General features: G+C 64.1%; 59 protein-coding genes and 4 tRNA genes (2 of these 63 cut by a window edge). 14 read left to right on the top strand and 49 right to left on the bottom strand.

Annotated features, from left to right (window positions below):
• On the bottom strand, nucleotides 1-348 hold the beginning of the coding sequence (locus P0086_RS20735; protein WP_275789502.1) for a replication-associated recombination protein A. It extends 963 nt beyond the left edge of the window; only the first 348 of its 1311 coding nucleotides appear in the window; it begins with the start codon at nucleotides 346-348; its stop codon lies beyond the left edge, outside the window.
• Nucleotides 345-1736 (bottom strand): DegQ family serine endoprotease, encoded by a 1392-nt coding sequence (locus P0086_RS20730; RefSeq protein WP_275789499.1) that lies wholly within the window; start codon nucleotides 1734-1736, stop codon nucleotides 345-347. The genes P0086_RS20735 and P0086_RS20730 overlap by 4 nt, the downstream gene beginning before the upstream one ends.
• 202 nt (nucleotides 1737-1938) lie before the next feature.
• Here P0086_RS20730 and msrP point away from each other — a divergent pair, with 202 nt between their 5' ends.
• Both msrP and msrQ read left to right on the top strand, forming a co-directional pair.
• Entirely contained in the window at nucleotides 1939-2880 is a 942-nt protein-coding gene (gene msrP / locus P0086_RS20725) for a protein-methionine-sulfoxide reductase catalytic subunit MsrP (RefSeq protein WP_275789496.1), read from the top strand.
• A gap of 2 nt (nucleotides 2881-2882) precedes the next feature.
• Nucleotides 2883-3527: a protein-methionine-sulfoxide reductase heme-binding subunit MsrQ gene (gene msrQ, locus P0086_RS20720; protein WP_275789493.1), complete on the top strand. Its 645-nt coding sequence runs from the start codon at nucleotides 2883-2885 to the stop codon at nucleotides 3525-3527.
• 341 nt (nucleotides 3528-3868) lie between these two features.
• On the opposite strand, the gene rplQ is transcribed toward msrQ, so the two are convergent.
• The 31 genes from rplQ to rpsL all read right to left on the bottom strand — a co-directional run bounded on the left by rplQ (nucleotide 3869) and on the right by rpsL (nucleotide 23753).
• Nucleotides 3869-4291, bottom strand: a complete 423-nt coding sequence (gene rplQ / locus P0086_RS20715; RefSeq protein WP_112599100.1) for a 50S ribosomal protein L17 — start codon at nucleotides 4289-4291, stop codon at nucleotides 3869-3871.
• 177 nt (nucleotides 4292-4468) lie between these two features.
• On the bottom strand, nucleotides 4469-5479 hold the full coding sequence (locus tag P0086_RS20710) for a DNA-directed RNA polymerase subunit alpha (protein WP_112599102.1): 1011 nt from the start codon (nucleotides 5477-5479) through the stop codon (nucleotides 4469-4471).
• Nucleotides 5480-5582: 103 nt separating this feature from the next.
• Nucleotides 5583-5972 carry a 30S ribosomal protein S11 gene (gene rpsK / locus P0086_RS20705; protein ID WP_023513823.1) on the bottom strand — a complete coding sequence of 130 codons (390 nt, stop codon included), beginning with the start codon at nucleotides 5970-5972 and terminating at the stop codon, nucleotides 5583-5585.
• 264 nt (nucleotides 5973-6236) lie between these two features.
• Nucleotides 6237-6605, bottom strand: coding sequence for a 30S ribosomal protein S13 (gene rpsM, locus P0086_RS20700; protein ID WP_112599103.1), 369 nt, complete (start codon nucleotides 6603-6605; stop codon nucleotides 6237-6239).
• A 234-nt stretch (nucleotides 6606-6839) separates the two neighbouring features.
• Nucleotides 6840-7418 carry an adenylate kinase gene (locus P0086_RS20695; protein WP_148178409.1) on the bottom strand — a complete coding sequence of 193 codons (579 nt, stop codon included), beginning with the start codon at nucleotides 7416-7418 and terminating at the stop codon, nucleotides 6840-6842.
• Nucleotides 7415-8755, bottom strand: a complete 1341-nt coding sequence (gene secY / locus P0086_RS20690) for a preprotein translocase subunit SecY (RefSeq protein WP_112599107.1) — start codon at nucleotides 8753-8755, stop codon at nucleotides 7415-7417. Before secY ends, P0086_RS20695 begins: the two co-directional genes overlap by 4 nt.
• A 436-nt stretch (nucleotides 8756-9191) precedes the next feature.
• The gene (gene rplO / locus P0086_RS20685) at nucleotides 9192-9662 is read right to left on the bottom strand and encodes a 50S ribosomal protein L15 (protein ID WP_112599109.1); all 471 of its coding nucleotides are present in this window, start codon (nucleotides 9660-9662) and stop codon (nucleotides 9192-9194) included.
• 13 nt (nucleotides 9663-9675) lie between these two features.
• Nucleotides 9676-9879 (bottom strand): 50S ribosomal protein L30, encoded by a 204-nt coding sequence (gene rpmD, locus P0086_RS20680; RefSeq protein WP_112599111.1) that lies wholly within the window; start codon nucleotides 9877-9879, stop codon nucleotides 9676-9678.
• A 13-nt stretch (nucleotides 9880-9892) separates the two neighbouring features.
• Complete coding sequence (gene rpsE / locus P0086_RS20675) at nucleotides 9893-10459, bottom strand: 30S ribosomal protein S5 (protein ID WP_112599112.1); 567 nt, start codon at nucleotides 10457-10459, stop codon at nucleotides 9893-9895.
• A 125-nt stretch (nucleotides 10460-10584) separates the two neighbouring features.
• Entirely contained in the window at nucleotides 10585-10947 is a 363-nt protein-coding gene (gene rplR / locus P0086_RS20670) for a 50S ribosomal protein L18 (protein WP_112599114.1), read from the bottom strand.
• A 12-nt stretch (nucleotides 10948-10959) separates the two neighbouring features.
• Nucleotides 10960-11493: a 50S ribosomal protein L6 gene (gene rplF / locus P0086_RS20665; RefSeq protein WP_112599115.1), complete on the bottom strand. Its 534-nt coding sequence runs from the start codon at nucleotides 11491-11493 to the stop codon at nucleotides 10960-10962.
• A gap of 42 nt (nucleotides 11494-11535) precedes the next feature.
• Complete coding sequence (gene rpsH / locus P0086_RS20660; protein ID WP_112599117.1) at nucleotides 11536-11934, bottom strand: 30S ribosomal protein S8; 399 nt, start codon at nucleotides 11932-11934, stop codon at nucleotides 11536-11538.
• A gap of 12 nt (nucleotides 11935-11946) precedes the next feature.
• The gene (gene rpsN, locus P0086_RS20655) at nucleotides 11947-12252 is read right to left on the bottom strand and encodes a 30S ribosomal protein S14 (RefSeq protein ID WP_112599119.1); all 306 of its coding nucleotides are present in this window, start codon (nucleotides 12250-12252) and stop codon (nucleotides 11947-11949) included.
• A 34-nt stretch (nucleotides 12253-12286) separates the two neighbouring features.
• Nucleotides 12287-12844, bottom strand: a complete 558-nt coding sequence (gene rplE, locus P0086_RS20650; RefSeq protein WP_112599121.1) for a 50S ribosomal protein L5 — start codon at nucleotides 12842-12844, stop codon at nucleotides 12287-12289.
• Nucleotides 12837-13148, bottom strand: a complete 312-nt coding sequence (rplX, locus tag P0086_RS20645) for a 50S ribosomal protein L24 (protein WP_112599123.1) — start codon at nucleotides 13146-13148, stop codon at nucleotides 12837-12839. The genes rplE and rplX overlap by 8 nt, the downstream gene beginning before the upstream one ends.
• 12 nt (nucleotides 13149-13160) lie before the next feature.
• On the bottom strand, nucleotides 13161-13529 hold the full coding sequence (gene rplN / locus P0086_RS20640; protein WP_003495199.1) for a 50S ribosomal protein L14: 369 nt from the start codon (nucleotides 13527-13529) through the stop codon (nucleotides 13161-13163).
• Nucleotides 13530-13775: 246 nt separating this feature from the next.
• Complete coding sequence (gene rpsQ / locus P0086_RS20635; RefSeq protein ID WP_112599125.1) at nucleotides 13776-14012, bottom strand: 30S ribosomal protein S17; 237 nt, start codon at nucleotides 14010-14012, stop codon at nucleotides 13776-13778.
• A gap of 11 nt (nucleotides 14013-14023) precedes the next feature.
• Nucleotides 14024-14224 carry a 50S ribosomal protein L29 gene (gene rpmC, locus P0086_RS20630; RefSeq protein ID WP_112599126.1) on the bottom strand — a complete coding sequence of 67 codons (201 nt, stop codon included), beginning with the start codon at nucleotides 14222-14224 and terminating at the stop codon, nucleotides 14024-14026.
• A 10-nt stretch (nucleotides 14225-14234) separates the two neighbouring features.
• Nucleotides 14235-14648: a 50S ribosomal protein L16 gene (gene rplP, locus P0086_RS20625; protein WP_003573792.1), complete on the bottom strand. Its 414-nt coding sequence runs from the start codon at nucleotides 14646-14648 to the stop codon at nucleotides 14235-14237.
• Nucleotides 14649-14682: 34 nt separating this feature from the next.
• A complete protein-coding gene (gene rpsC, locus P0086_RS20620; RefSeq protein ID WP_112599128.1) occupies nucleotides 14683-15399 on the bottom strand; it encodes a 30S ribosomal protein S3 in 717 nt (238 codons plus the stop codon).
• Nucleotides 15399-15788 (bottom strand): 50S ribosomal protein L22, encoded by a 390-nt coding sequence (gene rplV, locus P0086_RS20615; RefSeq protein WP_112599130.1) that lies wholly within the window; start codon nucleotides 15786-15788, stop codon nucleotides 15399-15401. Before rplV ends, rpsC begins: the two co-directional genes overlap by 1 nt.
• A 2-nt stretch (nucleotides 15789-15790) precedes the next feature.
• Nucleotides 15791-16069: a 30S ribosomal protein S19 gene (rpsS, locus tag P0086_RS20610; RefSeq protein WP_075627127.1), complete on the bottom strand. Its 279-nt coding sequence runs from the start codon at nucleotides 16067-16069 to the stop codon at nucleotides 15791-15793.
• Between the two features lie 16 nt (nucleotides 16070-16085).
• The gene (gene rplB / locus P0086_RS20605) at nucleotides 16086-16922 is read right to left on the bottom strand and encodes a 50S ribosomal protein L2 (protein ID WP_112599131.1); all 837 of its coding nucleotides are present in this window, start codon (nucleotides 16920-16922) and stop codon (nucleotides 16086-16088) included.
• Between the two features lie 31 nt (nucleotides 16923-16953).
• Nucleotides 16954-17247: a 50S ribosomal protein L23 gene (locus P0086_RS20600; RefSeq protein WP_112599133.1), complete on the bottom strand. Its 294-nt coding sequence runs from the start codon at nucleotides 17245-17247 to the stop codon at nucleotides 16954-16956.
• Nucleotides 17244-17864 (bottom strand): 50S ribosomal protein L4, encoded by a 621-nt coding sequence (gene rplD / locus P0086_RS20595; protein ID WP_112599134.1) that lies wholly within the window; start codon nucleotides 17862-17864, stop codon nucleotides 17244-17246. Before rplD ends, P0086_RS20600 begins: the two co-directional genes overlap by 4 nt.
• Nucleotides 17865-17876: 12 nt before the next feature.
• Nucleotides 17877-18560 carry a 50S ribosomal protein L3 gene (gene rplC / locus P0086_RS20590; RefSeq protein WP_112599136.1) on the bottom strand — a complete coding sequence of 228 codons (684 nt, stop codon included), beginning with the start codon at nucleotides 18558-18560 and terminating at the stop codon, nucleotides 17877-17879.
• Between the two features lie 171 nt (nucleotides 18561-18731).
• The gene (gene rpsJ, locus P0086_RS20585) at nucleotides 18732-19040 is read right to left on the bottom strand and encodes a 30S ribosomal protein S10 (RefSeq protein ID WP_003547547.1); all 309 of its coding nucleotides are present in this window, start codon (nucleotides 19038-19040) and stop codon (nucleotides 18732-18734) included.
• A 453-nt stretch (nucleotides 19041-19493) separates the two neighbouring features.
• Complete coding sequence (gene tuf / locus P0086_RS20580; protein ID WP_112600303.1) at nucleotides 19494-20669, bottom strand: elongation factor Tu; 1176 nt, start codon at nucleotides 20667-20669, stop codon at nucleotides 19494-19496.
• 68 nt (nucleotides 20670-20737) lie between these two features.
• Nucleotides 20738-22837, bottom strand: a complete 2100-nt coding sequence (gene fusA / locus P0086_RS20575; protein WP_112600457.1) for an elongation factor G — start codon at nucleotides 22835-22837, stop codon at nucleotides 20738-20740.
• 20 nt (nucleotides 22838-22857) lie between these two features.
• On the bottom strand, nucleotides 22858-23328 hold the full coding sequence (rpsG, locus tag P0086_RS20570) for a 30S ribosomal protein S7 (RefSeq protein WP_112600458.1): 471 nt from the start codon (nucleotides 23326-23328) through the stop codon (nucleotides 22858-22860).
• Nucleotides 23329-23381: 53 nt separating this feature from the next.
• Nucleotides 23382-23753 carry a 30S ribosomal protein S12 gene (gene rpsL, locus P0086_RS20565; protein ID WP_003507760.1) on the bottom strand — a complete coding sequence of 124 codons (372 nt, stop codon included), beginning with the start codon at nucleotides 23751-23753 and terminating at the stop codon, nucleotides 23382-23384.
• A gap of 579 nt (nucleotides 23754-24332) precedes the next feature.
• Here rpsL and P0086_RS20560 point away from each other — a divergent pair.
• The gene (locus tag P0086_RS20560; protein ID WP_112600313.1) at nucleotides 24333-24629 is read left to right on the top strand and encodes a transcriptional regulator; all 297 of its coding nucleotides are present in this window, start codon (nucleotides 24333-24335) and stop codon (nucleotides 24627-24629) included.
• A gap of 75 nt (nucleotides 24630-24704) precedes the next feature.
• Here the strand turns inward: P0086_RS20560 and P0086_RS20555 are convergent, their stop codons facing one another.
• The 11 genes from P0086_RS20555 to tuf (P0086_RS20505) form a co-directional block, all read right to left on the bottom strand.
• Complete coding sequence (locus P0086_RS20555) at nucleotides 24705-25766, bottom strand: cytochrome-c peroxidase (protein ID WP_275788972.1); 1062 nt, start codon at nucleotides 25764-25766, stop codon at nucleotides 24705-24707.
• Nucleotides 25767-26017: 251 nt separating this feature from the next.
• Complete coding sequence (gene rpoC, locus P0086_RS20550; RefSeq protein ID WP_112616700.1) at nucleotides 26018-30232, bottom strand: DNA-directed RNA polymerase subunit beta'; 4215 nt, start codon at nucleotides 30230-30232, stop codon at nucleotides 26018-26020.
• Nucleotides 30233-30414: 182 nt separating this feature from the next.
• Nucleotides 30415-34554 carry a DNA-directed RNA polymerase subunit beta gene (rpoB, locus tag P0086_RS20545; RefSeq protein ID WP_148151710.1) on the bottom strand — a complete coding sequence of 1380 codons (4140 nt, stop codon included), beginning with the start codon at nucleotides 34552-34554 and terminating at the stop codon, nucleotides 30415-30417.
• A gap of 253 nt (nucleotides 34555-34807) precedes the next feature.
• Nucleotides 34808-35191: a 50S ribosomal protein L7/L12 gene (rplL, locus tag P0086_RS20540; RefSeq protein WP_112600309.1), complete on the bottom strand. Its 384-nt coding sequence runs from the start codon at nucleotides 35189-35191 to the stop codon at nucleotides 34808-34810.
• Between the two features lie 60 nt (nucleotides 35192-35251).
• Complete coding sequence (gene rplJ / locus P0086_RS20535; protein ID WP_112600308.1) at nucleotides 35252-35770, bottom strand: 50S ribosomal protein L10; 519 nt, start codon at nucleotides 35768-35770, stop codon at nucleotides 35252-35254.
• A gap of 339 nt (nucleotides 35771-36109) precedes the next feature.
• A complete protein-coding gene (gene rplA / locus P0086_RS20530) occupies nucleotides 36110-36802 on the bottom strand; it encodes a 50S ribosomal protein L1 (RefSeq protein WP_112600307.1) in 693 nt (230 codons plus the stop codon).
• Nucleotides 36803-36806: 4 nt separating this feature from the next.
• A complete protein-coding gene (gene rplK / locus P0086_RS20525; RefSeq protein WP_275788966.1) occupies nucleotides 36807-37235 on the bottom strand; it encodes a 50S ribosomal protein L11 in 429 nt (142 codons plus the stop codon).
• Between the two features lie 217 nt (nucleotides 37236-37452).
• Complete coding sequence (nusG, locus tag P0086_RS20520) at nucleotides 37453-37983, bottom strand: transcription termination/antitermination protein NusG (RefSeq protein WP_112600305.1); 531 nt, start codon at nucleotides 37981-37983, stop codon at nucleotides 37453-37455.
• A 16-nt stretch (nucleotides 37984-37999) separates the two neighbouring features.
• A complete protein-coding gene (secE, locus tag P0086_RS20515; protein ID WP_112600304.1) occupies nucleotides 38000-38200 on the bottom strand; it encodes a preprotein translocase subunit SecE in 201 nt (66 codons plus the stop codon).
• A gap of 186 nt (nucleotides 38201-38386) precedes the next feature.
• A tRNA-Trp gene (locus P0086_RS20510) sits at nucleotides 38387-38462 on the bottom strand.
• Nucleotides 38463-38837: 375 nt separating this feature from the next.
• Entirely contained in the window at nucleotides 38838-40013 is a 1176-nt protein-coding gene (gene tuf, locus P0086_RS20505) for an elongation factor Tu (protein ID WP_112600303.1), read from the bottom strand.
• A gap of 486 nt (nucleotides 40014-40499) precedes the next feature.
• Here tuf (P0086_RS20505) and P0086_RS20500 point away from each other — a divergent pair, with 486 nt between their 5' ends.
• Both P0086_RS20500 and P0086_RS20495 read left to right on the top strand, forming a co-directional pair.
• Nucleotides 40500-41297: a hypothetical protein gene (locus P0086_RS20500; RefSeq protein WP_275788961.1), complete on the top strand. Its 798-nt coding sequence runs from the start codon at nucleotides 40500-40502 to the stop codon at nucleotides 41295-41297.
• Between the two features lie 111 nt (nucleotides 41298-41408).
• Nucleotides 41409-42722: a polysaccharide pyruvyl transferase family protein gene (locus P0086_RS20495; protein ID WP_275788958.1), complete on the top strand. Its 1314-nt coding sequence runs from the start codon at nucleotides 41409-41411 to the stop codon at nucleotides 42720-42722.
• A gap of 48 nt (nucleotides 42723-42770) precedes the next feature.
• Here P0086_RS20495 and P0086_RS20490 read toward each other — a convergent pair.
• Together P0086_RS20490 and P0086_RS20485 are read right to left on the bottom strand one after the other, a co-directional pair.
• Nucleotides 42771-42844: transfer RNA gene (locus P0086_RS20490), tRNA-Gly, on the bottom strand.
• 24 nt (nucleotides 42845-42868) lie between these two features.
• Nucleotides 42869-42953 (bottom strand) — tRNA-Tyr (locus P0086_RS20485).
• Between the two features lie 214 nt (nucleotides 42954-43167).
• On the opposite strand from P0086_RS20485, the gene P0086_RS20480 reads away from it, so the two are divergent.
• Entirely contained in the window at nucleotides 43168-44043 is an 876-nt protein-coding gene (locus P0086_RS20480; RefSeq protein ID WP_275788956.1) for an RNA methyltransferase, read from the top strand.
• 35 nt (nucleotides 44044-44078) lie between these two features.
• On the opposite strand, the gene P0086_RS20475 is transcribed toward P0086_RS20480, so the two are convergent.
• On the bottom strand, nucleotides 44079-44339 hold the full coding sequence (locus tag P0086_RS20475) for a hypothetical protein (RefSeq protein ID WP_275788954.1): 261 nt from the start codon (nucleotides 44337-44339) through the stop codon (nucleotides 44079-44081).
• Nucleotides 44340-44544: 205 nt separating this feature from the next.
• A complete protein-coding gene (locus tag P0086_RS20470; protein WP_112611635.1) occupies nucleotides 44545-45171 on the bottom strand; it encodes an FMN-dependent NADH-azoreductase in 627 nt (208 codons plus the stop codon).
• A 139-nt stretch (nucleotides 45172-45310) separates the two neighbouring features.
• On the opposite strand from P0086_RS20470, the gene P0086_RS20465 reads away from it, so the two are divergent.
• Both P0086_RS20465 and P0086_RS20460 read left to right on the top strand, forming a co-directional pair.
• Nucleotides 45311-46258 carry a LysR family transcriptional regulator gene (locus P0086_RS20465; RefSeq protein ID WP_275788951.1) on the top strand — a complete coding sequence of 316 codons (948 nt, stop codon included), beginning with the start codon at nucleotides 45311-45313 and terminating at the stop codon, nucleotides 46256-46258.
• A 53-nt stretch (nucleotides 46259-46311) separates the two neighbouring features.
• Nucleotides 46312-46387, top strand: a tRNA-Thr gene (locus P0086_RS20460).
• A 134-nt stretch (nucleotides 46388-46521) separates the two neighbouring features.
• On the opposite strand, the gene P0086_RS20455 is transcribed toward P0086_RS20460, so the two are convergent.
• Entirely contained in the window at nucleotides 46522-46761 is a 240-nt protein-coding gene (locus tag P0086_RS20455; protein WP_275788949.1) for a hypothetical protein, read from the bottom strand.
• A 123-nt stretch (nucleotides 46762-46884) separates the two neighbouring features.
• Here P0086_RS20455 and kdpF point away from each other — a divergent pair, with 123 nt between their 5' ends.
• The 6 genes in view from kdpF to P0086_RS20425 are tightly spaced (at most 18 nt apart) and all read left to right on the top strand, a layout consistent with a single transcriptional unit that may run on beyond the window.
• Nucleotides 46885-47007 carry a K(+)-transporting ATPase subunit F gene (gene kdpF, locus P0086_RS20450; RefSeq protein ID WP_275788947.1) on the top strand — a complete coding sequence of 41 codons (123 nt, stop codon included), beginning with the start codon at nucleotides 46885-46887 and terminating at the stop codon, nucleotides 47005-47007.
• 18 nt (nucleotides 47008-47025) lie between these two features.
• Nucleotides 47026-48735: a potassium-transporting ATPase subunit KdpA gene (gene kdpA, locus P0086_RS20445; protein ID WP_275788945.1), complete on the top strand. Its 1710-nt coding sequence runs from the start codon at nucleotides 47026-47028 to the stop codon at nucleotides 48733-48735.
• An 11-nt stretch (nucleotides 48736-48746) separates the two neighbouring features.
• Nucleotides 48747-50783: a potassium-transporting ATPase subunit KdpB gene (gene kdpB, locus P0086_RS20440; RefSeq protein ID WP_275788942.1), complete on the top strand. Its 2037-nt coding sequence runs from the start codon at nucleotides 48747-48749 to the stop codon at nucleotides 50781-50783.
• A 2-nt stretch (nucleotides 50784-50785) separates the two neighbouring features.
• Nucleotides 50786-51355 (top strand): potassium-transporting ATPase subunit KdpC, encoded by a 570-nt coding sequence (gene kdpC / locus P0086_RS20435; protein WP_112616312.1) that lies wholly within the window; start codon nucleotides 50786-50788, stop codon nucleotides 51353-51355.
• Nucleotides 51356-51363: 8 nt separating this feature from the next.
• Complete coding sequence (locus P0086_RS20430) at nucleotides 51364-54057, top strand: sensor histidine kinase KdpD (RefSeq protein WP_275788939.1); 2694 nt, start codon at nucleotides 51364-51366, stop codon at nucleotides 54055-54057.
• Nucleotides 54054-54290 carry the 5' end (the start) of a response regulator gene (locus P0086_RS20425; protein WP_148150011.1) on the top strand. The gene runs 456 nt beyond the window's last position, so the window shows 237 of its 693 coding nt (coding positions 1-237); its start codon is at nucleotides 54054-54056; the stop codon falls past the right edge of the window. Before P0086_RS20430 ends, P0086_RS20425 begins: the two co-directional genes overlap by 4 nt.

Here is a 54290-nt window from a genome sequence, read left to right as displayed (position 1 = left end):
GTCGACGAAAAGCAGCGTCTGGCGCCCGCCCATCCGCCGCTGCCGCGCAGTGTCGAACACCTTTTTCAGGTCGGCGACGCCGGAGAAGATCGCCGAGATCTGCTCGAAGGCCAGGCCCGCCTCGCCCGAGAGCAGCCGGGCGACGGTGGTCTTGCCCGTCCCCGGCGGTCCCCAGAAGATCATCGAGCCGAGCGAGCCGGAGGCGATCATGCGCGTCAGCACGCCGTCCGCACCGGTCAGATGCGCCTGCCCCGCCACCTCCGTCAGCGCCTGCGGCCGCAGGCGGTCGGCGAGCGGGCGCCTGGCTGCCATGCCTTCCGGCTCTGAGGGGGCGAACAGGTCGTTCATCGGAAGAACTGCCGGATGCGCTGGCCGTCGCGCTCGATCTCGACGCGCCAGACGGACGGATCGTCGGCCACCAGTTCCTCGAGCACCTCGGTCGATGCGACGTCCGTGCCGTTCAGCTGGACGATGATGTCGCGCGGCTGCAGCCCGATGCGGGCGGCCGGCGAGCCGCGGTTGACCTCGGTGACGACCACGCCCTCGGTGCCTGCCGGCATGCGCAACTCGTCGGCGACGCGCGGCGAGAGGTTGGCGACGACGGCGCCCGAGAACGGATTGCGGCCCTCGATCAGCCGTTCGTCGCGCGGGGTGGTCTCCGGCGGGCGGTCGAGGGCGATCGTCAGTTCCTCCTGCTTGCCGCCGTCGCTGACGCTCAGCTTCGCCGTGCCGCCGATGCCGACGGTGGCGAGCCGATAGCCGAGCGCATCGGGATGCTCGACCTCGATGCCGTTGACGGCGGTGACGACATCGCCGGGCTTAAGCCCCGCCTTCTCCGCCGGGCTGCCCGGCAGCACCTTCGAGACGAGCGCGCCGCGGGCCTTGGTGAGGCCCAGGGCTTCTGCGACATCGGAGGTCACGGCGTCGAAGGTTGCGCCGACGAAGGGCCGGTCGAAATTGGTGCTGCCGCCGACCGCGCTCGCGACGAAGACCTTCACGAGGTTGGCGGGGATGGCGAAGCCGACGCCGTTGGAGCCGCCGCCGCGCGAGAAGATGGCGGTGTTGATGCCGATCAGCTCGCCCCTCATGTTGATGAGGCCGCCGCCGGAATTGCCGGGATTGATCGAGGCATCCGTCTGAATGAAGAAACCGAAGTCGCCGGCCTTGACCTGGTTGCGGGCGAGTGCGGAGACGATGCCGCTCGTCACCGTCTGGCCGACGCCGAAGGGGTTGCCGATCGCCAGCACGAGATCACCGACCTCGACGGCGTCGCTGTCGCCGAGCGGCAGAATGTCGAAGGTCTCCTTCGCCTCGATCTTCAGCACGGCGAGGTCGACGCGGTCGTCCTTCAGGAGGACCTTGCAGGGGTATTCGCGGCCGTCGGCGAGCGCAACCTTGATGTCGTCGGCGCCCTGGATGACGTGGTTGTTGGTGACGACGATCCCGTCCTTGCCGACGATGACGCCCGAGCCGAGCGAGGACTGCTTCTGCGTCCTGTTCGGCATGCGCTGGCCGAAGAACTCCTCGAAGAACGGGTCGTTGAAGACCGAGCGGCGCTCGACCATCCGCTCGGCATAGACGTTGACCGTGGCGTTCGCCGTCTGCTTGACGAGCGGCGCAAAGGAAAGCTGCATTTCCAGGTTCGTCTGCGGGACGGTCTTTTCCTGTCCGACGGCAGGCGTGGAGACGGCAAGCAAGAGAAGGGTTGCGGTAGCGAGGCCGTGGCCGAATTTCATCAAAGATTCTCCCTTTCGTTGCCGCCACGTTCAGATAAGATTTCGCGCGAAAAAAGGCAAATGCGCCCGTGCTCCGGGGGGCAAATGCCGCTCACGGCCGGCACACGAAATTGTGCGCGGCTGCGCGCCCGCAGCGCCTGTAACTTTGGCGTCATTCCTTGCGTACATGCATGGTGACCGCACTCGTCAAAGGAACGCACCCATGGTTGCCTATCACCCGCCAAAGATCCCGCCGCATGAAATCACGCCGGAACACCTGTTCCTGAACAGGCGCGGTTTCCTGGCCGCGGCAGCCGGCAGCATGCTCCTGACACCATCGGCAGCCGCGCTTGCGGCCGGGCTCACGGCGTCGCCATCACAGTTCAAGGTCGACGAGCCGCTGACGCCGGAAAAGGACGTCACGAACTACAACAATTTCTACGAGTTCGGGATGAGCAAGGGCGACCCGGCCGCGAACGGCGGCGACTTCAAGCCGCAGCCCTGGTCGATCAAGGTCGGGGGCATGGTCGGCAAGCCGAAGGAATTCGGCCTCGAGGACCTGCTGGCGATGCCGCTGGAGGAGCGCACCTACCGGATGCGCTGCGTCGAGGCCTGGTCGATGGTCATCCCCTGGATCGGCTTTCCGCTGGCGAGCCTGCTCGACAAGGTCGATCCGCTCGGAAGCGCCAAGTACGTGGCCTTCGAGACCGTGGTGCGGCCGGAACAGATGCCGGGCCAGTCGGGCTATTTCCAGCCGCTGCCCTGGCCCTATGTCGAGGGGCTGCGGCTCGACGAGGCCCGCCATCCGCTGACGATCCTCGCCGTCGGCCTCTACGGCAAGACGCTGCCGAATCAGAACGGCGCGCCCGTCCGTCTCGTCGTGCCGTGGAAATACGGCTTCAAGGGGATCAAGTCGATCGTGAAGATCACGCTGACCGACAAGCAGCCGCCCACCACCTGGAACCTTTCGGCGCCGAACGAGTACGGCTTCTATGCCAATGTGAACCCGGCGGTCGACCATCCGCGCTGGAGCCAGGCGACGGAGAACCGGATCGGCGAAGGCGGCTTCTTCGGCGGCAGCAGGCGCGACACCCTGCCCTTCAACGGCTATGGCGAGGAGGTCGCAAGCCTCTATGCCGGCATGGACCTGGCTGCGAATTTCTGACCATGGTCGCGCTCCCCACCCTGCCCCGCCGGTATCACGGCGCCTCCGTCTGGGCGCTCTATGCGCTCGGCTTCATCCCGGCCGTGTCCGGCTTCTATCTCGGCGCGACCGGACAGCTGCCGGGAAACGCCATCAAGGAATTCGAGCACCTGCTCGGCATCTGGGCCCTGCGCTTCCTGATCGCCACGCTCTGCATCACTCCAATCCGCGACCTGTTCGGCATCAACTGGATCCGCTACCGCCGGGCGCTCGGGCTTCTGGCCTTCTGGTACGTGGTCATGCATTTCTCCACCTACATGATCCTCGACAAGTATCTGGATTTTCCGCAGATCGTCGCCGACATCGCCAAGCGCCCGTTCATCACCATCGGCATGGCGGGTTTCGTGATGCTGATTCCGCTGGCGCTGACGTCGAACAGCTGGTCGATCCGCAAGCTCGGGCCGCGGTGGAACAAGCTGCACAAGCTCGTCTACGTGATCGCCGCCGCGGGCGCGCTGCATTTTGCGATGTCGGTGAAGGTCGTGGGGCCGGAACAGATGATCTATATCGCGCTCGTCACCGCGCTCCTCGTCTGGCGGCTATTTCGCCAGCGCTTCAACCAGTGGCGGCGCGGGCCGGCGGGCCGGCCCCACCTGGGACGGGCTTGATACCGTCGCCGCTTCCGGACCTTAGCGGCCCCTCATCCGCCTGCCGGCACCTTCTCCCCGCAGGCGGGGAGAAGGACGGACGCTGCGCCGCATTCCGTACTTTCATCAATCGCAGTGGCGGCGAGATCCACAACGTCGCCAGTATCGTCCCATGCCCGACAGGCACGCATCCCCTCTCCCCGCCTGCGGGGAGAGGGTTAGGGTGAGGGGCAAGGCGCAGAGGCTGAGGGGCAAGTTCATGGCGCTCGCCCGCGCATGAGCCCGTCGGGGATCGCAGTCAACGCCAAAAGGCCGGGCGCTTGCGCACCCGGCCTTTCCGTTTCATTCCGCAGCCCGAGAGATCAGGCGGCTTCGGCGGCAGCCTCGGCTTCGACGCGGGCCTTGTCGGCTGCGCCCTTGGCGGAGACGTCGCGGTCGACGAACTCGATGACGGCGAGTGCCGCGTTGTCGCCCGTGCGGTAGCCGGCCTTCATAATGCGAAGGTAGCCGCCGTTGCGGTTGGCGTAGCGCGAAGCGATCGCGTCGAACAGCTTCGAGACGACGGCGGCGTCGCGGATCTGCGAGATCGCCTGGCGACGAGCGTGCAGGTCGCCCCGCTTGCCGAGGGTGACGAGCTTTTCGACGATCGGACGGATTTCCTTTGCCTTCGGCAGGGTCGTCACGATCTGCTCATGGGTGATGAGCGAGGCAGCCATGTTGGCGAACATCGCCTTGCGGTGGCTGGCGGTGCGGTTCAGCTTGCGGCCGGCTTTCTGGTGGCGCATTGCTATTCTCCTTCTACGCAGGTCTCCCGATATCGCATCGGTCCTGCCGTTTCCTGGCACATACAGGCGACTTGCCTGCTGTCTGACGGGGAAAGGCAGCGGCGATACCCTGCCTTTGGTTCATGTTCATCGGCGCGACATGCGAGCGGCGAACCGCCCGCATGCTTCTCGTGCCGCTTAGTACTGGTCTTCGTAGCGCTTGGCGAGATCCTCGATGTTCTCGGGCGGCCATGCTGGCACTTCCATGCCGAGGTGCAGGCCCATGGAAGCGAGAACTTCCTTGATCTCGTTCAGCGACTTGCGACCGAAGTTCGGGGTCCGAAGCATTTCGGCTTCCGTCTTCTGGATCAGGTCGCCGATATAGACGATGTTGTCGTTTTTCAGGCAGTTCGCCGAGCGGACCGAAAGCTCCAGCTCGTCGACCTTCTTCAGCAGCGCCGGGTTGAACGCCAGCTCGGTGACCGATTCCTCTTCGGCTTCCTTCTGCGGCTCGTCGAAGTTGACGAACACGGCCAGCTGGTCCTGGAGGATGCGGGCAGCGAACGCGATCGCGTCCTCGCCGGTGACGGAGCCATCGGTCTCGATGGACATCGTCAGCTTGTCGTAGTCGAGAACCTGGCCTTCGCGGGTGTTTTCAACCTTGTAGGACACCTTCTTGACCGGCGAGTAGAGGCTGTCGACCGGGATGAGGCCGATCGGCGCGTCTTCTGCGCGATTGCGCTCGGCCGGAACGTAGCCCTTGCCGTTGTTGACGGTGAACTCCATGCGGATCTCCGCGCCCTCGTCGAGCGTGCAGATCACGTGGTTCGGGTTGAGGATCTCGATGTCGCCAACCGTCTGGATGTCACCGGCGGTCACGACGCCCGGGCCCTGCTTGCGCACGACCATGCGCTTGGAATCGTCGCCATCCATCTTGATGGCGATTTCCTTGATGTTGAGCACGATGTCGGTCACGTCTTCCCGAACGCCCGGGATCGACGAGAACTCGTGCAGCACGCCGTCGATCTGTACGGCGGTGACGGCAGCACCGCGCAGCGACGACAGCAGAACGCGGCGGAGCGCGTTGCCAAGCGTCAGACCGAAGCCGCGCTCAAGCGGTTCTGCCACGAGCGAGGCCTTGGTGCGGCCCGACGAGGAGAATTCCACCTTGTTCGGCTTGATCAGTTCCTGCCAGTTTTTCTGGATCATATCTTTTGCCTTCCGTTCGCCACCACCATCCAATCGTGGCGGCCGAATTTTGAAGAACCGGCGGCGCGACGATCGCGCCTTCCGGCATCACGAATGCGAATGATCAGACGCGGCGCTTCTTGCGCGGACGGCAGCCATTGTGCGGGATCGGCGTGACGTCGCGGATCGACGTGATCATGAAGCCGGCAGCCTGCAGGGCGCGCAGCGCCGATTCACGACCCGAACCCGGACCGCAGACTTCGACTTCCAGCGACTTCATGCCGTGTTCCTGGGCCTTCTTGGCGCAGTCTTCAGCGGCGATCTGTGCGGCAAACGGGGTCGACTTGCGCGAACCCTTGAAGCCCTTGGCACCGGCGGACGACCAGGCAATGGCGTTGCCCTGCGCGTCGGTGATGGTGATCATCGTGTTGTTGAACGACGAATTGACGTGAGCAACACCGGAGGTGATGTTCTTGCGTTCGCGACGGCGGACGCGTGCGGCTTCCTTGGCCATGGGTATTCCTTTCGTTGATCTCGACACCGCCGTAGTTCCAGCGGCTCCACCGGGTGGGAGCGCTTGCGCCCCTGCCCTGCATTGTCATGTGCACGTCGCCTTGATGGGCTAGCGTGCGGCGATATCGTCACTGCCGTAGTGCCAGCAGCTCCACCGACCGGGACAACCTTGAAATGCGGTCGCCGCAGATGCGGCCGAGGCCCCGTTCGAAACTCAAAAGAGGCCGGCGCAAACGCCAGCCTCCCCATTCCCCATTTCGGGAAATTACTTCTTCTTGCCTGCGATGGCCTTCGCCGGACCCTTGCGGGTGCGGGCGTTGGTGTGCGTGCGCTGGCCGCGGACCGGCAGGCCGCGACGATGACGCAGGCCGCGGTAGCAGCCGAGGTCCATCAGGCGCTTGATGTTCATCGAGGTCTCGCGACGCAGGTCGCCCTCGACCTGGTAGTCGCGGTCGATCGTTTCGCGGATCGCCAGAACTTCGGCGTCCGTCAACTGATGGACGCGACGGTCGGACGGGATGCCGACCTTCTCGATGATTTCCTGTGCAAACTTCGGACCGATCCCGTGGATGTAGGTCAGCGCGATGACGACGCGCTTTGCAGTCGGGATGTTGACGCCAGCGATACGAGCCACGCCTGTTCTCCTTGCTTCCAGTTGCCATCCGGCAAGTGGGTTTTCTTCGTCCCGCGACCCCAAGGGCCGCGCGTTCAATTTCGAGCTTCGGGACATGTCAAACGCGACCGGACCCGGATCTCATTCTTTCGAGAAATCCGCGCCGATCGCTGCCTTGTCGCGAGTTGGCGCTCTCTTACGAGGAATCGGCCGGAAAAGTCAACCCCGGCCAGCTCCATTTGCCTGATCGACGGCTTACGCCAGGATCCGGCCGATCTCTGCGGTCACCGCCTTGACGTCCGCCATGCCGTCCACCGTCTTCAGCTTGCCGGTGGAGGCGTAGTATTCCGACAACGGTGCGGTCTTCTCGCGGTACTCCGCCAGCCGCCGCTCCAGGACCTCCGGCTTGTCGTCCGGGCGGACGGTGCCGCCGGCGGCGATGGTTTCCGCCACCCGGCTCTCCATCCGCTTGAGCAGCGCCTTCTCGTCCACCTTCAGCTCGATGACGGCATCGAGGCTGAGCCCCTTGCCGGCCAGAATCCGGTCGAGCGCTTCTGCCTGCGGTACGGTGCGCGGATAACCGTCGAGAATGAAGCCCTTCGAACAGTCGGCCGAATCGATCCGGTCGGAGACGATTTCGTTGACGATCGCATCGGAGACGAGCTGACCGGCATCCATCACCGCCTTCGCCCGCTTTCCGACCTCGGTCTGGGCGGCCACGGCCGCGCGCAGCATGTCACCGGTAGAAAGCTGGGGAATGCCGTGCTTCTCCGTCAGGAGCTTCGCCTGCGTGCCCTTGCCGGCACCCGGCGGCCCCAAAAATATCAGTCTCATCGTCCCCTCTTTCCTCCACGCAACTTCGACTTCTTGATCAGCCCTTCGTATTGCTGGGCAATCAGGTGACCCTGAATCTGTGCTACAGTATCAAGGGTGACGCTGACAACAATCAAAAGCGACGTACCACCAAGGTAGAACGGCACGCCCGTCTGCGCGATCAGGATTTCCGGAAGGATGCAAACGAAGACCAGGTAGATGGCGCCGAGCACCGTGATGCGGGTCAGCACGTAGTCGATATATTCCGCGGTCCGCTCGCCCGGACGGATGCCCGGGATGAAGCCGCCGTGCTTCTTCAGGTTGTCGGCCGTGTCCTTCGGATTGAAGACGATGGCCGTGTAGAAGAAGGCGAAGAAGGCGATCATCGCGGCGTACATCACCATGTAGAGCGGCTGGCCGTGGCCAAGCGCTGCGATGATCGTCGTGGCCCAGCCCGGCAACTCGGTCGTGTTGCTGAAGCCCGCCAGCGTCGCCGGCAGCAGCAGCAGCGAGGAGGCGAAGATCGCCGGGATGACGCCCGCGGTGTTGAGCTTCAGCGGCAGGTGCGACGTGTCGCCCTGGAACATGCGGTTGCCCACCTGTCGCTTCGGATACTGGATCAGCAGGCGGCGCTGCGCGCGCTCCACGAAGACGATCAGGGCGATGACGGCGACCGCCATGACGACGACGGCGGCGATCACGCCGAAGGACAGCGCGCCGGTGCGGCCGAGTTCCAGCGTGCCGGCCATGGCAGTCGGCAGATGGGCGACGATGCCGGCGAAGATGATCAGCGAGATGCCGTTGCCGATGCCGCGCGAGGTGATCTGCTCGCCGAGCCACATCAGGAACATCGTGCCGCCGAGCAGCGAGATGACGGTGGAGATGCGGAAGAACCAGCCCGGATCGACGACCAGCCCCTCCCCGCCCTCGAGGCCGACGGCGATGCCATAGGCCTGCAGCGTGCCGAGCAGCACGGTGCCGTAGCGGGTGTACTGGTTGATGATCTTGCGGCCCTGCTCGCCTTCCTTCTTCAGCTGTTCCAGCGAAGGGACGACCGAGGTCATCAGCTGGACGATGATCGAGGCGGAGATATAGGGCATGATGCCGAGCGCGAAGATCGCCATGCGCTCGACGGCACCGCCGGAGAACATGTTGAACAGACCGAGGATGCCACCGCTCTGCCCCTGGAAAGCGCGGGCGAAGGCGTCGGCGTTCAGGCCGGGCAGCGGAATGTAGGTGCCGAGGCGATAGACCAGCAGCGCGCCCAGCGTGAACCAGAGCCGCTTCTTGAGGTCCTCTGCCTTGGCAAAGGTCGAAAAATTGAGATTGGAGGCGAGTTGTTCCGCTGCCGATGCCATGCGTTTCTCCGCGTAACCATGCCCGGAGAAGCCTTGCGAGACCGACCCGGGCAACGGCTGAACCGTTGCAGCGCGCGCTGTCCGGAAGGAATTCCCGGCCCGATGCGGCACGCTCGAATTTCTTTCGCCCGCCTTCGCGAGGATGCGAAGCAGGCGGCACGGAGGGTAAACCGGGCGGAGCGCGGATTGTCAAGCAATCCCGACCTCTCCCCTGGCCGATACTCCCGAAGAAACAGGCGAAGTCCATTCGCCCGCTCCTGCCAAATTCCTGAGATCCCGCTCGATTTCAGGAATTGGGCAGTTGGTCTTTTCGCGTCCGCAGCGACGTTCCGTCGCTCGCCCTGCCGGAAACCGGGCCGGTGTTGGCGCGAAGCCCCTCATATGGGAACGCGAACGCCCGGAGTGAAGCACCCCGGGCGTATCAAATCGCAGTCGATTACTCGGCAGCAGCCGAGAGCAGCTTGATGTTGCCGCCGGCCTTTTCGATCTTCTCGATCGCGGCCTTGGAAGCGCCGGCGACCTCGATCGACAGCTTCGCCTTCAGCTCGCCGTCGGAGAGGATGCGAACGCCGTCCTTGGCGCGGCGGATGACGCCGGCAGCCTTGAGGGCGGCAGCATCGACGGTCGCCTTCGGGTCGAGCTTCTTGGCATCGATCGCCGTCTGCAGACGCGCCAGCGATACCGTGACGAACTCCGAGGCGAAGATGTTGTTGAAGCCGCGCTTCGGCAGGCGACGATAGATCGGCATCTGGCCGCCCTCGAAGCCGTTGATCGAAACGCCCGAACGGGCCTTCTGACCCTTGACGCCGCGGCCGCCGGTCTTGCCGGAGCCCGAGCCGATGCCACGACCGACGCGCTTGCGGCTGTGGGTCGAGCCTTCGTTGTCCTTGATTTCGTTCAGTTTCATGATCTTATCCCCCTCACTTCTCGTCGACGACGCGAACGAGGTGCTGGACGGCACGGATCATGCCGCGAACGGAAGGGGTGTCTTCCAGCGTCCTGACCCGGTGCATCTTGTTGAGACCGAGGCCGATCAGCGTCTGGCGCTGAATGGCCGGGCGACGGATCGGCGAGCCGATCTGCTCGACGGTGACCGTCTTCTTTGCAACTTCCTTCTTAGCCATTGCTCAAGCTCCCTTATTCTTCGGAAGCAACGCCGGCGGAAGCACGGCGGGCCTGCAGCGTTGCGTACTTCATGCCGCGCTGCGCCGCGATGTCCTTCGGGTGCATCTGGCTCTTCAGCGCGTCGAAGGTCGCACGGATCATGTTGTAGGGGTTCGACGAACCGGTCGACTTGGCGACGACGTCATGGATGCCGAGCGTCTCGAAGACGGCGCGCATCGGACCGCCGGCGATGATACCGGTACCGGCCTTGGCCGAACGCAGGAGAACCTTGCCGGCGCCGTGGCGGCCCTGCACGTCGTGGTGCAGCGTGCGGCCCGAACGCAGCGGAACGAAGATCAGTTCGCGCTTGGCAGCTTCGGTCGCCTTGCGGATGGCTTCCGGAACTTCGCGGGCCTTGCCGTGGCCGAAGCCGACGCGGCCCTTCTGGTCGCCGACGACGACGAGGGCTGCAAAGCCGAAACGACGGCCGCCCTTCACCACCTTGGCGACGCGGTTGATTGCTACGAGCTTGTCGACGAACTCGCTGTCGCGCTCTTCACGGGGCTGGCGATCCTCGCGGCCCCTTCTTTCCTGTGCCATTGTCCTTTTCCTTTTTCTTTTCCGGGTGCAATCGGCAGATTGACAATGGTCGCCTCCCCTTTTCGGGCAGACGACCGGTACCCACTGAACGAGGTCCGGCGGGCTTTGACGCCCGCCAGGTTCGATCAGAAGCTCAGACCACCTTCACGGGCAGCCTCGGCGAGAGCCTTGATGCGGCCGTGGTAGATGAAGGCGCCGCGGTCGAAGACCACTTCCTTGACGCCGGCCTTGGTGGCGCGCTCTGCGATGAGCTTGCCCACGGCAGCGGCCGCTGCCGTGTCGGCGCCCGTCTTCAGCGACGAGCGCAGATCGGTGTCGAGCGTGGAGGCGGACGCAAGCGTCTTGCCGGCCACGTCATCGATAACCTGTACGTAGATGTTCTTCGACGAGCGATGAACCGACAGGCGCGGACGGCCGTTGGCGACCGCCTTGATTTGACGGCGCACGCGGTTGGCACGACGTGCAAGTGCTTCTTTCCTGCTAGCCATTTCGCGTGATCCTTACTTCTTCTTGCCTTCTTTGCGGACAATCCGCTCTTCGGCATACTTGACGCCCTTGCCCTTGTAGGGCTCGGGGCCACGGTATTCGCGGATTTCCGCGGCAACCTGGCCGACCTGCTGCTTGTTGATGCCGGTCACGATGATTTCGGTCGGCTTCGGAACAGCGATCGTGATGCCGACCGGCGGCTCATAGACCACGTCGTGGCTGAAGCCGAGCGCCAGCTGCAGGTTCTTGCCCTGCAGCGAGGCACGGTAGCCGACGCCGTTGATCTCGAGCTTGCGCTCGTAGCCGTCCTTGACGCCCTTGAAGATGTTCTCGACCATGGTGCGGGACATGCCCCACTTGGACCGAGCATCCTTGGACTGGTTGATCGGCTGCACGACAATCGCGTTGTCTTCCAGCTTTACGGAGACTTCGTCATTGGCGACGAAGAAAAGTTCGCCCTTCGGGCCCTTCGCGGTGATCTTCTGGCCTTCGACCGAGGCCGTCACACCAGCGGGAACCGGAACGGGCTTCTTACCGATACGAGACATTTTTTTTACCTGTCTGTTCGTTATGGAGATCCCCTGCCCGCCTTAGAAGACGGAGCAAAGAACCTCGCCACCAACGTTCTGTTCGCGTGCCTGGTGATCGGCCATCACGCCCTTCGGGGTCGAAAGGATGGTGATGCCGAGACCGTTCGCGACCTGCGGAATGGACTTAACCGAGACATAAACCCGGCGGCCCGGCTTGGAGACGCGGTCGATCTTGCGGATCACGGACGCGCCTTCGTAGTACTTGAGCTCGATGCTCAGCTCAGCCTTGCCGTTCTCGAATTCGACCTCGGAATAGCCGCGGATGTAGCCCTCGGCCTGCAGGACGTCGAGAACACGGGCGCGCAGCTTCGAAGCCGGCGTGGAAACGCTCGACTTGCGGCGTGCGGCGCCGTTGCGGATACGGGTGAGCATATCGCCCAGCGGATCAGTCATTGCCATGTACCCGTCTCCTTACCAGCTCGACTTGACAATACCCGGCACCTTGCCGAGGTTGCCCAGTTCGCGAAGCGCGATACGCGACATCTTGAGTTTGCGATAGAATGCGCGCGGACGGCCCGTCACTTCGCAGCGATTGCGGATGCGGGTCTTGGAGCCGTTGCGCGGCAGGGCGGCAAGCTTCAGGGTGGCCTTGAACCGGTCTTCGATCGGCAAAGACTGGTTCTGAATGATCGCCTTCAGGGCTGCACGCTTAGTGGCCTGACTGGCAACCAGTTTGCGGCGGCGCTTGTTCTTTTCAACTGCGCTCGTTTTCGCCATTACAGTTATCCTTCTTTACGCTTGTCGTTACGGATTACTGACGGAACGGGAAGTTGAACTCTTTCAGCAGAGCCCGAGCTTCGTCGTCGTTAGTGGCCGTCGTGCAAACGATGATGTCCATGCCCCACATCTGATCAACCTTGTCGTAGTTGATTTCAGGGAACACAATGTGCTCCTTGATACCCATGGCGAAGTTGCCACGGCCATCGAAGGACTTCGGGTTCAGACCACGGAAGTCGCGCACGCGAGGCAGCGCGATGTTCACGAGGCGATCCAGAAACTCGTACATGCGGACGCCGCGAAGGGTGACCTTGGCGCCGATCGGCATGCCTTCACGGACCTTGAAGCCCGCGATGGAGTTGCGTGCACGGGTGATGACCGGCTTCTGGCCGGCGATCGCTGCGAGGTCGGCAGCCGCTACGGTCGGCTTCTTGGAGTCGCCGGTCGCTTCGCCAACACCCATGTTGATGACGATCTTTTCCAGGCGCGGGATCTGCATTTCGTTGGCGTAGGAGAACTGCTCCTGGAGCGCCTTGCGGATACGGCCTACGTATTCCTTCTTGAGCCGCGGCTCGTACTTAGCGTCAGCCATCGATCGAAACTCCCGAACGCTTTGCCACACGGACCTTCTTGTCACCTTCGATCTTGAAGCCGACGCGGGTCGGCTTGCCGTCCTTGGGGTCGGCGATCGCGATGTTGGACAGGTGGATCGGGGCTTCCTTGCTGATGATGCCGGCTTCCTGCGACTGGGTCTGGCGCTGGTGGCGCTTGACCACGTTGACGCCACGCACGATCGCGCGATCTTCCTTCGGCATGACCTGAACGACCTCGCCGGTGCGGCCCTTGTCCTTACCGGTGAGCACGACGACCTTGTCGCCCTTGCGAATCTTCTGCATTGCCATCGCTCCTTAGAGTACTTCCGGAGCCAGCGAGATGATCTTCATGTGGTTCTTGGCGCGCAGCTCGCGCGGAACCGGTCCGAAGATACGGGTGCCGATGGGCTCTTTCTTGTTGTCGATCAGGACGGCGGCGTTGTTGTCAAAACGAATGACGCTACCGTCGGCGCGGCGGATGTCCTTGGCGGTGCGAACGACCACCGCCTTCATCACGTCGCCCTTCTTCACGCGGCCGCGCGGAATCGCTTCCTTGATCGAGACGACGATGATGTCGCCGACCGAAGCGTACTTGCGCTTGGAGCCGCCCAGCACCTTGATGCACATGACACGACGTGCGCCGGAATTATCCGCGACGTCGAGGTTAGTCTGCATCTGAATCATGTCAGGTCGCCTTCTTGTTGTAACCGGACCGGTTGGGCAAGGAAGCCCCCTGTTCCAGCTTATGAGAATCTATGTTTTTCGCGCGGGATGGGTCTTGCCAAGGTGGTTTCCTCTGAGGCTCCGCCTGGCGAAACCCGGGACCTTCCCTGCGCTCAAAGCAAAAGAACGCCCGATTCCGAGCGTCCTTGCGCTGCTTCATACAGGTTTTCGCGCAAAGGGCAACCCCTCGCGCGAAAAGTGAATGAATTAAGCCTGGGCGGAAACGACCGTCCAGCGCTTGTCCTTGGAGATCGGTGCGCATTCCTCGATGGAAACCACGTCACCAACCTTGAACTGGTTGTTCTCGTCATGCGCCTTGTACTTCTTCGAACGGCGGACCGTCTTCTGAAGCAGCGGATGCGCGAACCGGCGCTCTACCCGGACAACAACGGTCTTCTCGTTCTTGTCGGAAACGACTACGCCCTGCAGAATGCGTTTCGGCATATTATTCTTCCTTAGGCCTTGGCTTCTGCCGCCTTCTGGCGGGCAATGGTTTTCACGCGGGCGATGTCCTTGCGGACCTCGTTGATGCGCGAGGACTTCTCGAGCTGGCCGGTCGCCTTCTGGAAGCGCAGGTTGAACTGCTCTTTCTTCAGCTTTGCGAGCTCGTCATTAAGCTGGTCGGCGCTCAGTGCGCGAACGTCTGCGGCTTTCATGGCTCAATCCTTACTCTGCAATGCGCTGTACGAAGCGCGTCTTGACCGAGAGCTTGGCCGAACCCAGGCGAAGAGCTTCGCGAGCGATCTCTTCGCTGACGCCGTCGATCTCGAACATCATACGGCCGGGCTTGACCTTGCAGGCCCAGTATTCGACCGAACCCTTGCCCTTACCCATGCGGACTTCGGTCGGCTTCGCGGTGACCGGAACGTCCGGGAACACGCGGATCCAGACACGGCCGGCACGCTTCATGTAGCGGGTGATCGCGCGGCGGGCCGCCTCGATCTCGCGCGCATTGACGCGGTTGGGTTCCTGAGCCTTCAAGCCGAACTCGCCGAAGGCGAGGTCCGAGCCGCCCTTGGCGACGCCCTTGATGCGGCCCTTGAACTGCTTGCGGTACTTAGTACGCTTTGGCTGCAACATTTTTCTATTCTCCGATCTGCTCGCCTAAAGCGAATTAAGCGTTTTCACGGCGGCGGCGTTCGCCCTGGCCTGCGCCCTGGGCATCACCTTCGGTCGCGCGGCGCTCGGAGGCCATCGGATCGTGCTCAAGGATTTCGCCCTTGAAGATCCAGACCTTGATGCCGCAGATGCCGAAAGCGGTTTCCGCTTCTGCCGTACCATAGTCGATATCCGCACGCAGCGTGTGCAGCGGAACGCGGCCTTCGCGGTACCATTCGGTACGTGCGATTTCCGCGCCACCCAGACGGCCGGCGCAGGTGATCTTGATGCCTTCGGCGCCAAGACGCATGGCCGACTGAACAGCACGCTTCATCGCACGGCGGAAGGCCACGCGGCGCTCGAGCTGCTGGGCGATCGACTGGGCAACCAGCGTCGCGTCGGTTTCGGGCTTGCGCACTTCGACGATGTTGAGGTGCGTTTCCGAATTGGTCATCTCCGAAAGCTTCTTGCGAAGCTTCTCGATGTCCGCACCCTTCTTGCCGATGATCAGACCCGGGCGAGCCGAGTGGATCGTGACGCGGCACTTCTTGTGCGGGCGCTCGATGACGACCTTGGAGATGCCGGCCTGCTTCAGCTCGTCCATCAGATACTTGCGGATCTTCAGGTCTTCGTGAAGGAGCTGGCCGTATTCGGCGTTGTCGGCGAACCAGCGGCTATCCCAGGTACGGTTGATGCCGAGGCGGAAGCCGATCGGATTGATTTTCTGACCCATTATGCGGCCTCCCCTTTGGCTTCGACTTCACGGACGACGATCGTCAGGTGCGAGAAGGGCTTCTCGACGCGCGAGGCACGACCGCGACCGCGGGCGTGGAAGCGCTTCATGACGATCGACTTTCCGACGAAAGCCTCAGCGACGACGAGCGAGTCGACGTCGAGATCGTGGTTGTTTTCAGCGTTCGCGATCGCCGATTCCAGCGTCTTCTTGACGGTGCCGGCGATGCGCTTGCGGGAGAACTCGAGTTCGGCCAGAGCGCGGTCGACCTTCTTGCCGCGGATCATCGCGGCAACCAGGTTGAGCTTCTGGGGGCTGACGCGGATCGTGCGCGCAACTGCTTGCGCCTCGTTATCCTTCAGCCGACGTTCGGCTTTTGCCTTGCCCATCGTTACTTCCTCTTCGCCTTCTTGTCCGCACCGTGACCGTAGTAGGTCCGGGTCGGAGAGAATTCACCGAACTTGTGTCCGACCATGTCTTCGTTGACGCTGACCGGGACGTGCTTGCTGCCGTTGTAGACACCGAAGGTGAGACCGACGAACTGCGGCAGAATCGTGGAGCGGCGGCTCCAGATCTTGATCACTTCGTTGCGGCCGCCCTCGCGCACCTTCTCAGCCTTCTTGAGAAGATAGCCGTCAACAAACGGGCCTTTCCATACTGAACGAGCCATTTCTGACTAACCTCTCTTACTTCTTCTTCAGGTGGCGCGAGCGCATGATGAACTTGTCGGTCGACTTGTTCGAACGGGTGCGCTTGCCCTTGGTCGGCTTGCCCCACGGCGAAACCGGGTGACGACCACCGGAGGTGCGGCCTTCACCACCACCGTGCGGGTGGTCGACCGGGTTCATGACGACACCGCGGTTGTGCGGGGTCTTGCCGCGCCAGCGCGTACGACCGGCCTTGCCGTCGTTGATGTTGCCGTGGTCCGGGTTGGACACCGCGCCGATCGAAGCAAGGCAGGAGCCGTGCACGAGGCGCTGTTCGCCGGAGTTCAGCCGCAGGATCGCCATGCCCTGGTCGCGGCCGACGAGCTGGACGAAGGTGCCTGCCGAACGGGCGATCTGGCCGCCCTTGCCCGGCTTCATCTCGACGTTGTGAACGATCGAGCCGACCGGGATGTACTGCAGGGGCATCGTGTTGCCCGGCTTGACGTCGACAGCCTTGTCGGAGGCGATGACCTTGTCGCCAGCAGCGAGGCGCTGCGGAGCGAGGATGTAGGCCTGTTCGCCGTCGGCATAGTTGACGAGCGCGATGAACGCGGTGCGGTTCGGGTCGTATTCCAGACGCTCGACCGTGCCTTCGACGTCGAACTTGCGACGCTTGAAGTCGACCAGGCGGTAGGTGCGCTTGTGACCGCCGCCGATGAAGCGGGCAGTGATGCGACCGAGGTTGTTACGACCACCGCTCTTGGAAAGACCTTCGGTCAGTGCCTTGACCGGCTTGCCCTTGTAGAGGCCCGACCGGTCGACGATGACCAGCTGGCGCTGGCTCGGGGTCGTCGGATTGAAGCTTTTCAATGCCATTTTCTTATGTCCTCTTTAGCCGACTGCCCGATTAGAGCCCGGTGGAGACGTCGATGGACTGACCGTCAGCAAGCGTGACGATCGCCTTCTTGACATCTCCCTGCCGGCCGGAGAAGCCGCGGAAACGCTTTACCTTGCCCTTGCGGACCAGCGTGTTCACAGCCGTGACCTTGACGCCGAAGAGCGCTTCGACGGCAGCCTTGATCTCGGGCTTGGAAGCGGTCTTGGCGACGTTGAATACGACCTGGTTCTGTTCGGATACCAGCGTCGACTTTTCGGTGATCGAAGGCGATACGATCACATCGTAGTGGCGAAGATCCGTCATTTGAACCGCTCCTCGAGGGCTTCGACTGCAGCCTTGGAAAGCACGAGCTTGCCGCGGCGCAGGATGTCGTAAACGTTGATGCCCTGGATCGGCAGAACGTCCACGTTCGGGATGTTCTGGGCTGCGAGCTTGAAGTTGTTGTCGAGCTCGGCGCCGCCGATGATGAGGGCGTTGGTCAGGCCGAGGCTGGCGAACGAGCCGGCCAGAGCCTTGGTCTTGGCTTCCTTGGCGACGAGGTCATCGACGATGATGACGTTCTCTGCCTTCAGCTTGGCCGAAAGGGCGTGACGCAGGCCGAGCGCGCGGACCTTCTTGGGAAGGTCGTGCTCGTGGCTGCGGACGACCGGGCCGTGGGCCTTGCCGCCGCCGCGGAACTGCGGAGCGCGAGCCGAATGGTGACGAGCGCGGCCCGTACCCTTCTGCTTGTACATCTTGGCGCCGGTGCGCGAGACTTCCGCGCGGCCCTTGGCCTTGTGGGTGCCCTGCTGCTTCTTGGCGAGCTGCCAGCGAACGACGCGGGCAATGATATCCTCGCGCGGCTCGAGGCCGAAGATCGCGTCGGAGAGGGAGACCTTGCCGGCGTCCTTCCCGTCGAGGGTCGTGACTTTGAGATCCATAACCAGGCTCCCTTACTTAGCTGCGGCGCGGACAGCGGCCGGACGCGGAGCGTCAGCCGGGATGCCGGACTTGATGGCGTCGCGGACGACGATCCAGGAACCCTTGGAACCCGGGACGGCACCCTTGACGAGGATCAGACCACGGTCCTCGTCGGTCGAGACGACCTCGAGGTTCTGGGTGGTGACGCGCGTCTGGCCCATGTGACCAGCCATGCGCTTGCCCTTCCAGACGCGACCCGGATCCTGGTTGGAGCCGGTCGAACCATGCGAACGGTGCGAGACGGAGACGCCGTGGGTGGCGCGCAGACCGCCGAAGTTGTGGCGCTTGATCGCGCCGGCAAAGCCCTTACCGATCGTGGTGCCGGTGACGTCGACCAGCTGGCCGGCGATGAAGTGGCTTGCGGAAAGCTCCGCACCGACCTCGATGAGGTTGTCGGCGGAAACGCGGAACTCGACGAGCTTTGCCTTCGGCTCGACGCTGGCAGCAGCGAACTGGCCGCGGAGCGCCTTCGACGTGTTCTTAACCTTGGAGCGGCCGGCACCGAGCTGAACTGCGGTGTAGCCGTTCTTGTCTTCCGTGCGATGGGCGACGACCTGGCAGCCGTCCAATCGCAAAACTGTTACAGGGACATGCTCTCCTGCGTCGTTGTAGACGCGAGTCATTCCCACCTTCTGTGCAATCACACCTGAACGCATGGTTCATTCCTCTTAGAAGTCCTGTGGGGGCTGAGCCCCTACATGCCTCTTGTTTAAGGATTCCACGGAGGTCATCCGACCTTCGGGTTTCCCGTTCCTAGAAGCCGTTGGCGCTCGCGCGCCACGTACCTTCCTTGTTATTCGGCTTGCGCCGGACTTTCATAAGCCTGATTAGAGCTTGATCTCTACGTCGACGCCGGCGGCGAGGTCGAGCTTCATCAGGGCGTCGACCGTCTGAGGGGTCGGGTCGACGATGTCGAGAAGACGCTTGTGGGTGCGCATCTCGAACTGTTCGCGGCTCTTCTTGTCGATGTGAGGCGACCGGTTGACCGTGAATTTTTCGATGCGCGTCGGAAGCGGCACCGGGCCGCGGACGCTGGCACCGGTGCGCTTGGCCGTCGAGACGATTTCGCGCGTCGAGGCATCGAGGATCCGGTGATCAAACGCCTTGAGGCGAATGCGGATGTTCTGGCCGTTCATACGACTTGTCCTTGTTCTTGTTTGCCGCGGCTCCCTATAGGGAACACGCATTGAACTTCGATTAATGCCGGCCAGTCCGCTAACTTATCAAAGATCGGAGGGACAAGGTTTCCCCTGCCCCTTCCTATTTGAGCGGCCGTGGCCGGCCTTGTCTTCTGGCGATCGCACCATGACGAAGCAGGTGCAAATCACGCGTGCGCGCCATTTGCACTATTTTCATCTCGTCGGCAAGCGGTGCGACCGACTAAATCTATCGTGGCGGCCATGCCCGGGCCGCATAGCACTGCGGCCCGGGAATTCCGCCTGGTCTAGCGCCGGTCTTCCGGCGCCGGAGATGTCGAGATTACTCGACGATCGAGGCGACGATGCCGGCGCCGCGGGCAGATCGCGCTGGCGCGCCATCTGCCCCACTTTCAGGCCGTCGGCAGCTTTCGGCCTCGTCGTTCGTCGAGATTACTCGACGATCGAGGCGACGATACCGGCGCCGACGGTGCGGCCGCCTTCGCGGATCGCGAAGCGCAGCTTTTCTTCCATCGCGATCGGAACGATCAGCTCGACGTCAACCGTGACGTTGTCGCCCGGCATCACCATTTCCGTGCCTTCCGGCAGCGTGACGATGCCCGTCACGTCCGTGGTGCGGAAGTAGAACTGCGGACGGTAGTTGGTGAAGAACGGCGTGTGACGGCCGCCTTCTTCCTTCGTCAGGATGTAGGCTTCGGCCTTGAACTTCTTGTGCGGCTTGACCGAACCCGGCTTGCACAGGATCTGGCCACGCTCGACGCCGTTGCGGTCGACGCCGCGCAGCAGCGCGCCGATGTTGTCGCCGGCCTGGCCCTGGTCGAGCAGCTTGCGGAACATCTCGACGCCCGTGCAGGTCGTCTTCGTCGTCGGACGGATGCCGACGATCTCGATTTCCTCACCGACCTTGACGATACCGCGCTCGACGCGACCCGTGACCACGGTGCCGCGGCCCGAGATCGAGAACACGTCTTCGATCGGCATCAGGAACGGCTGGTCGATCGGACGCTCCGGCGTCGGGATGTAAGAGTCGACCGCAGCCATCAGCTCGCGGATCGCGTCTTCGCCGATCTTCTTGTCGCTGTCTTCGAGGGCGGCCAGAGCCGAGCCCTTGACGATCGGAATGTCGTCGCCCGGGAAGTCGTAGGACGACAGCAGTTCGCGCACTTCCAGTTCGACGAGCTCGAGCAGCTCGGCGTCGTCGACCTGGTCGACCTTGTTCAGGAACACGACGATCGCCGGAACGCCGACCTGGCGGGCCAGCAGGATGTGCTCGCGGGTCTGCGGCATCGGGCCGTCGGCAGCCGAGCAGACCAGGATCGCGCCGTCCATCTGGGCAGCGCCGGTGATCATGTTCTTGACGTAGTCGGCGTGGCCGGGGCAGTCGACGTGGGCGTAGTGACGGTTCGGCGTCTCGTATTCGACGTGCGCCGTCGAAATGGTGATGCCGCGCGCCTTCTCTTCCGGAGCGGCGTCGATCTGGTCATACGCCTTGAACTCGCCGAAGTACTTCGTGATCGCTGCCGTCAGCGACGTCTTGCCATGGTCAACGTGGCCGATCGTGCCGATGTTTACGTGAGGCTTGGTGCGCTCAAACTTACCTTTTGCCATTTCCGGCTCTCCATTTTCTGTCCCCTAGGCGGGGAATAGCTCAAATCGTTCGGGATCAGGTACTCCGGTCACTTCTGACCGGAATACTTTGCCTGGATTTCCTGCGCCACGTTCGACGGAACCGGAGCGTAGTGGTCGAACACCATCGAGTACTGCGCGCGGCCCTGCGACATGGAGCGCAGGTTGTCGACGTACTTGAACATGTTCGCCAGCGGCACGTTGGCCGAGATGACGACGGCAACGCCGCGCGATTCCTGGCCCTGGATCTGGCCACGGCGGGAGTTCAGGTCGCCGATCACGTCGCCGACGTAGTCTTCCGGCGTTACGACCTCGACCTTCATCATCGGCTCGAGAAGCTGGGCACCAGCCTTCTTGGCCGCTTCACGGAAGCAGGCACGCGATGCGATTTCGAAGGCGAGGACCGACGAGTCGACGTCGTGGAACGCACCGTCGATGAGCGTCGCCTTGACGCCCAGCATCGGGAAGCCGGCCAGCGGACCGGAGGACAGGACGCTCTCGATGCCCTTCTGGACGCCGGGGATGTATTCCTTCGGAACAGCACCACCAACGATCTTGGACTCGAACTTGAAGTCCTCGCCTTCCGGGTTCGGTTCGAAGACGATCTTGACGCGCGCGAACTGGCCGGTACCACCGGTCTGCTTCTTGTGCGTGTAGTCTTCTTCGCAAAGCTTGGTGATCGTCTCGCGGTAGGCCACCTGCGGAGCACCGACGTTGGCTTCGACCTTGAACTCGCGACGCATGCGGTCGACGATGATGTCGAGGTGAAGTTCGCCCATGCCGGCAATGATGGTCTGGCCAGATTCCTCGTCGGTCTTGACGCGGAAGGACGGGTCTTCGGCCGCCAGGCGGTTGAGCGCGAGGCCCATCTTTTCCTGGTCGCCCTTGGACTTCGGCTCGATCGCGATCTGGATGACCGGCTCGGGGAATTCCATGCGCTCGAGGATGACCGGCTTCAGCGGATCGCAGAGCGTGTCACCCGTGGTGGTTTCCTTCAGGCCGGCGAGAGCAACGATGTCGCCTGCATAGGCTTCTTCGATGTCTTCGCGCGAGTTCGAGTGCATCTGCAGCATGCGGCCGACGCGCTCGCGCTTGTCCTTGACCGTGTTCATGACCGACGTGCCCTTCTCGAGCTTGCCGGAGTAGATGCGGGCGAAGGTCAGCGAACCGACGAAGGGGTCGTTCATGATCTTGAAGGCCAGCATGGACAGCGGCTCGCTGTCGTCGGCATGACGCTCGATCTCAGCTTCCGTCTTGACGTCGATGCCCTTGATCGCCGGGATGTCGACGGGCGACGGCAGGTAGTCGACGACGGCGTCGAGCAGCGGCTGAACGCCCTTGTTCTTGAAGGCGGTACCGCAGAACATCGGGTGGAACTTCACGTCGATGGTGCCGCGGCGAACGAGTTCGCGGATCTTGTCGTTGTCCGGATAGTTGCCTTCGAGATAGGCTTCCATCGCGGCCTCGTCGATCTCGACGACCGTCTCGATCAGCTTTTCGCGGTATTCTTCCGCCTTGGCCTTCATGTCTTCCGGAATCTCGACGACGTCCCACTGGGCACCGAGCGATTCGTCACGCCAGACGAGGGCGTTCATCTCGATCAGGTCGACGACGCCCTTGAAGTCGCTTTCAGCGCCGATCGGCAGCTGCATGACGACGGCGGTGGCGCCGAGTCGGGTCTTGATCATCTCGACCGAGCGGTAGAAGTCCGCACCGGTCTTGTCCATCTTGTTGCAGAAGATCATGCGCGGAACATGATACTTCTCGGCCTGGCGCCAGACGGTTTCCGTCTGCGGCTCGACGCCGGCGTTGGCGTCGAGCAGCGCGATCGCGCCGTCGAGAACGCGCAGCGAACGCTCGACTTCGATGGTGAAGTCGACGTGGCCGGGGGTGTCGATGATGTTGAAGCGGCGCATCTTGCCGTCACGACCCTTCCAGAAGGTCGTGGTGGCGGCAGACGTGATCGTGATGCCGCGCTCCTGCTCCTGCTCCATCCAGTCCATCGTGGCGGCGCCGTCGTGGACTTCGCCGATCTTGTGGGACTTGCCGGTGTAGTAGAGGATACGCTCGGTCGTCGTCGTCTTGCCGGCGTCGATGTGCGCCATGATACCGAAGTTACGGTAGTCTTCGATCTTGTATTCGCGTGCCATAATGGACTGCCTTTTCGAGATTACCAGCGGTAGTGCGAGAATGCACGGTTGGCGTCCGCCATCTTGTGCGTGTCTTCGCGCTTCTTGACTGCGCTGCCGCGGTTGTTTGCCGCATCCATGAGTTCGCCCGAGAGGCGCTCGATCATGGTGGTTTCGTTCCGCTTGCGTGCCGCTGCGATGACCCAACGGATTGCGAGAGCCTGACGGCGCTCCGGACGAACATCGACCGGGACCTGGTAGGTAGCACCACCGACGCGGCGCGAACGAACTTCGACGTGCGGCGCGACGTTGTCGAGCGCCTGGTGGAACACGCCAAGCGGGTCCTGCTTGGACTTGCCCTGAACGCTGTCGAATGCGCCGTAAACGATCGTTTCGGCGACGGACTTCTTGCCGTCGAGCATGATGGCGTTCATGAACTTCGTTACAACGAGATCGCCGAACTTCGGATCCGGGTTGATCTCGCGCTTGTCTGCTTTATGACGTCGGGACATACTTTTCGTCTCTCAACTAAATTGGGTTCCAGCGAAATGGCGCCGGTGACTGGTTACTTCGGACGCTTCGCGCCGTACTTGGAGCGGCGCTGCTTGCGGTTCTTGACACCCTGGGTATCGAGAACGCCGCGGATGATGTGATAGCGCACACCCGGAAGGTCCTTCACGCGGCCGCCGCGGATCATGACCACGGAGTGCTCCTGAAGGTTGTGACCTTCGCCCGGGATATAACCAATGACTTCGAAGCCGTTGGTCAGGCGGATCTTGGCGACCTTACGCAGAGCCGAGTTCGGCTTCTTCGGCGTCGTCGTGTAGACGCGGGTGCATACGCCGCGCTTCTGCGGGTTCTCCTGGAGAGCGGGAACCTTATTGCGCTTTACCTGTGCCTGACGCGGCTTACGGATCAGCTGGTTTACGGTAGGCATTCAACCATCCCTTGATCTTGTCTCGTTTACCCTTGCGGGCGGATCTTGCCGTTACCGGCGGCTGCCACACGCTTCTTTTCATGCGCAAAACAGGACCGATCCGCTTCTTGCGAATGGCCCTCGAAGGCAGAGGACGCGACAGAACCGCGTCATGCGTGCAGCATTCATGTCTTCAACGTGCGTTGGAGCCCTGTTTGAGGCGAACTTCAGAACGAGTCGTACTGAACCAGCCAGCCTCACATAGGCTCCGATGGGCGTGGCTCTACTGGCTTACGCCCTGTACGTCAAGGGGACCGGCGAAATATTCTTGCTCCGCCCTCTATGCGCGCCCTGAGTTTCGAGGCGTTCGCCCGCTTGCGGCGCGGCAACCGAAGCCTCGGCAGCCGGCGTCGGGCGATGCACTTGCCCGACGAATCTTAAGGAATCGCAAACGAAGAATCAATGCCGTTGCAGGCAGCCTACCGCCCCCGGTCGACGCACGTGACGCCCCCTGCCCGTCCCCGGCGCCGGCCCCGCGCGCTTTCCATTTCGGCATGATCGGCGTAAGGACTTTATCATCCCGAACCTGAAGGAAGCGCCATGCCTATCTCCCCCGACAACGACAACAACAACGAAGACGCCATGGTCTTCATCATCATCGGCAAGGCCTATGAGCGCGACGGCGACGACGAGGGCATCGACATCCATGTCATGCTGCGCGCGCCCGACGACGACAGTGCCGTGCGCGAGGCGTTGAACGCGCTTGCGGAGGAAGGCTTCCTGGAGGCCGACCTCGACCAGATCGGCACGCTGACCGATGCTCCGATCGACGAACCGCACGCCTCGGCCTACCAGGGCGCGCTCGAGGGCGAAGTCGCCATCATCCGGTTTGCCTGACCGGGAGCCACGCTTCGAAATGCGACAAAGCCGCCCGAGGATCGGGCGGCCTCATCTCGGCGGCGGCGGGCCGCATCAGTTGCGGATTTCGGCGGTCGGTTGCGGGGTCGACCGTGTCTCCGCCGGCAGGATGGGATAGACGACGTCCGGCACGGTTCCCGTCAGCGCGTGCAGGAAGGCGACGATCAGGTCGGCGTCCTCGCTCGTCAGTTCCTCGCCCAACTGCGTTTCCCCCATCAGGGTCACGGCTTCCTTCAGATCCCAGACCTTGCCGGAATGGAAGTAGGGTGCGGTCTGCGCGACGTTGCGAAGCGGTGCGGCGCGGAAGACGTAGGTGTCGTCCACCGTGTTGGTCACGGCAAAGCGGCCCCTGTCGCCTTCCGGCAGCACGTCGGCGCCCGGCCGTTCCACCAGCCCGAAAGGGTAGTACCCCTCCCCGCCGACGTTGATGCCGGTATGGCAGGAGGCGCATCCCTTGTCGATGAAGAGCGCCAGGCCCTTCCTCGCCTCATTACTCATGGCCTGGTCGTCGCCGTTCAGATAGGCGTCGAAGGGGGCCGGCGTGACCAGCGTCGCCTCGAAGGCCTCGATCGCCTTGGCGAAGTTGTCGAAGGTGACGGGATCGGCCTCGCCGGGGAAGGCCGCCTTGAACCAGGCGACATAGTCCGGCATCGAGTTCAGCGTCGCGATCACCTGCAGCGGCGTGTTCGCCATCTCGACGCCGGCCTGCACCGGCCCCTTGGCCTGCGCCTTCAGGTCCTCGGCGCGACCGTCCCAGAACTGGGCGACGTTGAAGACGGAGTTCAGCACCGTCGGCGCGTTGCGCGGCCCCTTCTGCCAGCCATGGCCGATCGAGGTCTCGAGGTTGTCGTCGCCGCCGGTGCCGAGATTGTGGCAGGAATTGCAGGAAAAGACGCCCGACGCCGACATGCGCGGATCGAAGAACAGCGCCTTGCCGAGGGCGATCTTCTCCGGCGTGATGCGGTTGTCCCGCACCGCCGGGACAGTCGAGGGCAACGGCCGGAAGATCTCCAGCGCCGTCTGCCGCAGGTCGGCAGGCACCGGGTCGGATGCGACGGCGCTCCCCGCCGACAGGACGCACAGGGCAACAGAACAACTCAACAATAGCTTTCTCATAAACTGCCTCCTTTCGCCGGGACGCGCCGGTGGGAGGTCGACGCGCGCAGGCTTGAAATTTCGAGGTGAGGTCCGCCGATTGCGGCACCACCTCGCGTTGCAGGGCAATTTAGAACTGTTCGAAGATCAATTCCCTTGCGCGCGATCAAGGCGGAGTCTGGCAAAATGCAAAAGGCGCCCGGATTGCTCCGGGCGCCTTGCGTTGGTCAATTGCGCCGGGTGCGGCAGTTCGCCCCGGCTCGGCCGCCGGCTTATTCGCCAGCCGGCACGTTCTCGCTATCGGCAAGGTCGGCCAGCATCGGCGTGGCAACGCCGGCGCCCGTCGACTTGCGGCGCTCGTCGAGGATCATCTCGTCGCGCGCGGTGGCGATGCGGCGGATCTGCGTCATGGTTCCGCCCGTACCGGCCGGGATGAGACGGCCGACGATGACGTTTTCCTTCAGACCCTGCAGGCCGTCGGTCTTGCCGGCGATCGCAGCTTCCGTCAGCACCTTCGTCGTCTCCTGGAAGGAGGCGGCGGAGATGAAGGACGGCGTCTGCAGCGACGCCTTGGTGATGCCGAGCAGGACCGGCTCGCCGTAGGCCGGCTTCTTGCCTTCCTCGATCAGGCGGTCGTTGACGTCCTCCAGCTCGATCCGGTCGACATTGTCCCCGACGATGTAGGTGGAGTCGCCCGCCTCGGTGATCTCGACCTTCTGCAGCATCTGGCGAACGATCACCTCGATGTGCTTATCGTTGATGACAACGCCCTGCAGACGGTAGACTTCCTGGATTTCGTTCACGAGGTAGGAAGCGAGTGCTTCCACGCCCTTGATCGCCAGGATGTCGTGCGGCGCCGGGTTGCCGTCGAGGATGTAGTCGCCCTTCTCGATGTAGTCGCCGTCCTGAAGATGGAAGGGCTTGCCCTTCGGGATCAGGTACTCGACCGGCTCGACACCGTCTTCGGCCGGCTCGATCGTGATGCGGCGCTTGTTCTTGTAGTCGCGGCCGAAGCGGACCGTACCATCGATCTCTGCGATGATGGCGTGATCCTTCGGGCGGCGAGCCTCGAACAGTTCGGCAACACGCGGCAGACCACCGGTGATGTCCTTGGTCTTGGCGCTTTCGAGCGGCGAACGGGCGAGCACGTCACCCTGGCTGACCTTCTGGCCCGGTTCGACCGACAGGATCGCATCGACCGAGAGCAGGAAGCGGGCTTCACCACCGCGGGAGAGCTTTGCGACGGCGCCGCTCTTGTCCTTGATGACGATCGCCGGCTTCAGGTCGGAGCCGCGCGGCGTCGAACGCCAGTCGATGATCTGGCGCTTGGTGATGCCGGTGACTTCGTCGGTCTCTTCCTTCACCGAGATGCCGTTGATGATGTCCTCGAATTCGACGACACCGTCGACTTCCGTCATCATCGGACGGGTGTAGGGATCCCACTCCGCCAGACGCTGGCCGCGCTTCACCTTGTCGCCGTCGTCGACGAAGATCTTCGAGCCGTAGGCAACGCGCTGCGAGGACCGCTCGACGCCGCGCTCGTCCAGGATCTGGACCGCCATGTTGCGGCCCATGGCAATGAGGTTGCCTTCGGAGTTGCGCAGCATGTTGCGGTTCTTGATCTGGATCGTGCCTTCGTAGGACGCTTCCAGGAACGACTGGTCGACCACGTTCGCCGTGCCACCGAGGTGGAACGTGCGCATGGTGAGCTGAGTGCCCGGCTCGCCGATCGACTGCGCGGCGATGACGCCGACAGCCTCGCCGATGTTGACGGGCGTACCACGGGCAAGGTCGCGGCCGTAGCAGACGCCGCAGACGCCGGTCTGGATCTCGCAGGTCAGCGCCGAGCGGATGCGGACGGACTGGATGCCCGCCTTCTCGATGTCGGCGACATGCGCCTCCTCGATCATCTTGCCGGCGTTGATGATCAGCTCGCCCGTAACCGGGTGGAGGATGTCATCGAGCGCCGTGCGGCCGAGAATGCGCTGGCCGAGCGAGGCGACGACCTGGCCGGCATCGACGATCGCCGTCATGGTCAGGCCCTTGTCGGTGCCGCAATCGACGTGCGTGACGATGCAGTCCTGCGCCACGTCGACGAGACGACGGGTCAGGTAGCCCGAGTTCGCGGTCTTCAGGGCGGTGTCTGCCAGACCCTTACGGGCACCGTGCGTCGAGTTGAAGTACTCGTTCACGGTCAGGCCTTCCTTGAAGTTCGAGATGATCGGCGTCTCGATGATCTCGCCCGACGGCTTGGCCATGAGGCCGCGCATGCCGCCCAGCTGGCGCATCTGGTTCGGAGAACCGCGGGCGCCGGAGTGCGACATCATGTAGATCGAGTTCATCGGCTTCTGGCGACCGGTCGCCGGGTCGAACTCGACGGCCTTGATGCGGGCCATCATTTCTTCCGCGACCTTCTCGGTGGCCTTGCCCCAGGCGTCGACGACCTTGTTGTACTTCTCGCCCTGGGTGATCAGGCCGTCGTTGTACTGCTGCTCGTATTCCTTCACCAGCGCTTCGGTGTCGCCGACGATCTTCGCCTTGGTGTCCGGGATCACCATGTCGTCCTTGCCGAACGAGATGCCGGCACGGCAGGCATGGGCGAAGCCGAGCTGCATGATACGGTCGCAGAAGATGACCGTGTCCTTCTGGCCGCAATGACGGTAGACCGTGTCGATCATCTTGGAGATGTTCTTCTTGGTCATTTCCTGGTTGCAGATGTCGAAGGGCACGTTGGCGTTCTTCGGCAGCAGTTCGCCGATCAGGAGGCGACCGGGGGTCGTCTCGTAGATCTTCGAGACCGGCTTGCCTTCGGCGTCGACCGTCTTGAAGCGGCCCTTGATCTTGGCGTGCAGGGTGACGGCCTTGGTCTCAAGCGCGTGCTGCAGCTCGCCGAGATCGGAGAAGGCCATGCCTTCGCCCGGCTCGTTCTGGTTCATGATCGACAGGTAGTAGAGGCCGAGAACCATGTCCTGCGAGGGAACGATGATCGGTGCGCCGTTGGCCGGATGCAGGATGTTGTTGGTCGACATCATCAGCACGCGGGCTTCGAGCTGGGCTTCGAGCGACAGCGGCACGTGAACGGCCATCTGGTCGCCGTCGAAGTCGGCGTTGAAGGCCGTGCAGACGAGCGGGTGCAGCTGGATCGCCTTGCCTTCGACCAGGATCGGCTCGAAGGCCTGGATGCCCAGGCGGTGCAGCGTCGGTGCGCGGTTCAGGAGAACCGGATGCTCGCGGATGACCTCGTCGAGGATATCCCAGACTTCCGGCTTTTCCTTCTCGACCAGCTTCTTGGCCTGCTTGACGGTGGACGAGAAGCCCTTGGCGTCGAGACGGGCGTAGATGAACGGCTTGAACAGCTCGAGCGCCATCTTTTTCGGCAGGCCGCACTGGTGCAGCTTCAGTTCCGGACCGGTCACGATGACCGAACGGCCGGAATAGTCGACGCGCTTGCCGAGCAGGTTCTGGCGGAAGCGGCCCTGCTTGCCCTTCAGCATATCGGACAGCGACTTCAGCGGACGCTTGTTGGCGCCGGTGATGACGCGGCCGCGACGGCCGTTGTCGAACAGCGCATCGACAGATTCCTGCAGCATGCGCTTTTCGTTGCGGATGATGATGCCCGGAGCGCGCAGTTCGATCAGGCGCTTCAGACGGTTGTTACGGTTGATGACGCGGCGGTAGAGATCGTTCAGGTCCGACGTCGCGAAACGGCCGCCGTCGAGCGGGACGAGCGGACGCAGGTCCGGCGGGATCACCGGAACGACCTTCATGATCATCCATTCCGGGCGGTTGCCGGATTCCATGAAGTTCTCGACGATCTTCAGGCGCTTCATCAGCTTCTTCTGCTTGAGATCCGACGTGGTGTCGGCAAGCTCGGAACGCAGGTCGCCCGCGATCTTCTCGAGGTTCATCGAGGCCAGCATCTCGTAGATGGCCTCGGCGCCGATCATGGCGGTGAACTGGTCTTCGCCATATTCATCGACCGCGATCATGTACTCCTCTTCGGAGAGGAGCTGGTTCTCCTTCAGCGCGGTCAGGCCCGGCTCGGTGACGATGTAGTTCTCGAAATAGAGAACGCGCTCGACATCCTTGAGCGTCATGTCGAGCAGGGTCGAGATGCGCGAGGGCAGCGACTTCAGGAACCAGATGTGGGCAACGGGGGCTGCGAGCTCGATATGGCCCATGCGCTCGCGGCGAACACGCGACAGCGTGACTTCGACGCCGCACTTTTCGCAGATGATGCCCTTGTACTTCATGCGCTTGTACTTGCCGCACAGGCACTCGTAGTCCTTGATCGGCCCGAAGATGCGCGCGCAGAAGAGACCGTCGCGTTCCGGCTTGAACGTACGGTAGTTGATCGTCTCCGGCTTCTTGATCTCGCCATAAGACCAGGAAAGAATCTTCTCCGGCGACGCAATCGAGATCCGGATGGAATCGAAGGTCTGTGCAGGCACCTGCGGATTGAAAAGATTCATGACCTCTTGGTTCATGCCTGTCTCCTTTGTGGGCCTAAGCCCTCAGCTTAGCGGGTCAATGCGGCGATACCCGGGTGCCGCAACTGCCGCTTGAAACGGAAAATGCCGCCCCGCAACCGGGCGACGAAGCACCTCCCCGCCCATCCTGAAGCGGAGAGGAAACGGTGCGCGCCGCATGAGCGCGCACCTTTGAGACCTTACTCGGCGGCGTCGGGAAGCTGCGCTTCGATGGTCGCGTCGACCTTCGAATTCTCCAGCTCGACCGACAGGCCCAGCGAGCGCATTTCCTTGACGAGAACGTTGAAGCTCTCCGGAATGCCCGCTTCGAAGGTGTCGTCGCCACGGACGATCGCCTCGTAGACCTTGGTGCGGCCGGCCACGTCGTCCGACTTCACCGTCAGCATCTCCTGCAGGGTGTAGGCGGCGCCGTAGGCTTCCAGAGCCCAGACCTCCATTTCCCCGAAGCGCTGACCGCCGAACTGCGCCTTGCCGCCCAGCGGCTGCTGGGTGACGAGCGAGTACGGGCCGATCGAACGGGCGTGGATCTTGTCGTCCACGAGGTGGTTCAGCTTCAGCATGTAGATGTAGCCGACGGTCACCTGACGGTCGAACTGGTCGCCGGTACGGCCGTCGAAGAGCGTCGACTGGCCGGTGACCTTGAGGCCGGCCTGTTCGAGCATCTCGTTGACGTCCTTCTCGACGGCGCCGTCGAAGACAGGGGTCGCGATCGAAACGCCGCGGCGGGTCTGCTCGGCGAGGCGCACGATGGACTCGTCGTCGTACTGCTTGATCGGTTCGCCCTTCGGGCCGGAACCGATGACGCCGTCGATCGTGTCGCGCAGCGGCTTGATGTCGCCGCCCGCCTTGTAGGCGTCCAGCATCTCGCCGATCTGCCTGCCCATGCCGGCGCAGGCCCAGCCCAGGTGCGTCTCCAGGATCTGGCCGACGTTCATGCGCGAGGGCACGCCCAGCGGGTTCAGCACGATGTCGACATGCGTGCCGTCCTCGAGGAACGGCATGTCCTCGACCGGAACGATGCGCGAGACGACGCCCTTGTTGCCGTGACGGCCGGCCATCTTGTCGCCCGGCTGGATCTTGCGCTTCACGGCGACGAAGACCTTGACCATCTTCATGACGCCCGGAGGCATCTCGTCGCCGCGCTGGACCTTCTCGACCTTGTCCATGAAGCGCTGTTCGAGGCGCGACTTGGATTCGTCGTACTGGCCGCGAAGCGCCTCGATCTCGCCCTGCGCCTTCTCGTCCTCGACGGCGAACATCCACCACTGCGAGCGGGGATATTCCGAGACGACGGCGTTGGAGAGCTCGGTGCCCTTCTTGAAGCCCTTCGGGCCGGCCACGGCCACATGGCCGCGGAGCATGTCGATCAGGCGGCCGTAGACGTTACGGTCGAGGATCGCCTGCTCGTCGTCGCGGTCCTTGGCCAGGCGCTCGATCTCCTCGCGCTCGATCGCCATCGCGCGCTCGTCCTTCTCCACGCCGTGGCGGTTGAAGACGCGAACTTCGACGACGGTGCCGAAGGTGCCCGGTGGCATGCGCATGGAGGTGTCGCGCACGTCGGAGGCCTTCTCGCCGAAGATGGCGCGCAGGAGCTTTTCCTCCGGCGTCATCGGGCTTTCGCCCTTCGGCGTGATCTTGCCGACGAGGATGTCGCCCGGCTGAACCTCGGCGCCGATATAGACGATGCCGGCTTCGTCCAGGTTCTTCAGCGCCTCTTCCGAAACGTTCGGAATGTCGCGCGTGATTTCCTCCGGACCGAGCTTGGTGTCACGCGCCATCACTTCGAATTCCTCGATGTGGATGGAGGTGAACACGTCGTCGCGCACGATCCGCTCGGAGAGCAGGATCGAGTCCTCGTAGTTGTAGCCGTTCCAGGGCATGAACGCGACGAGCGCGTTGCGGCCGAGCGCCAGGTCGCCGAGGTCCGTGGACGGGCCGTCGGCGATGATGTCGCCCTTGTTCAGAACATCGCCGACGGTGACCAGCGGACGCTGGTTGACGCAGGTGTTCTGGTTGGAGCGCTGGAACTTCTGCAGCCGGTAGATGTCGACGCCGGACTTGCCCGGATCAAGGTCTTCGGTGGCGCGGATAACGATACGGGTCGCGTCGACCTGGTCGACGACGCCGCCGCGGCGGGCCGCGATCGCAGCACCGGAGTCACGCGCGACCACCGGCTCCATGCCGGTGCCGACGAACGGCGCCTCCGCCCGCAGGAGCGGAACGGCCTGACGCTGCATGTTCGAGCCCATCAGCGCGCGGTTGGCGTCGTCGTTCTCGAGGAACGGGATGAGCGCGGCCGCGACGGAGACGAGCTGCTTGGGCGAAACGTCCATCAGGTCGATCTGGTCGCGCGGGGCGAGCATGACTTCGCCGGAGTGACGGCAGACGACGAACTCTTCCTCGAACTCGCCCTCGGCGTTCAGCACCGAGTTGGCCTGGGCCACGTGGTACTTCGCCTCTTCCATCGCCGACAGGTAGACGACGTCGGTCGTCACCTTGCCGTCCACGATCTTGCGGTACGGGCTTTCGATGAAGCCGTACTTGTTGACGCGGGCGAAGGTGGCGAGCGAGTTGATCAGACCGATGTTCGGGCCTTCCGGCGTCTCGATCGGGCAGATGCGGCCGTAGTGGGTCGGATGAACGTCGCGGACTTCGAAGCCGGCGCGCTCGCGGGTCAGACCACCCGGTCCAAGAGCCGAAAGACGACGCTTGTGCGTGATTTCCGAAAGCGGGTTCACCTGGTCCATGAACTGCGACAGCTGCGAGGAGCCGAAGAATTCGCGAACGGCGGCGGCAGCCGGCTTGGCGTTGATCAGGTCCTGCGGCATGACGGTGTCGATTTCGATCGACGACATGCGCTCCTTGATCGCGCGCTCCATGCGCAGCAGGCCGAGGCGATACTGGTTTTCCATCAGCTCGCCGACCGAACGGACACGACGGTTGCCGAGGTTGTCGATGTCGTCGATCTCGCCCTTTCCGTCACGCAGCTCGACCAGCATCTTGACGACGGCCAGGATGTCGTCCTTGCGCAGCACGCGCACGGTGTCCGGGCAGTCGAGGTCGAGACGCATGTTCATCTTGACGCGGCCGACGGCGGAGAGGTCGTAGCGCTCGGCGTCGAAGAACAGCGAGACGAACATGGCCTCGGCCGATTCCATCGTCGGCGGCTCGCCGGGGCGCATGACGCGGTAGATGTCGAACAGCGCGTCCTGGCGGTTCTCGTTCTTGTCCGCTGCCAGCGTGTTGCGGATGTAGGCGCCGACATTGATGTGGTCGATGTCGAGGACCGGGATCTCGTCGAAACCTGCGGACAGGATCAGCGGCAGGGTCTTCTCGTCGATCTCGTCACCGGCTTCGAGGTAGATCTCGCCGGTCGAGAAGTTCACGATGTCCTCGGCCAGGTAGTTGCCGTAGAGATCGTCGTCGGTCGCCTTCAGCGCCTTCAGGCCCTTCTCGGTCAACTGCTTGAGGACGCGCGGGGTCAGCTTCTTGCCGGCCTCGACCACGACCTCGCCGCTGTCGGCGTCGATCATGTCGGAGACGGCCTTCTGGCCCTTCAACGCCTCGGGGTGGAAGGGCACGCGCCAACCTTCGCCGTCGCGCTGGTAGAGCGACTTCGTGTAGAAGGTCTCGAGGATCTCCTCGCCGTCCATGCCGAGCGCCATCAGGAGCGACGTCACCGGGATCTTGCGGCGGCGGTCGATGCGGGCATGCACGATGTCCTTGGCGTCGAACTCGATGTCGAGCCAGGAGCCGCGGTAGGGAATGACGCGGGCGGCGAAGAGCAGCTTGCCGGAAGAGTGGCTCTTGCCCTTGTCGTGATCGAAGAAGACGCCCGGCGAACGGTGCATCTGCGAGACGATGACGCGCTCGGTGCCGTTGACGATGAAGGTGCCGTTGTCGGTCATGAGCGGCATGTCGCCCATGTAGACGTTCTGCTCCTTGATGTCCTTGATCGACTTCGCGCCGGTATCCTCGTCGATATCGAACACGATCAGGCGCAGCGTCACCTTGAGCGGCGCGGCATAGGTCAGGTCGCGCTGGCGGCACTCCTCGACGTCGAACTTCGGCTGCTCGAACTCATAGGAGACGAATTCCAGCATGGAGGCGCCGGAGAAATCGGTGATCGGGAAAACCGACTTGAATACGGCCTGAAGCCCCTCGTCCGGGCGGCCGCCCTGGGGCTCGTCGACCATCAGAAACTGGTCATAGGACGCCTTCTGAACCTCGATGAGGTTGGGCATCTCTGCGACTTCGGGAATTTTTCCAAAAAACTTGCGTACGCGCCTGCGACCGTTAAACGAAAGGGTCTGAGCCATCGTCGCTCCTTCAAATTTGTGCATCCGGGCCTGCAACGGACGGGGTTCGCTGGCCAGTCGATCCCGTCGAACATGGGTAGTCTCAATCTCGTCCCGTCACCAAAGCCGCCGGCCGGATTGCCTGAAAGCGGTTCGGTTCGGGACCATCCTCTTGAGAACCCATTACCCAAGAGCCGTTTTTGCGGCTCTTGGGTAATCAGTTCCGGAGGAAATGACCGGGAGAGGGAGATCCCTCCCCCGGCGCATTCCGATATTACTTGACGTCGACCTTGGCGCCGGCTTCCTCAAGCTTCTTCTTGAGGTCAGCGGCTTCAGCCTTGGAAACGCCTTCCTTGACAGCCTTCGGAGCGCCTTCGACGAGGTCCTTGGCTTCCTTGAGGCCGAGGCCGGTGATGGCGCGGACTTCCTTGATGACGTTGATCTTGTTCGCGCCGGCATCAGCGAGGATGACGTCGAACTCGGTCTTTTCTTCTTCAGCAGCGGCAGCAGCACCGCCAGCAGCGCCGCCGGCAGCAGCAACAGCTACCGGAGCAGCAGCCGAAACGCCCCACTTCTCTTCGAGCATCTTGGAAAGCTCAGCAGCTTCCAGGACGGTGAGAGCAGAGAGGTCTTCAACGATCTTTGCGAGATCAGCCATTTTGATAGTTCCTTTTGTTCGGTTCGAACTGGGTTGTTTGATTTACAGCGAAAAACCGCCTCAAGCGGCTTCGTCCTTCTTGGCGTAGGCTGCGAACACGCGGGCAAGCTGGCTTGCCGGTGCGGCCGTGACCGTAGCGACGCGCGTGGCCGGGGCTGCAAGCAGGCCCAGGAGCTTTGCGCGAAGCTCGTCGAGCGAAGGCAGGGTCGCAAGCGACTTGACTGCTTCGGCGTCGAGCGTGGTCGAGCCCATGGCGCCGCCGAGGACAACGAGCTTGTCGTTGGTCTTGGCGAAGTCCATGGCAACCTTCGGAGCGATCATCGGGTCATTGCTGTATGCAATGAGCGTCTGACCCTGGAAGAGACCAGACATCCCCTCCGACTCCGTACCCTGAAGGGCAATCTTGGCCAGGCGGTTCTTCGCGACTTTGACGGTTCCGCCGGCAGCACGCATCTTCGTACGAAGATCGTTCATCTGCGCAACGGTGATACCGGCATAGCGGGCCACGACAACCGAACCGGAAGCCTTGAAGACTTCGTTCAGCTCCGTGACGAATTCGCGTTTTTCCGCTCTTTCCACTGCCTATCTCCAGTTGACGGGGCTACGATTGTCGCAGTCCCCATCGGGTTTGCCTTTGCCGCCAGGGATCGTCTTGATCGAAGATCCCGAGCGACGCTCGAGGATCCTGTCCCCCCGCGCTCGGCCATTCGGCCGGGGCACAAGGCAAGGTAGGTTCGAACCGAATTCTTCCGCGCATCGCTGCGGGGTGAAATCCAGGTCTTACCCGTCTCATGCAGGCAAAGTGATTAAGGCATAACCACCTGCAATCTCGGACAGGAGTTCCGGGTTGCCCCGGAAATTCCCGGCCAGACATGACCGGGAATTCTTGTTGCGGTCCGGCACGCGGCCGGACCGAAATCATGCGGTCGTCAGCGAGGACGGGTCGATCTTGACGCCCGGCCCCATCGTGGACGAGATCGCGACGCGCTTGACGTAGTTGCCCTTGGCGCCGGCCGGCTTGGCCTTGATGACGGCGTCAGCGAAGGCCTTGATGTTCTCTTCGAGCGCCTTGGCGTCGAAGGAGGCCTTGCCGATGCCGGCGTGGACGATGCCAGCCTTCTCGACGCGGAACTCGACGGCGCCGCCCTTGGAAGCCTTGACCGCGGCGGTGACGTCCATGGTGACGGTACCGACCTTCGGGTTCGGCATCATGCCGCGCGGGCCGAGAACCTTACCGAGACGGCCGACGAGCGGCATCATGTCCGGGGTCGCGATGCAGCGATCGAAATCGATCTTGCCGCCCTGGACGATCTCGAGCAGGTCTTCGGCGCCGACGATGTCCGCGCCGGCAGCCTTGGCTTCGTCAGCCTTGGCGCCGCGGGCGAAGACGGCGACGCGAACGTCACGGCCGGTGCCGTTCGGCAGGTTGACCACGCCGCGGACCATCTGGTCGGCATGGCGCGGATCGACGCCGAGGTTCATGGCGACTTCGACGGTCTCGTCGAACTTGGCGACAGCCCGCTCCTTGACCATGCCGATGGCGAGGTCGAGAGCATAGAGCTTCGTGGGATCAACACCTTCGTTGATCTTCTTGGTGCGCTTGCCAGCCATTGTCTTAACCTACCACTTCCAGGCCCATGGCGCGGGCGGAGCCCTCGATCATGGCCATTGCGCCGTCGATGTCGGCTGCGTTGAGATCCTTCATCTTGGCTTCGGCGATCGTCTTGACCTGAGCCTTGGTGATGGAGCCAGCCTTCGTCTTGCCCGGCAGCTTGGAGCCGGAGGTGATCTTGGCTTCCTTCTTCAGGAAGTAGCTGACCGGCGGCTGCTTCATGACGAAGGTGAAGGACTTGTCCTGGTAGTAGGTGATGACGACCGGGATCGGCATACCCTTTTCCATTTCCTGCGTGGCGGCATTGAACGCCTTGCAGAATTCCATGATGTTAATGCCACGCTGACCGAGCGCAGGACCGATCGGCGGGGACGGGTTTGCCGATCCTGCCTTGACCTGCAGCTTGAGCTGGCCTGCAACTTTCTTAGCCATTTCTCTCTGCCTTTTCTTTGGTGCGGCCGGCTTGCCGGCCATCCTTGCCAGGCCCCGAAAGGACCCTGGCGGCTGCGGTTGCGTGGTGCGGACGATGGCGCCCGGCTTTGGGAGACGCCTGCCCTTCCACGCGATTGCGGGTCACCCCGCTCCCGGCGCCATCAAGACGCCGGACCTCGTCAGGCGCCGCAGGATCGAAGCCCGGCGGCGCAATTGCTCAGATTTTCTCGACCTGGGCGTATTCCAGCTCGACCGGGGTGGCGCGACCGAAGATCGACACCTCCACCTTGAGGCGCGAACGCTCCTCGTCGACGTCCTGAACCGTCCCGTTGAACGAGGCGAACGGGCCATCCGAGACCCGTACCTGCTCGCCGATCTCGAAGGAGATCGAAGGCTTCGGCCGGTCGACCCCGTCCTGGACCTGGCCGAGAATGCGCTCGGCCTCGTGGTCCGGAATCGGAACCGGCTTGTTGTCGGAGCCCAAGAAACCCGTCACCTTCGGGGTGTTCTTGATCAGGTGGTAGGCCTCGTCCGTCAGGTTCGCGCGAACCAGGACGTAGCCGGGGAAGAACTTGCGCTCGGCATCGACCTTGCGGCCGCGACGCACTTCCACCACCTTCTCGGTCGGCACCAGGATCTTCTCGAACAGGTGCTCAAGCCCTTTCTGGCGAGCCTTGTTCTCGATGTCTTCGGCAACCTTCTTCTCGAAATTCGAATAGGCGTGAACGATATACCAACGCGAAGCCATGCTGATCTCCACCCGATTACGCGCCGACGTTCAGGATCAGGCCGATCAGCCATCCCATGAGCTGATCCGCCGCAAAAAAGAAAATCGCAGCGAGGAATACCATGACGAAAACCATCACGGTCGAGATCGTCGTCTCGCGCCGCGACGGCCAAGTCACTTTGGACGCTTCAGAGCGGACTTGCTGCAGAAACGCTATCGGGTTCGTCTTGGATGCCATTGAATGCTCACGCCATTACGGCGCGTAAAGCCGAATGATCAGCCCCACGCACCGCGTGTCTGTTTGACCCTACATAAAGCGCGATTCCCCTTTTCACAAGAGGCAAAAGCGCTTTTCATGAAATTGGACCGACCGGCCCTGTCGCCTTCCGCCGCCGCTGCATGTTGCCTGCGCTGACGAAGCGAATGGCAGGGGCAGAGGGGCTCGAACCCCCGACCTGCGGTTTTGGAGACCGCCGCTCTACCAACTGAGCTATACCCCTTCGTCCCCTTCGCTGCGCCTGCAAATGCCGGCATTCGCTGCGGGACAGCGGCTTATTATTCAACTTGCCCGGCGATGACAAGCGCCTTTCAGAGAAAAGCGAAATTTCTACGGGGATAGCGCAAGGCGCGCGCTCTCGTAGCGCCCCACAGACGCGAAAATCCCCTGCCCGCCCGTCGCCATGAATAGAGAGGGCAAAGAAAAAGGGCCCCGCAGCTTGCTGCGAGGCCCCAAATTCTCTTGGCGTGATTGCTCACCCGCGACGAGATTACTCGACGATCGAGGCGACGATGCCGGCGCCGCGGGCAGATCGCGCTGGCGCGCCATCTGCCCCACTTTCAAGCCGTCGGCAGCTTTCGGCCTCGTCGGTCGTCGATTACTCGACGATCGAGGCGACGATGCCGGCGCCGACGGTGCGGCCGCCTTCGCGGATCGCGAAGCGCAGCTTTTCTTCCATCGCGATCGGAACGATCAGCTCGACGTCAACCGTGACGTTGTCGCCCGGCATCACCATTTCCGTGCCTTCCGGCAGCGTGACGATGCCCGTCACGTCCGTGGTGCGGAAGTAGAACTGCGGACGGTAGTTGGTGAAGAACGGCGTGTGACGGCCGCCTTCTTCCTTCGTCAGGATGTAGGCTTCGGCCTTGAACTTCTTGTGCGGCTTGACCGAACCCGGCTTGCACAGGATCTGGCCACGCTCGACGCCGTTGCGGTCGACGCCGCGCAGCAGCGCGCCGATGTTGTCGCCGGCCTGGCCCTGGTCGAGCAGCTTGCGGAACATCTCGACGCCCGTGCAGGTCGTCTTCGTCGTCGGACGGATGCCGACGATCTCGATTTCCTCACCGACCTTGACGATACCGCGCTCGACGCGACCCGTGACCACGGTGCCGCGGCCCGAGATCGAGAACACGTCTTCGATCGGCATCAGGAACGGCTGGTCGATCGGACGCTCCGGCGTCGGGATGTAAGAGTCGACCGCAGCCATCAGCTCGCGGATCGCGTCTTCGCCGATCTTCTTGTCGCTGTCTTCGAGGGCGGCCAGAGCCGAGCCCTTGACGATCGGAATGTCGTCGCCCGGGAAGTCGTAGGACGACAGCAGTTCGCGCACTTCCAGTTCGACGAGCTCGAGCAGCTCGGCGTCGTCGACCTGGTCGACCTTGTTCAGGAACACGACGATCGCCGGAACGCCGACCTGGCGGGCCAGCAGGATGTGCTCGCGGGTCTGCGGCATCGGGCCGTCGGCAGCCGAGCAGACCAGGATCGCGCCGTCCATCTGGGCAGCGCCGGTGATCATGTTCTTGACGTAGTCGGCGTGGCCGGGGCAGTCGACGTGGGCGTAGTGACGGTTCGGCGTCTCGTATTCGACGTGCGCCGTCGAAATGGTGATGCCGCGCGCCTTCTCTTCCGGAGCGGCGTCGATCTGGTCATACGCCTTGAACTCGCCGAAGTACTTCGTGATCGCTGCCGTCAGCGACGTCTTGCCATGGTCAACGTGGCCGATCGTGCCGATGTTTACGTGAGGCTTGGTGCGCTCAAACTTACCTTTTGCCATGTTTATTCTTCCTGTGAACGAACTTTGGGCTTAACCGGCCCTTCCGGTTTGGCAGCCGTTTAAGGCTTTCGCAAGGAATGCGCAAGCGTTAAATCCATCGGCAACCGGCGGCTGGGGGCCGCCGCAAGCCGGCACTTTGGTACACGCGCCACGACGGCGCCGGGCAAGAAATCCGGTCGATGATTTTCTAAGATGACTGCTGCGTTTGTCGCCGTTTGTTCAAGAAGGTTCTGAAGCAACGTGGTTCGCCCTTCGCGGCGCTGTCCTCCGGCGTACCGACCCGCTTAACAGGTAAATTGTCGATTGCGGCGCGCCCGGTTGCGTGTGACACTCACCACCATGGATTCTGCTGATACGAAAGCCCGCATGATTCCGTCTTTGTCGGCCCGAGCCGGGAATGAAGGGTATCAGGCGGCCGGACCGGTTCATTCGCCACCGGCATCGACGTCCGCCCCGCCCTCGACCCGGCACCTCCGTCCCGGGCTCGTGAGGCAAGCGCTGGAGCATTTCTTCCTGCCCTCGATCGCGGCCTGGTTCGCCTTCCCGCTGCGGTTCGACCGGGCCGTCGCAAAAATGGCCCAGGACAGCAGGCGGGCGGTGTCTCCGAGGCAGGCCGCCGCCTATTTCGGCGACAGCCTGTTCCTCGAGATCGACCCGCGGAGCCTGACCCACCGGCTCGACGAGAAGTACCACGACGCCGAAGGGTGGCACTGGATCGGCGAGAGCTTCGTCGACACCGGCGACTGGCAGGGCCGCCTGTCGCCGCTGCAGCGCTCGCCCGCGCATCGTGAGATCATCGAAATCTGTCGGACGCGGGACAATTTTCGAAACGGACAATACTACCAGACCTACCTGCGCCAGATCGGTGACGGGCAGCCGCCGCGGCGCAACGGCCGGCGGATCGACACGGTGGAGAAGCTCGACGCCTATTTCAGCTACTATGCCGGGCTGATCGACAATATCGAGCGCACCGGCATCCTGCCGCGCCACCGCGTCGGGCGGGCGCTGAAAAGCCGCCTGTGGCCTCGCCGCACGCGGTCGTTCTGGCAGGACTTCGTCGAGCGCGATATCGGCGTTGCGATCGACCGGGACGGCCGGTTCGTCCGCCACACCTCCGGCAAGCACCGGCTCGCCGCCGCCATCGGGCTCGGCCTCAAGACGGTTCCGGTGGAGGTCCGCATGGTGCACCGCGCCTGGCTCCAGGCGGAAATGCAGAAGCGGAGCCTGCCGCCGACGCAGGCGCTGGCCGCCGCCCTGCGCGAAATGAGCTCCGCCCGGATCTGACGCCACCGTGGCTGCCGTCGCCCTGCTGTCCCCCACTTGCCTCTGCGCGCGCCATGTGCAACCTGCCGCCATCGCGCATTCCGAACTTCGCAAACCGGGGCATTCCTCACCATGATCAGCGCTCTTCTTGCTTCCTTCCACTGGGGTCTCGCCAAGCATTTCCGCGGCAGGGACGAGGCGCGCCACCTGCGCCACCTGCTGAAGTCGGCGAGGATGCGGCCGCAGAACGATCCGAAGATGCGCCGCTCCGTCGACGCCCTGGTCAAGGCGAAGCGGTTCGACGATGCCCTGGCGCTGTGCAAGGTGTTCGAGACACGGGACGTCTCCCAGTACTGGTCGACCTACAGGAGCTTCGTGGAGGAGGCATCCGCCAGCCCCGTCACCGCGGGCTCCCCGAGGATCGCACTCTTCAACGACACCGACTTCCGGGTCAACATCGGCTGCCGGCTGACCAGCCAGGGGCTGAAGCATGCGATCCTGCGGACGTTTCCCGGCGCCGGGATCACCTCGCTCGGCTTCCGCTTCTCGACCTTCCACGAGGAATTCGGATCGAGCATAGCTTCCGACCCGACCGACGCGGCGCTGCACGCGCGCCTGCTGCATGCCTATGGCGGGCAGGCGCTCGAGGCGATTGCGACGGCCGACATGGTGGTGCTGCAGCCCGAGGGCTCGCTCGACGAGAAGACATCGCTCGAAGGACTGGCCACGTTCTTTGCGCCCGTGCTCGTCGCCCGCAGGCTCGGCAAGCCCTGCGCCATCGTCAACGGCACGATCCCCGGCTATGGCGACGAGCGCGACGCCTATCTTGCCCGGCTCTTCACGTCGTTGCGCTTCGTCGCCGCCCGCGACGAGATCTCCGCCGCCCACCACGGCGTCACGTTCCTGCCCGATGCGGCGTTCCTGCGGATCGAGCCGGAAGATGTCGCCGACCGCGACGGCTGCCTGATCACCACCGGGGCGCGCAACAAGGTGGACGACGACGTCGCGATCTTCCGTTCCGCTTTGGCCGCCTGCGAGGCGCTGGGACTGCGTCCGGTCGTGCTCACCCGCGCGGCCGGCCGGTTTGCCGAATTCGAGGCGCAGGTGCTGGCCCAGGGCGGCATCTTTGCCGAAGCCGCCAGCATCGAAGCGGCGGCGGCGATTCTCTCGCGCTGCCGCCTGCATATCGGCGGGCGGTATCACATGGCGATCTTCAGCACGATGTGCCGCGTCCCCACCCTGCTCTACGATGTGAAGACCCACAAGAACCAGTGGCTGGCGCAGTACTCGCCGCTCGTCCGGCTCGTCCGGCCGGGCGCCGACATCCCGGCGCTGGCGGCCGAGGCCTTGTCCGGTCCGGTGTCCTGGACCCGGCCGACGATCGACTACGAGGGCTTCCTGCGGGCCGCCTATGCCGCTGCGCACGCCGATAGCCGCGCCGGGTGAAGCCGGACGGAGCGTAAGGAAGGCGGACGGTCAGGAGAAGGCTGAAACTGGAGCGGGTAGCGGGAATCGAACCCGCGTATTCAGCTTGGAAGGCTGCTGCTCTACCATTGAGCTATACCCGCGGCGTTCGATCCGTACCAACAGAATGGTGGAGGGAGTTGGATTTGAACCAACGTAGGCTGAGCCAACGGATTTACAGTCCGTCCCCTTTAACCACTCGGGCATCCCTCCATTTTTCTGTCGGGATCAAGCGACCAAGCATTCGGACCGAAGCGGTGTGCCTGCCGGAGCAGGGCGCCCCTTCGATCTGCGCCGGGTATATGACCGCCCCGTTTCATCCTGTCAACACGATGCTTTGGAAAAAGTTGGGAAAAATGCGCCCGCGCCGGGGCACCGCCTTTCATCATTGGATTTGCGGAATTTGCGGCGGCCGCTATAAGGCGGCATGAGCAAAGATGATGCGGGCGGCAAGAACGCCAAGGACACCCATTACGCCAAACTGCGCAGGGCGCACCGCGACCAGCGGCGCGAGCGCGGCGAGATTCCGACGCCGAAGACCGACCGCCGCCACCGGCAGGCCGAGGACTGGAAGGCGCCGGCGCTCGCCCCCGACCAGGTCCTCCTCTACGGGCTGCACACGGTGCGGGCGGCGCTCGACAACCCCGAGCGGCAGGTCGTGAAGCTCTCGGTGACGAAGAACGCCGCGCAGCGGCTGGAACTGCCCGATCCCTCGACCCTGCCCTATCCGGTCGAGACCGTGCTGCCGTCCGACATCGACAAGGTGCTCGGGCCGGACGCGATCCACCAGGGCGTGATGCTGGAGACGCGGCCCCTGCCCGTCCGCCGGCTCGGCGCGCTGAAGGCGAGCCCGCTGATCCTGGTGCTCGACCAGGTGACGGACCCGCACAATGTCGGGGCGATCCTGCGCACCGCGGTCGCCTTCGGCGCCGGCGCGGTGATCACCACGATGCGGCATTCGCCGACCGAATCGGGTGTTTTGGCGAAATCCGCCTCGGGCGCGCTCGAGCTCATCCCCTATATCCAGATCACCAACCTGGCCGATGCGCTGGAGGAGCTGCACGCGCTCGGTTTCTATTCGGTCGGGCTGGATTCGGAGGGGCCGGAGCCGTTCGAAAGGACGCTGTCCGGCGAGAAGGTGGCGCTGGTTCTGGGGTCGGAGGGCAAGGGATTGCGCCAGAAGACACGCGCGACCTGCAAGGCGCTCGCCCGCCTCGACATGCCCGGGGCGATCAAGTCCCTGAACGTCTCCAACGCGGCGGCGATTGCGCTCTACGCGGCGCGGCAATATCTGGCGAAGTAGCCGGAACGGCCCCAGCCCCATTCACCGGCGAGCGATCACAACGCCGCCGGTATGCCCTGCACCGCGGGGCTCTGGGCCAACGGACAGCCGTCCTGCACCTTCTTCCAGTTCGGCACGTTCAGCGCCATCTCGCAGCGTGCGAGATACTTGCGGCCGTCGACGTTCAGGCAGGCGATGGCCCCCTGCTCATAGCGGCTGCCGTCGCGGTTGCGGCAGGTACACTTCCCGAGCGCTTCCGTCGCGATCGGCAGAAACATCAATGGAAGAACAATCAGAACTCGAAGCAGCGACCGCATGTGCCGTCTCCGTCGCCCGTTCATGTTCCTCCGATTTTAGGCCGTTTTTCGATCGTGTCGAGCGACCACGGGCATGTCCGGGGTCTTTTCGGAGCGGCACGGTGCGGGATCGTCCCGCACGCCGCACGGACCGGCCCAGGCAGGGTTCGGGCCGGCGCTGCTGCGCCCGGCACGCAGAAAGGCATGCCGGGCGCAGCAGGGGGTGTCAGCTTGCCAGCTTCAGATTGCCGAGGCCGCCGGCGATGCTCTTCTCCGCTTCGGAGATCGCCGTCGTCTTCGAATCGGCGCTGAGGTTCAGGCCCTCGGCCCGGACGAACTCGACGTCGGTGATGCCGAGGAAGCCGAAGACGGCGGTCAGGTAGCTCTCCTGGTGATCCATGATCGCTGCCGGGCCGGAGCTGTAGTGGCCGCCGCGGGTGGAGACGACGATGATCTTCTTGCCCTTGGCGAGGCCTTCGGGACCGTTCTCGCCGTAGCGGAAGGTCTTGCCGGCGACGGCAACGCGATCGATCCAGGCCTTCAGCTGGCTCGGCAGCGAGAAATTGTACATCGGGGCGCCGACGATGACGGTATCGGCGGCCAGGAATTCCTCGAGGACGGCGGCGCTCGTCGCCACGTCGTCGGCCACCGTGGCGTCGACATCTTCCGGCTTGGCGTTGGCGGCCATCAGGTGGGCGCCGGTGAGATGCGGCAACGCATCGGCGACGACGTCGCGATAGGTGATCTTGGCGTCGGGGTTCTCGGCCTTGATCTGGGCTGCGATCGCGGCGGTCAGGCGGCGGGAGACGGAGTGGTCGCCGAGGATGCCGGAGTCGATGTGGAGGACGTTCATTGTGTGGGACCTCTGAATTGCGTTTCGGGTGAAACCTATATGCCCCGAAAACAATCGCCCGATTAGCCGGCCAAAATTCAATTGACTGTTTCCTGAGAGAAACAATAAAGGGAAGCAACGCGCCTTCCGGAGTTCCGCCATGCAAGACCTCAACGATCTCGCCCTGTTCGCCGCCGTGGTGAAGAACAAGGGTTTCACCGCCGCCGCCGGCGCCCTCGGCGTGCCGAAGTCGAAGATCTCCAAGCGCGTCGCGCAGCTGGAGGAACAGCTCGGCGTGCGCCTGCTGGAACGCTCCACCCGCAAGCTGAGGGTCACCGACATCGGCCAGACCTTCTACGAGCGCTGCGAGACGATCCTGGCCGGCGTCGACGAGGCGGAGACGATCGTCGCCGCCGCCAAGTCGGAGCCGGCAGGCCCGGTGCGCCTGTCCATGCCGCCCGGCTTCGCGCCGATGATGGGCTACATCCTGCCGACGTTCCTGAAGCGCTATCCGCGCATCCGGCTCGCCATCGTGATGACCAACCGGCCGGTCGACCTGATCGAGGAGCGGATCGACGTCGCGCTCAGGGTGCGGGAAAGCTACAGTGGCGACCAGACGGTCGTCGTGCGTAAGTTCGCGAGCACCCGCGAGTTCCTGGCCGCCAGCCCCTCCTTCGTCGCGGCGCACGCGCCGATCACGCTGGACAACCTGTCGACGATGCCGACGCTCGCGATCCAGGAGCATACGGGCCGGGCCCCCTGGACGCTGGTGAACACGGCCGGCGAGGTGCGCGACATCGCCCACAATCCGGTCTTCTCCTCCGTGGAGTTCGGCATGCTGGAGCGGGCCGCGATCGAAGGGGTCGGCATCGGCCTTCTGCCCGACAACATCGTCGAACGCGGCTTCCGCGCCGGCCTGCTCGTGCCCGTTTTGCCCGAGTGGAGCTCGCCCGAACAGAGCATGCACGCCGCCTTCACCTCCCGCCACGGCATGCTGCCCGCCGTCCGCGCACTCATCGACTACCTCGCCGAAGCCCTGCCCCGCACGGTCCAGCTCTGCAAGGAGGTGATACCGCGAACGCCGTCCACGGCCGACTGGGACATCTGACGGCGCTTTTTTCCTTTACAGGCGGGCGGAATGTGCTAACTCCGTGCCCGAGCGCCCTTATAGCTCAGTTGGTAGAGCACCTGATTTGTAATCAGGGGGTCCCGGGTTCGAGTCCTGGTGGGGGCACCATAAACACCTGATTTTTCAGCGAAAAATTCTCCGTCCGACTTTTTTTCCGACGTTTGTCCGACCGTCCGACCCCGGGTTTGGTCGGACGAAAAGTCGGACGGGAGTCTCCGGATCTATTCTGTCAAGGGGGTATGTCAGCCGCCCGGCCGGAGGCGGCGCGCGAGCGCGTCGATGACGAAGTCCGAAATCCACATGGCGCTCACGCCGATGAGGAAGCCGACCGCGCCGAAGGCTGCCGCCTGGTCCTGCGGCAGCGGCAGGTTGACGGCATGCAGATAGTGAACGATCGCCGGCGTGAGATAGCCGGCGGCGAAGCCCCTGCAGATCAGACCTACCTCCGCCCCCCTTATCTTTTCCTTACGCCCCGCCTCCATCTTCTCAATCGAAATCTGACCTCGCGATCCCCTATTCCTCCTCCTGTACCAACAGGAGAACGGACATGTCCGATTTCATTTTCATAGCGCTCGGCTGCGGCACGCTCCTGGCGCTCGCCGTCTATGCCCGCGTCCTCGACAGCCTGTGAGGAAGCCCGCATGTTCGAGCCTCTTCTCGGCCTCTTCGTCGCCATCGCGCTTGCAGTCTATCTCGTGGTCACGCTTCTGCGGCCCGAGCGCTTCTGATCGATCGGGAGAATCCCCATGACCATCATCGGGTGGCTGCAGATCAGCCTCCTCTTTCTCGCCACGCTCGTCGCCATCAAGCCGCTGGGGCTCTACATGGCGCGGGTCTTTTCCGGCGAGCGCACCGTCCTCTCGCCCCTGCTCTCCCCGGTCGAGACCGTCCTCTACGCGCTCGGCGGCATCCGCAAGGACAAGGAACAGACCTGGCTCGGCTATACGCTCGCCATGCTCGCCTTCTCGCTCGCGGGCTTCGTCGCCCTCTATGCGATCCTCAGGCTGCAGGCCTACCTGCCGCTGAACCCGCAGGGCTTTGCCGGCATGGCGCCGGACCTCGCCTTCAACACGGCCGTCTCGTTCGTCACCAACACCAACTGGCAGAACTACGGCGGCGAGAGCACGCTCAGCCATTTCAGCCAGATGGCCGGCCTGACCGTGCAGAACTTCCTGTCGGCTGCGACCGGCATGGCGCTGGCGATCGCCTTCACCCGGGCGCTCGCCCGCTCGAAGGTCGCAACGCTCGGCAACTTCTGGGTCGACATGACCCGCGCCACGCTCTACGTGCTCCTGCCGATCGCCTTCGTCGTCGCGCTCGCCTTCGTCGCCATGGGCCTGCCGCAGACGCTTGACGCCTCCGTCACGGCGACCACGCTCGAAGGCGGCCAGCAGGTCATCGCGCTCGGTCCCGTCGCCTCGCAGGAGGCGATCAAGCAGCTCGGCACCAACGGCGGCGGCTTCTACAACGTCAACGCCGCCCATCCGTTCGAGAACCCGACGGCCTTTTCCAACTACCTCAACATCTTCGCCATGCTGTCGATCTCGGCCGCACTGGTCTACACGTTCGGCCAGATGGTCGGCAGCCGCAGGCAGGGCTGGGCCCTGATCGCCGCCATGGCGGTGCTTCTGATCGCCGGCGTCGGCGTCACCTACTTCGCCGAGGCGCAGGGCAATCCGATCCTGACGTCGATCGGCCTCGACCCGGCGGCCGGCAACATGGAAGGTAAGGAGGTCCGCTTCGGCCAGGCGATGACCGCGCTCTATGCGGCCGTGACCACGGGTCTTTCCGACGGCGGCGTCAACGGCATGCACGGCTCGTTCACCGGGCTCGGCGGGCTCGTGCCGATGTTTCTGATCCAGCTCGGCGAGGTGCTGCCCGGCGGCGTCGGCTCCGGCCTCTACGGCATGCTCGTCTTCGCGCTTCTGTCGGTGTTCGTCGCCGGCCTGATGGTCGGCCGCACGCCGGAATTCCTCGGCAAGAAGATCGAGGGCCGCGAGATGAAATATGCCGTGCTCGCCGTGCTGATCCTGCCGCTCGTGATCCTCGGGCTCACCGCCATCTCGGCGATGCTGCCGGCCGCGGTCGCAAGCATCGGCACGGCCGGGCCGCACGGCCTGTCGGAGATCCTCTACGCCTATACTTCGGCCGCCGGCAACAACGGCTCGGCCTTCGGCGGGCTCACCGGCAACACGCCCTGGTACAACACCACGCTCGGGATTGCGATGCTGCTCGGCCGCTTCGCCTATGTCGTCCCGGTGATGGCGATCGCGGGCTCGCTCGCGGCCAAGGTCAAGGTCCCGGCCTCCGCAGGCACCTTCCCCACCGACGGCCCGCTGTTCGTCGGCCTCCTGATCGGCATCATCCTCATTCTCGGCGGGCTGCAGTTCTTCCCCGCACTCGCCCTCGGCCCCATCGTCGAACACCTGGCGATGCTGGCCGGCCAGACCTTCTGAAGGAACATCCCATGCACAAGGACCGCAAAACTCCTGGTCTTTTCGATCCCGGCATCCTGCTGCCGGCGGCGCGTGACGCCTTCCGCAAGCTCGATCCCAGGCAGCTCCTGCGCAATCCGGTGATCTTCGTCACCGAGGTCGTGGCAGCACTGGTGACGCTCCTGTTCCTGCGCGACCTGACGATCAATGCGGCCGATGCCGTCTTCTCCGGCCAGATCGCCGCCTGGCTCTGGTTCACCGTGCTCTTCGCCACCTTCGCCGAGGCGATCGCGGAAGGTCGGGGCCGCGCCCAGGCCGACAGCCTGAAGAAGACGAAGTCCGAGCTCGTCGCCCGCCGCCTGACGGGCGGCGGCGGCACCGAGACCGTGCCCGCCTCGACGCTCAAGGTCGGCGACGTGGTCATGGTCGCAGCCGGCGAACTGATCCCCGGCGACGGCGAGGTGATCGAGGGGGTGGCCTCGGTCAACGAGAGCGCGATCACCGGCGAATCCGCACCGGTGATCCGTGAGTCCGGCGGCGACCGATCCGCCGTCACCGGCGGCACCCAGGTGCTGTCCGACGAGATCAAGGTGAGGATCACCGTCGCCCCTGGCTCCTCCTTCGTCGACCGGATGATCGCACTGATCGAGGGTGCGCAGCGGCAGAAGACGCCGAACGAGATCGCGCTGTCGATCCTGCTGTCCGGCCTGACGCTGATCTTCCTGTTCGTCTGCGTCGCCATCTGGGGGCTCGCCGGCTATTCCGGCACCGTCCTCTCGGTGACCGTGCTCGCCGCCCTGCTCGTGACCCTGATCCCCACCACGATCGGCGGGCTCCTGTCGGCGATCGGCATCGCCGGCATGGACCGGCTCGTGCGCTTCAACGTCATCGCCACCTCGGGCCGGGCGGTGGAGGCTGCCGGCGACGTCGACACACTGCTGCTCGACAAGACGGGGACGGTGACCTTCGGCAACCGCATGGCAAGCGATTTCCTGCCCGCCCCAGGCGTCACGCAGCCGGAGCTCGCCGAGGCCGCGCTGCTGGCCAGCCTCAGCGACCAGACGCCGGAAGGACGCTCGATCGTCGCCCTGGCCACCGGCGAGTTCGGCATCGCCATGCCGAAGGCGGCGTTCGACGCGGTGATCGAATTCACCGCCGAGACCCGCCTGTCCGGGATCGACCAGGGCAAGCGCCGGCTGCGCAAGGGCGCGGTCGATGCGGTGCTGCGCTTTTCCGGTCTCACCGAGGACACCTCGCCGGCGGAGTTCCGTCGCGACGTGGACGCGATCGCGCGCAGCGGCGGCACCCCGCTCGCCGTCACCGACAACGGGCGGCTGCTCGGCGTCATCCACCTGAAGGACATCGTCAAGCCCGGCATCAAGGAGCGGTTTGCGGCCCTGCGCGCCATGGGCATCCGCACCGTCATGGTCACCGGCGACAACCCGGTCACCGCCGCGGCGATCGCCTCGGAGGCCGGCGTCGACGACTATCTCGCCGAGGCCACGCCGGAGGACAAGCTCGCCTATATCCGCCGCGAGCAGCAGGGTGGCCGGCTGATCGCCATGTGCGGCGACGGCACCAACGACGCGCCGGCGCTCGCCCAGGCCGATGTCGGCGTCGCCATGCAGACCGGCACCCAGGCCGCCCGCGAGGCCGCCAACATGGTCGACCTCGATTCCAGCCCGACCAAGCTCATCGAGATCGTCGAGATCGGCAAGCAGCTGCTGATGACCCGCGGTTCGCTGACGACGTTCTCGATCGCCAACGACGTCGCCAAGTACTTCGCGATCATCCCGGCGCTGTTCCTGGCGACCTACCCGGCGCTCGGCGCGCTCAACGTCATGGGGCTGTCCTCGCCGCAGTCGGCCATCCTCTCGGCCGTCATCTTCAACGCGCTGATCATCGTGGCGCTGATCCCGCTGGCGCTGCGCGGCGTCGCCTACCGGCCGACCGGGGCCGCCGCCCTGCTCCGCCGCAACCTCCTCGTCTACGGCCTCGGCGGCCTCGTCCTGCCGTTCGCCGGCATCAAGATCATCGACGTCGCCGTCAGCGCCCTGCAACTGGTGTAATCATGCTGAACCATCTTCGCCCCGCCCTCACCCTCGTCGTGGCCATGACCGCGCTCACCGGGCTCGCCTATCCGCTCGCCGTCACCGGCCTTGCCCAGGCCGTTCTGCCGGCAGCCGCCAACGGCAGCCTGGTCGCGCGGGACGGTGCCGTCGTCGGCTCCGCCCTGATCGGGCAGAACTTCGCCACCGACCGCTATTTCTGGCCGCGGCCGTCCGCGACCGGTCCCGATCCCTACAACGCGTCGGCCTCTACCGGCTCCAACCTCGGTACGACTTCCGCGAAGTTGCGCGACCGGGTCGCCGGCGATATCGAGAGGCTGGAGGCCGCCGGCGTCGCAGCCCCGGTGCCCGCGGACGCCGCCACGACCTCCGGATCCGGGCTCGACCCGCACATCTCGCCAGACTTCGCCCGCGCCCAGGTGGCGCGGGTGGCGAAAGCCCGCGGGCTGAGCGAAGGCGACGTCGCCGGTCTGGTCGAACGGCAGATCGAAGGACGAACGCTCGGCGTGATCGGCGAACCGCGCGTGAATGTGCTAGAGCTCAACCTGGCACTCGATGCACTGAAGACATGAGATAGGGAATGGCGGAAGACGACCGCGACAACAAGCTGAGGCCGGATCCGGATGCACTGCTTGCCCTGGCGAAGAAGGATCGCCGGGGCAAGCTGACCGTTTTTCTGGGTGCGGCACCCGGCGTCGGCAAAACCTATGCGATGCTGTCGCGCGCCCGCCGGCTGAAGGCCGACGGCGTCGACATCGTCGTCGGCGTCGTGGAGACGCACGGGCGCGACGAGACGGCGGGGCTTCTGTCGGGCCTCGAGGTATTGCCGCGTGCACGCGTCGCCCACCGCGGCCGGATGATCGAGGAATTCGATCTCGATGCCGCGCTCGCCCGCAGGCCGCGCATCGTCCTGGTCGACGAACTGGCCCATTCGAATCCCGACGGCAGCCGTCATCCCAAGCGCTATCAGGACATCGAGGAACTGATCGACGCCGGCATCGACGTCTGGACGGCGCTGAACATCCAGCATCTGGAGAGCCTTGCCGACCTCGTCGCCCAGATCACCGGGGTGACCGTGCGCGAGCGCGTGCCCGACACGGTCCTCAAGCGGGCCGACGAGGTGCTTCTCGTCGACCTGCCGCCGAGCGAGCTGATCGAGCGGCTGAAGGAGGGCAAGGTCTATCTGCCCGACAATGCCAGCCGGGCCGCCGACCGGTTCTTCCGGCTCGGCAACCTGACGGCGCTGCGCGAACTGGCGCTGCGCCGGACCGCCGACCGGGTCGACGACCAGATGGTCGACTATCTCAAGCAGAACGCCATCGAGGGCCCCTGGGCGGCAGGCGAACGGCTGATCGTCTGCGTCGGGCCGGACGCGCTGTCGGAGAAGGTCGTGCGCGTGGCGAGCCGGCTCGCCTCGGGACTGAACGCTCCCTGGATCGTCGTCTCGGTCGAGCGCGCCGACCGCGAGGTCGAGACCTCCGAGCGGCTGCAGCGGATCGATGCGCTCTTCCGGCTGGCCGAAGAGCTCGGCGCCGACACGCGACGGATTATCGGCAACGACTTCGTCGAGGAAATCCTGAAACTCGCGCGTCGCGAGCATGCAACCCAGATCGTCATCGGAACGAAATGGCGAAGCGGGCTCGCACGGCTCGTCTCGCGGTCGCTGCCGCATGCGCTGGCGCGCCGTGCGGCCGGGCTCGGGGTCTACATGGTCACGCCCGAGCGGGCCGAGGAACGCCCGAAGCGACAGCGGCGGTCGCCGCTGAACCTGTCGGCGGTCCGGCTGCCGGTGGCGATCGCCGTCGCCTTCGTGGCCGCGACGACGGCGATCGGCAAGCTGATCGACCTCTTCATCGACCTGCCGAACATCTCGCTGCTGTTCCTGCTCGGCGTCCTCGGCGCGGCGGTGACCGGCGGGTACCTGTCCGCATTTCTGGCGGCGCTGCTCTCGACGATCGCCTACAACTTCTTCTTCATCGACCCACTGCACACCTTCACGATCGCCGCCCCCCACGAGGTCTTTGCGCTGCTGGTCTTCCTGGCGGTCGCGATCGTCGCCGGCGGTTTCGCCTCGCGCATCCGCGAACAGGCCGAGGTGGCGCGCATCCGCGCGACGGCGCTGCAGTCGCTCTATGATTTCTCGCGCAAGCTTTCGAGCACCAGCAAGACCGACGATGCGGTCTGGCTTGCCGCATCGCAGCTGCAGGCCAGCCTCCGGCGCAACGTCGTCCTGCTCTTGCCCGAGAACGCCGATCTGCGCATGGCTGTGGCCTGGCCGCCAGACACCGAGCTCGACGTCACCGACGTCACGGCCGCCCGCTGGGCGCAGGAGAAGCGCGAGCCGGCCGGCCACGGCACCGGCACCCTGCCGAACAGCCGCTTCGAGTTCCGCCCGCTGCTCGGCCCGCACGGCGCGCTCGGCGTCTGCGGGATCGAGCAGACCGACGAGCCGCTGGACATCAATGCCGAGCGCGCCCTCAACGCCATCCTCGACCAGACCGCGATCGCGCTCGACCGCGCCCGGCTATCGGAGGAAAGCGTGCTGCAGGCCGCGAGGCTCGAGGGGGAGCGCTATCGCGAGGCGCTGCTGTCGTCGATCTCGCACGATCTGCGGACGCCGCTTGCGACCATCACCGGCGCGGTCACCAGCCTTCGCCAGCTGGGCGACCGGATGAGCCCGGAAAGCCGCGACGACCTGCTGCAGTCGATCGAGGAGGAAAGCGGTCGGATGAGCCGCTTCGTCGCCAACCTGCTCGACATGACCCGGATCGAGGCCGGCACGCTGAAGCCGAAACGCGACTGGATCGACGTGGCCGACGCCATCCATGCCGCGGTGGAGCGGACGCGAAAGCATGCCTCCGGCCGCACGATCGAGACGGGGATCGCCGCCGACCTGCCGCTCATCGAGGGCGACAGCGTGCTGTTCGGCCAGGTGGTGTTCAACCTGCTCGACAACGCGATCAAATACGGCGGCAACGAACCGATCAACATCTACGCACGGCGCGACGGCCAGGACGTGTTGATATCGGTGACCGATCTCGGCAAGGGGATACCGACGGAAGATCTCGAGCGGATCTTCGAGAAGTTCTACCGCCGCGGCAAGCCTGACGGGCGCGCGCCCGGAACGGGCCTCGGCCTGTCGATCGCCCGCGGTTTCGTCGAGGCGATGGGCGGGCGGATCCATGCCGAGAGCCCGGCCGTCCGGAAGAAGGGGACGCGCATCGTCATGCGCTTCCCCGCAGTCGATCAGGAAAAGGTCCGCAAGACATCATGACGCTCGCACGCATCCTCGTCGTCGACGACGAGCCGCAGATCCAGAGGTTCCTGAAGCCGGCGCTCTCGGCCGCCGGCTACGATGTCGTCGAAGCCGCGACCGGCGCGGAGGCGCTGAAGGCGGTGGCGACGCTGGCGCCCGACCTGATGGTGCTGGACCTCGGCCTGCCCGACATGGACGGCAAGGAGGTCATCACCAGCCTGCGCGGCTGGTCGGAGCTGCCGATCGTGATC

The sequence above is a fragment of the Mycoplana sp. MJR14 genome (genome assembly GCF_029210525.1).
In the GTDB taxonomy this organism is placed as follows: domain Bacteria; phylum Pseudomonadota; class Alphaproteobacteria; order Rhizobiales; family Rhizobiaceae; genus Mycoplana.
This window is presented reverse-complemented; position numbering and strand designations above follow the sequence as displayed.

Excerpts from the sequence above, each read along its gene's own strand:
- secY (WP_112599107.1), bottom strand. The coding sequence starts at position 8,755 with ATGGCATCGGCAGCGGAACAACTCGCCTCCAATCTCAATTTTTCGACC.
- fusA (WP_112600457.1), bottom strand. The coding sequence starts at position 22,837 with ATGGCACGCGAATACAAGATCGAAGACTACCGTAACTTCGGTATCATG.
- kdpB (WP_275788942.1), top strand. The coding sequence starts at position 48,747 with ATGCACAAGGACCGCAAAACTCCTGGTCTTTTCGATCCCGGCATCCTG.
- P0086_RS20470 (WP_112611635.1), bottom strand. The coding sequence starts at position 45,171 with ATGAACGTCCTCCACATCGACTCCGGCATCCTCGGCGACCACTCCGTC.
- rpsJ (WP_003547547.1), bottom strand. The coding sequence starts at position 19,040 with ATGAACGGCCAGAACATCCGCATTCGCCTCAAGGCGTTTGATCACCGG.
- P0086_RS20495 (WP_275788958.1), top strand. The coding sequence starts at position 41,409 with ATGATCAGCGCTCTTCTTGCTTCCTTCCACTGGGGTCTCGCCAAGCAT.
- rplB (WP_112599131.1), bottom strand. The coding sequence starts at position 16,922 with ATGGCATTGAAAAGCTTCAATCCGACGACCCCGAGCCAGCGCCAGCTG.
- rplC (WP_112599136.1), bottom strand. The coding sequence starts at position 18,560 with ATGCGTTCAGGTGTGATTGCACAGAAGGTGGGAATGACTCGCGTCTAC.
- rpsG (WP_112600458.1), bottom strand. The coding sequence starts at position 23,328 with ATGTCCCGACGTCATAAAGCAGACAAGCGCGAGATCAACCCGGATCCG.
- kdpC (WP_112616312.1), top strand. The coding sequence starts at position 50,786 with ATGCTGAACCATCTTCGCCCCGCCCTCACCCTCGTCGTGGCCATGACC.
- P0086_RS20465 (WP_275788951.1), top strand. The coding sequence starts at position 45,311 with ATGCAAGACCTCAACGATCTCGCCCTGTTCGCCGCCGTGGTGAAGAAC.
- tuf (WP_112600303.1), bottom strand. The coding sequence starts at position 20,669 with ATGGCAAAAGGTAAGTTTGAGCGCACCAAGCCTCACGTAAACATCGGC.
- rplV (WP_112599130.1), bottom strand. The coding sequence starts at position 15,788 with ATGGGCAAGGCAAAAGCCGAACGTCGGCTGAAGGATAACGAGGCGCAA.
- P0086_RS20695 (WP_148178409.1), bottom strand. The coding sequence starts at position 7,418 with ATGAGACTGATATTTTTGGGGCCGCCGGGTGCCGGCAAGGGCACGCAG.
- rplK (WP_275788966.1), bottom strand. The coding sequence starts at position 37,235 with ATGGCTAAGAAAGTTGCAGGCCAGCTCAAGCTGCAGGTCAAGGCAGGA.
- rpsQ (WP_112599125.1), bottom strand. The coding sequence starts at position 14,012 with ATGCCGAAACGCATTCTGCAGGGCGTAGTCGTTTCCGACAAGAACGAG.
- rplE (WP_112599121.1), bottom strand. The coding sequence starts at position 12,844 with ATGGCTGACGCTAAGTACGAGCCGCGGCTCAAGAAGGAATACGTAGGC.
- P0086_RS20600 (WP_112599133.1), bottom strand. The coding sequence starts at position 17,247 with ATGACGGATCTTCGCCACTACGATGTGATCGTATCGCCTTCGATCACC.
- P0086_RS20475 (WP_275788954.1), bottom strand. The coding sequence starts at position 44,339 with ATGCGGTCGCTGCTTCGAGTTCTGATTGTTCTTCCATTGATGTTTCTG.
- kdpF (WP_275788947.1), top strand. The coding sequence starts at position 46,885 with ATGCCCGCGTCCTCGACAGCCTGTGAGGAAGCCCGCATGTTCGAGCCT.
- kdpA (WP_275788945.1), top strand. The coding sequence starts at position 47,026 with ATGACCATCATCGGGTGGCTGCAGATCAGCCTCCTCTTTCTCGCCACG.
- P0086_RS20480 (WP_275788956.1), top strand. The coding sequence starts at position 43,168 with ATGAGCAAAGATGATGCGGGCGGCAAGAACGCCAAGGACACCCATTAC.
- rplF (WP_112599115.1), bottom strand. The coding sequence starts at position 11,493 with ATGTCTCGTATCGGTAAGAAGCCCGTTCCGGTTCCCGCTGGTGTGACG.
- rpoC (WP_112616700.1), bottom strand. The coding sequence starts at position 30,232 with ATGAACCAAGAGGTCATGAATCTTTTCAATCCGCAGGTGCCTGCACAG.
- P0086_RS20710 (WP_112599102.1), bottom strand. The coding sequence starts at position 5,479 with ATGATCCAGAAAAACTGGCAGGAACTGATCAAGCCGAACAAGGTGGAA.
- P0086_RS20560 (WP_112600313.1), top strand. The coding sequence starts at position 24,333 with ATGCCTATCTCCCCCGACAACGACAACAACAACGAAGACGCCATGGTC.
- rplX (WP_112599123.1), bottom strand. The coding sequence starts at position 13,148 with ATGCAGAAGATTCGCAAGGGCGACAAGGTCGTCGTGCTCACCGGTAAG.
- rpsK (WP_023513823.1), bottom strand. The coding sequence starts at position 5,972 with ATGGCCAAGGAAGCCGCACGCGTCCGCCGTCGCGAACGCAAGAACATC.
- rpsE (WP_112599112.1), bottom strand. The coding sequence starts at position 10,459 with ATGGCACAGGAAAGAAGGGGCCGCGAGGATCGCCAGCCCCGTGAAGAG.
- P0086_RS20455 (WP_275788949.1), bottom strand. The coding sequence starts at position 46,761 with ATGGAGGCGGGGCGTAAGGAAAAGATAAGGGGGGCGGAGGTAGGTCTG.
- rplN (WP_003495199.1), bottom strand. The coding sequence starts at position 13,529 with ATGATTCAGATGCAGACTAACCTCGACGTCGCGGATAATTCCGGCGCA.
- rpsS (WP_075627127.1), bottom strand. The coding sequence starts at position 16,069 with ATGGCTCGTTCAGTATGGAAAGGCCCGTTTGTTGACGGCTATCTTCTC.
- P0086_RS20430 (WP_275788939.1), top strand. The coding sequence starts at position 51,364 with ATGGCGGAAGACGACCGCGACAACAAGCTGAGGCCGGATCCGGATGCA.
- rplQ (WP_112599100.1), bottom strand. The coding sequence starts at position 4,291 with ATGCGCCACCAGAAAGCCGGCCGCAAGCTGAACCGCACCGCCAGCCAC.
- rpsC (WP_112599128.1), bottom strand. The coding sequence starts at position 15,399 with ATGGGTCAGAAAATCAATCCGATCGGCTTCCGCCTCGGCATCAACCGT.
- rpmD (WP_112599111.1), bottom strand. The coding sequence starts at position 9,879 with ATGGCTAAGAAGGAAGTTGCAAAGAAGACGGTCACCGTCGAGCAGATC.
- secE (WP_112600304.1), bottom strand. The coding sequence starts at position 38,200 with ATGGCATCCAAGACGAACCCGATAGCGTTTCTGCAGCAAGTCCGCTCT.
- rpsH (WP_112599117.1), bottom strand. The coding sequence starts at position 11,934 with ATGGCAATGACTGATCCGCTGGGCGATATGCTCACCCGTATCCGCAAC.
- msrP (WP_275789496.1), top strand. The coding sequence starts at position 1,939 with ATGGTTGCCTATCACCCGCCAAAGATCCCGCCGCATGAAATCACGCCG.
- rplP (WP_003573792.1), bottom strand. The coding sequence starts at position 14,648 with ATGTTGCAGCCAAAGCGTACTAAGTACCGCAAGCAGTTCAAGGGCCGC.
- tuf (WP_112600303.1), bottom strand. The coding sequence starts at position 40,013 with ATGGCAAAAGGTAAGTTTGAGCGCACCAAGCCTCACGTAAACATCGGC.
- rpmC (WP_112599126.1), bottom strand. The coding sequence starts at position 14,224 with ATGAAAGCCGCAGACGTTCGCGCACTGAGCGCCGACCAGCTTAATGAC.
- nusG (WP_112600305.1), bottom strand. The coding sequence starts at position 37,983 with ATGGCTTCGCGTTGGTATATCGTTCACGCCTATTCGAATTTCGAGAAG.
- rplO (WP_112599109.1), bottom strand. The coding sequence starts at position 9,662 with ATGAAACTGAACGAAATCAAGGACAACGAAGGCTCGACCCACAGCCGC.
- msrQ (WP_275789493.1), top strand. The coding sequence starts at position 2,883 with ATGGTCGCGCTCCCCACCCTGCCCCGCCGGTATCACGGCGCCTCCGTC.
- rpsN (WP_112599119.1), bottom strand. The coding sequence starts at position 12,252 with ATGGCGAAAACGAGCGCAGTTGAAAAGAACAAGCGCCGCCGCAAACTG.
- rplA (WP_112600307.1), bottom strand. The coding sequence starts at position 36,802 with ATGGCTGGCAAGCGCACCAAGAAGATCAACGAAGGTGTTGATCCCACG.
- rplD (WP_112599134.1), bottom strand. The coding sequence starts at position 17,864 with ATGGATCTCAAAGTCACGACCCTCGACGGGAAGGACGCCGGCAAGGTC.
- P0086_RS20555 (WP_275788972.1), bottom strand. The coding sequence starts at position 25,766 with ATGAGAAAGCTATTGTTGAGTTGTTCTGTTGCCCTGTGCGTCCTGTCG.
- rpoB (WP_148151710.1), bottom strand. The coding sequence starts at position 34,554 with ATGGCTCAGACCCTTTCGTTTAACGGTCGCAGGCGCGTACGCAAGTTT.
- rpsL (WP_003507760.1), bottom strand. The coding sequence starts at position 23,753 with ATGCCTACCGTAAACCAGCTGATCCGTAAGCCGCGTCAGGCACAGGTA.
- P0086_RS20730 (WP_275789499.1), bottom strand. The coding sequence starts at position 1,736 with ATGAAATTCGGCCACGGCCTCGCTACCGCAACCCTTCTCTTGCTTGCC.
- rplL (WP_112600309.1), bottom strand. The coding sequence starts at position 35,191 with ATGGCTGATCTCGCAAAGATCGTTGAAGACCTCTCTGCTCTCACCGTC.
- rplR (WP_112599114.1), bottom strand. The coding sequence starts at position 10,947 with ATGGCTAGCAGGAAAGAAGCACTTGCACGTCGTGCCAACCGCGTGCGC.